Here is a 57,671-nt window from a genome sequence, read left to right as displayed (position 1 = left end):
CCGGAGTGAAGCCGACGGTACCGACCGTCAGGACCCCGAGAACGAAGAAGACCAGCAGGGCCCAGTTCCCCGTAGCCTGGTCATAGCCGTCGGTGAGCAGCCCGTATGCGATCAGGAGGCACAGGGCCCAGTCGACGGCGAGGGCGCCCAGACGGCGTCCGGGGCGGGCGATCGAGCCCGGTCCGTGCTCCGGGAGACCGAGCTGTTCACCCCGGTATCCGAAGTCGACCCCGGCTTCCTCCGCCGCCGCGCGGGGACCGGAGAGCCACGATCCGATTGCTTGCCTGTTGTCCACCCGTCCAAGGTACTGTGCCCGTTTTGCCATACGGACAGGAGGGGCCCGACGGACCGAGGTCGGTTAACTTGGGCGAAACAAATGGGTCACGCTGGAGAAATCCCCCGTCCCTATGGTCGGCCCCAGCGTGTGCCACCGCACTGGCCGCACGAACGAACTACCACCCCGGTCCACTGTGGGCGGGAGTAGGAGGAGCTGGATGTTCCAGAACGCCGACGAGGCCAAGAAGTTCATCGCGGACGAGGACGTCAAGTTCGTCGATGTCCGTTTCTGCGACCTGCCGGGTGTGATGCAGCACTTCACGATCCCGGCCGAGGCCTTCGACCCGGCGGAGGAGCTCGCCTTCGACGGCTCCTCCATCCGCGGCTTCCAGGCCATCCACGAGTCCGACATGGCGCTCCGCGCCGACCTGTCCACCGCGCGCGTCGACCCGTTCCGCCGCGACAAGACGGTCAACATCAACTTCTTCATCCACGACCCGATCACGGGTGAGCAGTACTCCCGTGACCCGCGCAACGTGGCCAAGAAGGCCGAGGCCTACCTCGCCTCGACCGGCATCGCCGACACCGCGTACTTCGGTCCCGAGGCCGAGTTCTACGTCTTCGACAGCGTGCGCTTCAAGACGGCGGAGAACGAGTCCTTCTACCACATCGACTCCGAGGCCGGCGCCTGGAACACCGGTGCCCTCGAGGACAACCGCGGTTACAAGGTCCGCTACAAGGGCGGCTACTTCCCGACCCCGCCGGTCGACCACTTCGCCGACCTGCGTGCGGAGATCTCCCTGGAGCTGGCCGCGTCCGGTCTCCAGGTCGAGCGCCAGCACCACGAGGTGGGCACCGCCGGCCAGGCCGAGATCAACTACAAGTTCAACACGCTGCTCGCCGCGGCCGACGACCTCCAGCTCTTCAAGTACATCGTGAAGAACGTCGCCTGGCGCAACGGCAAGACCGCGACCTTCATGCCGAAGCCGATCTTCGGTGACAACGGCTCGGGCATGCACGTCCACCAGTCGCTGTGGAGCGGCGGCTCCCCGCTGTTCTACGACGAGGCCGGTTACGCGGGCCTGTCGGACATGGCCCGCTACTACATCGGCGGCATCCTCAAGCACGCCCCGTCGCTGCTCGCCTTCACCAACCCGACGGTGAACTCGTACCACCGCCTGGTCCCCGGCTTCGAGGCCCCGGTCAACCTGGTGTACTCGCAGCGCAACCGCTCCGCGGCCATGCGTATCCCGATCACCGGCTCGAACCCGAAGGCCAAGCGCGTCGAGTTCCGCGCGCCCGACTCCTCCGGCAACCCGTACCTGGCGTTCTCGGCCCTGCTGATGGCCGGCCTGGACGGCGTCAAGAACAAGATCGAGCCGGCCGAGCCGATCGACAAGGACCTCTACGAGCTGGCTCCCGAGGAGCACGCGAACGTCGCCCAGGTCCCGACCTCGCTCCCGGCCGTCCTCGACTCGCTGGAGCGCGACCACGAGTTCCTGCTCGCGGGCGACGTCTTCACGTCCGACCTCATCGAGACGTGGATCGACTACAAGCGCACCAACGAGATCGCGCCGCTGCAGCTGCGTCCGCACCCGCACGAGTTCGAGCTGTACTTCGACGTGTAAACCCGTCGCTCCGGCAGCACACGCGTCGGCCGCGTCCTTCCTCCGGGAGGGGCGCGGCCGACGCGTTTCTCCCCCGCGGGCGACGGACGCGGGACCGCTCGCCGCGGGGAGGTTCTTTGCCCACCGCGGGGCCTATCGGCACCTGTTCATGGGGAACCCCGGGCGCACAATGGAGAGCGGGACGAGTGCCCGACTGCGGGGTGGTGCGAGATGCGGAGCCGATTCCGGAACGACCGGGAGCTGACCGTGCGCATGACGGTCACGCTCTTCCTGCTCGGATTGCTGTACGTGGCCTTCGTCGCCGCGTTGATCGTGTTGCTGAAGTCGTGGGTGCTGGTCGTCGTGATCGCGGCCGGGCTGCTGATCGCGCAGTACTGGTTCTCGGACCGGATCGCGCTGTACGCCATGCACGGGCGGATCGTGGAGCGGGAGGAGTATCCCCAGCTGCACGGCGTCGTCGACCGGCTGTGCGCCGTGGCCGACATGCCGAGGCCGCTCGTCGCCGTCTCGGACATCGACATGCCGAACGCGTTCGCCACGGGGCGCAACGCCGATCACGCCGTGCTGTGCGTGACCACCGGGCTGCTGCGCCGGCTGGAGCCCGACGAACTGGAGGGCGTCCTCGCGCACGAGCTGTCGCACGTGGCGCACAAGGATGTCGCCGTGATCACCGTGGCGTCCTTCCTCGGGGTGCTCGCCGGGCTGATCGTGCGGTTCGCGTTCTACTCGCAGCTCTTCGGCGGGCGGGGCCGCAAGGACCAGAACACCCTCGCGATCTTCATGGCGGTCATGGCGGTGTCCGCGGCCGTGTACGCCATCAGTTTCATGCTGATCAGGGCGCTCTCCCGGTACCGCGAACTGGCCGCCGACCGTTCCGCGGCCCTGCTCACCGGGCGGCCCTCGGCGCTGGCGTCCGCGCTGACCAAGGTGACCGGGGACATCGGCCGGATCCCGACGAAGGACCTGCGGGCCGCGCAGGCCTTCAACGCCTTCTACTTCACCCCCGCGCTCGGCGCGCAGCCGGGCATCGCCAACCTGTTCTCGACCCACCCGAGCCTGGAGCAGCGGCTCGAACAACTGGCCCGCATCTCCGCCGAGCTGGGCGAGCCCGCCGTGCCGGACGCGAGCGCCCCGACGACCGGAGAGGCTCTGTGACCGTATGGGGTTCCTGGACATCCTGCTCGGCCGCAGCAAGCCCGCCGCGCCCGACCTCGACCGGCTCTTCGGACTGCCGTCGGCGGCCGTGACCCTCCAGGCGGCGGCCGGGTTCACCCCGACCGGCACGGGAGCGGTGTGCTTCGCGACCGTCGAGGGCGCGGCCTTCGCCGAGGCGCACGGGGAGGTGCGGGACCTGCTGGACGCGGACACCGGACGGACGGGCTCCCCGGTGGAACTCGCCCGCGACGAGTACGGCTACTCGTGGCTGGTCTCCCACCGCGCCCCCGACGACCTCCCGGCCCTGGTGAGCGACCTCCACGCGGTCAACACCACCCTGGAATCCACCGGCTTCGGCCCCCAGCTGCTGTGTTCCGTGCTGGCGTTCGAGGACGGCGGGAAGCGGCGGCTCGGACTGGTCTACCTCTACAAACGCGGAACGTTCTATCCCTTCGTGCCGCTCGCCGGCGAGGGCGAGCGGCGCGACAACGCACGCGAACTCCAGGTCAAGGCGGCCCTGGCCGGCGACCTGCGCATCGAACAGGACCTCGCCCGCTGGTTCCCGATCTGGGGAGCCCCCGGGCTGTGACCCGACTGCACCCCACCGCATATCCCTATAAAGTCGTACAGAATCGACACAAGGGGTGCCCTCATGAGCAATCTGTTCGTCGTCGCCTACAACGATGTCGCCACCGCGGGACAGGTGCGCGACAAGCTGTTCGAGCTGTCGAAGCAGCATCTCGTCGAGCTGGAGGACGCGGTCGTCGTCGAGCGGAGTGAGGACGGCAGGATCAAGCTGCACCAGGCGGTCAGCCACACGGCGGTCGGCGCGGCCGGCGGGGCGCTGTGGGGCGGTGTCATCGGGCTGCTCTTCCTGGCGCCGCTGCTCGGTGCGGCGGTGGGCGCGGCGGCCGGTGCGGCCGGGGGTGCCGTCACGGACACGGGCATCAACGACAAGTTCATGAAGGATCTCAGCCAGAATCTGCGGCCGGGCGCGGCCGCGCTGTTCGTCCTGGTCAAGCAGGCGGCCGGGGACAAGGTGATCCCCCAGATCGCGGAGTTCGGCGGCCAGTTGGTGCAGACCTCGCTGAGCCAGGAGCAGGAGGACCACCTGCGTGAGGCGGTCGCGGCGGCCCAGGCGAAGTCGGCCGCCGCCGCGACGGACGCCGCCGCGGGCTCCGGTGCGGCTTCCGCGGCCACGCCTCCTACGCCTCCGGAGGCCGCGACCGGGGCGGACTCGAAGGGCACGCCCGCCGCTCCCTGACCCGAACGGCACCCCCGCGTCGACTCCCCTTCCGGAGAGGGGAGTTAATAGGCGGATGCTTTCCCTCTTCACGCACGACCACGACGGTGAACGACTGAGCTGCGTCGCCGGCCGCGGCGACGACGCCGACGACGGCACGGCGACCGCCGTCCTGCTGCACGGCGCGGGCAACGGCAGCAAGGAGCGACTGCTCCCGCTGCTGGGCGAGTTCGCCGCCCGCGGCTGCGCGGGGCTCGCGTTCGACTTCTCCGGGCACGGTGAAAGCACCGGAACCCTGGGCGAGTTGAGCCTCCGGCTGCGTTTCGAGCAGGCCGTGTCGGTGATCGACGCGGCGGTCCCGGCCGGCGCCCCGCTGATCCTGGTCGGGTTCAGCATGAGCGGCCAGACGGTCGCCGATCTCGCGCGGCACTACGGGAAGCGCGCGGTGGCGCTCGTGCTGTGCGCGCCCGCCGTGTACGCCGCCGAGGCGTGGCCGCTTCCGTTCGCGGACGCGGAGAGCGTCCCGCGCCAGGACGGTGGCCCGGAGACGCAGAGCCGCTTCAGCCGGATCATCCGCACCCCGGAGAGCTGGCGGCAGGCTCCCGCGTTCGACGTCCTGCGGGCCTACGAGGGACGGGCGGTGCTCGCCGTACCGGCCGCGGACGCGGTCGTCCCGCCCGCCGTGACCCGGGCCGTCGCGGACGCCCTCGCCGCTCGTGCCGACTTCACCCGCTACGAGCTGCCCGACGCCGATCACCTGCTGGGCCTCTGGTTCCGCGACCACGCAGAGGACCGGCGCCGGCTCGTGGACCTCGCCCTCACCGGGCTCGGCACCCCGGCCCCGGCGGCGGCCGGCGCCTGAGGAACCAGGGCCCGGGAATCCGCGTGGCCCCGCGGCTCACACGCCCGGGGCCGCCGGGACCACGCCCGCGATGACCGCCGCGCCCAGGGCCGCGTGATCGGTGGCGTTGCGGTCCGTGTAGCGCAGCGCGAAGTCCGCGACGGCCCGCTCGAAGGTGTCGGCCCCGCCGAGGTAGGCGGCGATCGCGACACGGTCGCCGGAGCGGGCGTGCGCGCGGGCCAGCGCGGTGCCGCACAGCCGGGCGTAGGCGCGCAGTTCCCCCGGACTCATGCCGGCGATGTCCGCGGACCCCTTCGTGTCGTGGAGCTGGCGCCAGTAGAAGGCGCGTCCCTCGGGGCCGGTCGTCCAGCCGAGGAAGGCGTCACCGGCGGCCTGCATCAGCCGCTGGCCCGCAACGACCCGGCGCCCGGGATGGACGTACGGGCCGCTGGGCAGGTGTTCTTCGAGCACGGACCGTCCCGCCTGCTTGATCTGGAGGAACAGCGGGTCGTCGGCGTCCCGCCCGGCGAGCAGCACGATGAAGCAGCGGGTGCCGACGCTGCCGACGCCGACGGTCTTGCGGGCGGCGTCGAGGAACCGGTAGCGGTCCAGGAGCAGCCGTCGTTCCTCGGGGAGCGTCGAGCGGTAGTCGCTGAAGATCTTGCGGAGCGAGGCCATGTCCATGGATCCGGCCGGTTCCAGCAGGGGCGGGTCGTGGACGATGCGGCGGCGTCCCCCGACGGTCTCGGTGAGTTTGTCGAGCGCCTGCAGGCTGGTGCGGCGGCGGGCCCGGGTGAGGGTGGCCTCCGCGCGTCGCCGGCGGCGTCCCGAGCGGACCAGCGGCAGCAGCAGATCGGCGTCGATGTGCTGGTACCAGACGGTCAGTTCGCCCTGCCGGGCCAGCCGTCGCACGGCCTCGCGGTACTGCCCGGCGGCGGCTCGCGCCGCGCCGAAGACGTGCTCCTCCTTGTGCCCGTTCTCCCGGGCCGCGACGGCGACGCTGGCCGCGAGCCGCTTGACGTCCCACTCGAAGGGGCCGGGGAAGGTCTCGTCGAAGGCGTTGAGGTCGAAGAGCAGGGGGCGTTCCGGAGCGGCGTACAGCCCGAAGTTCAGCAGGTGGGCATCACCGCAGAGCTGGACGGTGAGCCCGGTGTGGGGCTGGGCCGCCAGGTCGGCGGCCATGACGGCGGCGCCGCCGCGCAGGAACGCGAGCGGTGAGGCGGCCATGCGCGCGTACCGGATCGGCAGCAGTTCCGGGAGCCGGTCCCTGCCCTGCGCCTGGAGGAGGCCGACGGGGTCGGGGCGGTCCGCGGCGGGGATCCAGGTGCCGTGCGCGGAGCGGGGCACCCGCTTGCGGGCAGCCCGGCCCCGGGCGGCGCGGTCCGCCGTGGTGGCCGTGACGCTGTCGCGGAGCACGGCCGTCAGTGCCGCGCGGCGCGGGCGACGTCGGTCTTGACGTCACCGGTGAGGGAGCGGTTGCTGCGGGCGGTGGCATCCTTGGAGGCGTTCGCCGCGACGTCGTTCACCGTCACGACGGTCGTGTCGAGGAGGTTGCCGCTCTGGTCGCGGAAGTCGACCTGGACGACGTACGACTTCGCCGAGGAGGTGGGGTTGGTGGCGGTCACCTTGACGGTGGCGCGTCCGTCGGAGTCGGGGCTCGCGGCCCCGTCGGTCTTCACCTCGTCCTTGGCGTCCGCGCCGCCCTTGAACTCGTCGAACTTCCGGCCGGCCTCGGCGGTCGCGGAGGCGAGGGCGTCGCCGGCCTCGGTGGCGGCGGACGCGGCCTCGGAGACGGCGGACGCGGCGCGGGACGCGGCGGAGGCCGCCTTGGACGCGGTGCTGGAGGGGCTGCTGTCGTCGGAGCAGGCGGTCAGTTGCGCGGCGAGGGCCGCCACCACGGACACGGCCAGGATCAGTCGGACCGGTCCTCGTATGCCGTCCCTGTGCTGCATCGTCGCTCCCCACGTGGTCCTGGTTCCTCCGGATCCCGCTTCCTCGCGGTGGCCCCAGTCAAGGCCGCGGGCAGGGCCGCCGCATGCCCGGCTGCGTCCAACGGGTGAACCCCGCCCCGTGACGGGCGGACGTCCGAGAGGATGAGGCAGTGGGGCACGGAGTGCGGAGCGACCGGACGGAGACGACGTGACGGGGAAGCCGCGGCACATCGGGGTGGCGGAGCGGCGGGCACGGCTCGGGCTGCGGCAGCGGCTCGCGGGCGGGGCGCGGGGGGCGGCGCCCGAGGAGGTGGCGGACTCCCTGGTCGCGCTGCACGGCACGGACCCGGCGACGGTGTACCTGGCGGTGGGCGCGCGTCTCGCGGACGCGCGGGGGACGGTGGCGCAGGTGGAGCGGGCGCTGTACGAGGACCGTTCGCTCGTACGGATGCACGGCATGCGGCACACCGTGTTCGTGTTCCCCACCGCTCTGGCGGCCGTCGTGCACGCCTCGACGGGGCTGGACATCGCCGCGAAGGCACGTGCCGCGCTGGTCAAGGACATGGCCGCCGGAAGCGGTGGACGGCTGACCGAGCCGTGGCTCGACGAGGTGGAGGCGTCCGCGCTCGCCGCGCTGGCCCGGCGCGGGCAGGCCACGGTGAACGAACTCACGGGCGACGAGCCGCGGTTGAAGGAGCAGTTCGCGTACGCGGCCGGGAAGAGCTACGAGGGGGTGCACACCGTCTCGTCGCGGCTGATGCGGGTGCTGGGGGTCGAGGGCCGCGTGGTGCGCGGGCGTCCGCTCGGGTCCTGGACGTCGAGCCAGTTCCGCTGGGCGATCGCGCCGCCGCATCCCACGATCCCGCCGGCCGAGGCACGCTCCGAGCTGCTGAACCGCTGGCTCGTGGCGTGCGGGCCCGCCACCGAGGCCGACCTGAAGTGGTGGACGGGGTGGAAGGTCACGGACGTACGGCGGGCGCTGGCCGCGAGCGGGGCGGTGGCCGTCTCGCTCGACGACGGGCTCACGGGGTACGTGGCGGCGGGCGACGACGGTCCGGTCGACGAGCCGGGCGCGCCCTGGGCCGCTCTGCTGCCCGCCCTCGATCCGGCGCCCATGAGCCGTCAGGACCGGGACTGGTACCTCGAACCGTCCCTGCGGCCCGCCCTCTTCGACCGCAGCGGCAATGTCGGGCCGACGGTGTGGTGGGACGGACGCGTGGTCGGGGGGTGGGCGCAGCGGCCCGACGGCGAGATCGTCTGGCGGCTGCCGGTCACCGAGGGCGTCGGCCGCGAGGCTCTGGACGCGATCGCGGCGGAGGCCGAGCGCCTTCGGGCCTGGGTGGGCGAAACCCGGATCACCCCACGCTTCCGAACCCCCTTGGAAAGGGAGCTGTCGGCGGAGTGAGCCCGGGCCCCGGTCGGCGTCTGGGCCGGGGCACAGTCCGAACCGGGGCACAGGTCGGAACCTGGGCCGGGAAACAGCCCGAAGCCGAGGCCAGGACACGACCCGAAGCCGGGGCACGGGTCGGCGCCTGGGCCGGGGCACGGTTGGGCGCCTGGGCCGGGAAACAGCCCGAAGCCGGGGCCAGGACGCAGCCCGAGGCCGGGACACGGGTTGCGACCTGGGCCGGGACACGACCCGAGGCCGGGGCACGGTCGGCGCCCGCCCGCACTGGTCGGCGTCGGCGGCCGGTGCCGGGTGTCCCCGCTACGAAGCGGAGCCACCCGGCGCCGGTGAGCGGCGCGCTCGGACCGTCAGCGCGCGTACCTCATCAGGGCACGCACCATGTGGCACGTGGTGTCCGACGGCGGGTGTACGCCGATGAGCAGGGCGGTGCTGCGGATCTTCTCGTCGCGGGCCTGGTTCGGCACGTACACACCGGAGTCGAGCAGGGCTATGGCGAGTCGCATCGCCTTGAGACGGCGGTTGTGCGTGACGTACCAGTCGCGGGGGCGCCCCGGCGGCAGCGGGCGCTTCTCCACGGGTTCGTACGGCAGGTCCAGCGGGACCGCCGTCCTGGATGTGGACTGAGTGGGCAGTGGCTTCAGTGCGGCAGCGGGCACAGGCATCCTCCTGTCGCGGTCAGGGCGCCGTCCGGACCCCCCGGCGACACCCTCGAACACTGCTTCTATTCTACCGCCGGGCACTGACAATAGCCGCTGGCCACAGGGGTTTTGGAGCTGCCGTGACGGCAGTTCCCGAGGGTGTCTGCCGTAACGTGTGCGGCATGGAGATCTGGATCAATCCGGCCTGTTCGAAGTGCCGCAGCGCGATCAGCCTGCTCGACGCCGAGGGTGCCGAGTACACCGTCCGCCGCTACCTGGAGGACGTGCCCTCCGAGGACGAGATCCGCGGTGTCCTCGACCGTCTCGGCCTCGAACCGTGGGACATCACGCGGACCGGGGAGGCCGACGCGAAGGAGCTGGGGCTGGCGGACTGGGCGCGGGACGCCGGTTCGCGGGACCGGTGGATCACGGCGCTGTCCGAGCACCCGAAGCTCATCCAGCGGCCGATCATCACCGCGGACGACGGAACGGCGCTGGTGGGCCGCACGGAGGAGGCGGTGCGCGAGGCCATGTCCCGCTGACCGGGACGGGCCTCCCCAACTCCCCTGTGATCCAGGTTACTTAAGTGAATGCCGTAACCGTTGAGTAACTGCGTTCGGGATCTCGTACATAGCGGCGTAACGCTCCCCCACTCTCTGGAGGCGCGCATGTCGCGTAGGAGAACCCTCAGCACCAAGAAGAAGATCGCTCTGCTGGTCAGCGCGGCGACCGTGGCCGGCGGCGGGGCCTTCGCCCTGGCCGCCACCTCGAACGCGGCGTCCGTGCAGACGGCCCAGACCTCGGTGGCGTGTCAGGGCCTGGCCACGGCGCTCGGCAACAACCAGAAGTTCATCGCGGACCAGAAGGCCAACCCCGACTCCCAGTCGGCGGCCAGAATCGCGAACCGCGAGGCGGTCATCGCGCAGATCAAGGTTCAGCAGCAGGCGTCCGGCTGCGCTGTCGGGGAATCGGCTCAGGACTCCCAGACCGGCCAGCAGAACGCCCAGCAGCCCGCCCAGCCCGCGCAGTCCGCGCCGGCCCAGGCCGCCACCACGGCCCCGGCGCAGACCGCCCCCGCGAACAACGCGGGCGCCGGCGCCGCCACCGGCCAGCAGGTCTGCAAGGGTTCGACCGTCACGCTCTCCGGCGAGGGCGGCGCACCGGCCGCGTCCAGCAACCAGTTCCCGGCCGGGACGAAGCTGAAGGTCACCAACCTGGACAACAACAAGTCCACGGTCGTCGAGGTCACGTCGGTCTCCGGCAGTTGCGCCCTGCTGAACAACGCGGCCTTCGAACAGGTCCGGGAGCCGGGCAAGTTCCTGATCCGCCGGGCCGTCATCGAGAAGGTGGGATAACGGGCAGATCGCACCGAAAGCCCTGCCGCCTCCGGCCCCGAACGGGTCGGAGGCGGCAGGGCTTTCGTGCGGGCGGGCGGCCTCACGCCCCGCCGCGTGGCACGTCCCGTCAGGAGACAAATCGGCTGAAAAGTGGGCACACCATCTCCGTTCGCCCTCACTCGGATCGCATACGAGCGGCCTCCCGCGGTCTCCGATGTCCGGGGCGGGCGACGGGCCGGACAATCGCGGTCGCGAACGATCACACACGAAAGGCCGCGGTGGAGCGGGCCGTGTGAGACCGGGCACATACGCCCCAGGTAACACGGGGTTCACATTCGGGCAATGACCGGGAAACCGCTGGTTGACAGGCTTCCGGACATCCCCGGCGGCGCCCCAGTGCCGCAGCGCCGCAGCACCCGCAAGTGCGATCAAGACCCACCCCGAAGGATGTGGCCCGTGAGCTTCAAGGCTGAGTACATCTGGATCGACGGCACCGAGCCGACGGCCAAGCTCCGTTCCAAGACGAAGATCCTGGCCGACGACGCCAAGGGTGCGGAACTGCCGATCTGGGGCTTCGACGGCTCTTCGACGAACCAGGCCGAGGGGCACTCCTCGGACCGTGTGCTCAAGCCCGTGGCCAGCTACCCGGACCCGATCCGCGGCGGCGACGACATCCTCGTCCTGTGCGAGGTCCTGAACATCGACATGACGCCGCACGAGTCCAACACCCGTGCCGCGCTGGCCGAGGTCGCGGAGAAGTTCGCCGCGCAGGAGTCGATCTTCGGCATCGAGCAGGAGTACACCTTCTTCAAGGGCACGCGCCCGCTCGGCTTCCCCGAGGGCGGCTTCCCGGCCGCGCAGGGCGGCTACTACTGCGGTGTCGGCGCCGACGAGATCTTCGGCCGTGACGTCGTCGAGGCGCACCTGGAGAACTGCCTGAAGGCGGGCCTCGGCATCTCCGGCATCAACGCCGAGGTCATGCCGGGTCAGTGGGAGTTCCAGGTCGGCCCGCTGTCGCCGCTCGAGGTCTCGGACCAGCTCTGGGTCGCCCGCTGGCTGCTCTACCGCACCGCCGAGGACTTCGACATCTCCGCGACGCTGGACCCGAAGCCGGTGAAGGGTGACTGGAACGGCGCGGGCGCGCACACCAACTTCTCCACCAAGGCGATGCGCGAGGGCTACGACGCGATCATCACCGCGTGCGAGTCGCTCGGCGAGGGCTCCAAGCCGATGGACCACGTCAAGAACTACGGCGCCGGCATCGACGACCGTCTGACGGGCCTGCACGAGACCGCCCCGTGGAACGAGTACAGCTACGGCGTCTCCGACCGCGGCGCCTCGGTCCGTATCCCGTGGCAGGTCGAGAAGGACGGCAAGGGTTACATCGAGGACCGCCGTCCGAACGCGAACGTCGACCCGTACGTCGTGACGCGCCTCATCGTCGACACCTGCTGCACCGCCCTGGAGAAGGCCGGCCAGGTCTGATCCGCCCAAGCAGTCCCGAGGGGCGCCCACCGTGACGGTGGGCGCCCTTTCGCGTCCGCCGGCGGAGTGCCGGGGCGCGGACGCCGACCGCCCCTCCCCCTCGGCGGGTCCGGCGGTTCGGCCCGGCGTCCGCTTCGCGCCAAGAAGGCGTCCGAGCAGTGAGAGGAGGGTCCTGTTGCGGGGCTGTGTCTGCTTCAATGGATGCATGTCCATCTTCCAGAAGCGCATCGCGACGGGTCGCCATGACCTCGAGCCCTTCTGGCCCTCCCGTCAGCACCACGACTTCGACCGGGTGTGTTGTCGCGCGACGAACGCGCGGGCCCTCTAAAGCCGTACACCCCGGCCTTCGGCCAGCGCGCACGACGTACGTCCTCGACGGCTCCGACCACGAACTCGCGGCCGTCGGACCTCCCGACGAACTCCTCGCGCGAAAGAGCTGACCTCTCATGGCGACCACTCGTTCCCTCTCCTCCGTCGCAACCTCTCCCACCCCCTCGACCGCCCCGGCACGGCACCGGCTGCGCGCCGTCGACCGGGACGAGGTCGCAGACGGGGCCACCTTCCTTCCGCCGGGCGCCACCTGGCTGCCCGCTCCGCAGAACGCGCTGCCCGTCCTGCCGGGACAGCCGCCGATGATCGGCTACCTGGTCCTCGTACCGGCGGACCAGCAGCCCCTGCTGCCGCTCGCCGTGACGGGCCCGGCCGAACCCCCGGCGGCCTCCGGCGCCCCGACCGGCACCGCCGTCGACGGCGCCGACGACCCGCTGGTGCGCGTCGACACGGTGCAGCGCACCGCGGAGGTCGACGGGCGCGTACTGGACCTGACCTACCTGGAGTTCGAGCTGCTCGCGCATCTCGTCCGCCACCCGCACCGCGTGCACACCCGCGACCAGCTGGTCTCCACGGTGTGGGGCTACGGCCACGTCGGCGACGGACGGACCGTCGACGTCCATGTCGCGCGGCTGCGCCGCAAGCTCGGCGCCCAGCACCGGCTGGCGATCCAGACGGTGCGCCGGGTGGGGTACAAGTACACGCCTCCGACGGGTCGTTGACCGCCGGGCCCTGCGAACGGCCCGGCCTCGGCCGGGCACCGGACCCTCCCGCCGCGTCTTCTGTCAGCAGATTCGTGTGCGGCGGGACGGGCCGTGGGGGCAGAGTCCTCCCCATGACACGCAGACTTCTGATGCTGGGCGGTACGGAGTTCGTGGGGCGCGCGGTCGTGGAGGCCGCGCCGGCCCGGGGGTGGGACGTCACCGTCTTCCACCGCGGACGCCACGAACCCCCGGCCGGGGCGCGGTCGTTGCTGGGCGACCGCACCTCGCCGGACGGGCTCGCGGCGCTCGCCGGGACCACGGACACCTGGGACGCCGTCGTCGACACCTGGTCGGCGGCGCCGCGCCACGTCCGCGACACGGCCCGCCTGCTGGCCGGACGGGTCTCCCGGTACGTGTACGTGTCGAGCGCTTCGGTGTACGCGTGGCCCCGCGCCGCCGGGTTCACCGAGGACGCGCCGCTGGTGGAGGGCGCGTCGGCGGACGCGGACGCGAGCGACTACGCCCGGGACAAGCGGGGCGGGGAACTGGCCGCCGTCGAGGCCTTCGGCGCCGGGCGTTCGCTGCTCGTGCGGTGCGGACTGATCCTCGGGCCGTACGAGAACATCGGGCGGCTGCCGTGGTGGCTGAACCGGGTCGCGGCCGGGGGTCCGGTGCTCGCTCCCGGGCCGCGCGAACTGCCGCTCCAGTACGTCGACGTCCGGGATCTGGCGCAGTGGACGCTCGGCGCGGTGGAGGCGGAACTCGACGGGGCGTACAACCTGGTGAGCCCTCCGGGGCACGGCACGATGGGGGCGCTGCTCGACGCGTGCGTCCGGGTCACCGGGTCAGGGGCGGAGCTCCGCTGGACGGACCCCGAGGCCGTGCTCGGCGCCGGGATCGAACCGTGGACCCAGCTTCCGGTGTGGGTGCCGCCGGGGAGCGAGCTGCACACCTCGGTGTACTCGGGCGATGTCTCGCGGGCCCTGTCGACGGGGCTGCGGTGCCGGTCCGTGGAGGAGACCGTCGAGGGCACCTGGAGCTGGCTCCGGTCACTCGGCGGTGCCGCTCCCCGGCGCACCGACCGGCCGGAGGTGGGGCTGGATCCGGCAGTGGAGGCGAAGGTCCTCGGAATCTGAATGCCGGTAATTCCGGCGCGGCCGGCGCTGTGGGCCCCTCGTGACCCGGCGACGGCCTGGACGTTCCGGCCCCGCCGCACGCACGGAAGCGGCGGGACGGCCGGGCCGGCCTCGAACCAGGAAGCCAGGCCGGGCAGTTGAGGGCCCGGTCGGTCCCGCGCCGGCCCGGCCGCAGCACTCTCCGAACCCGCCGGACTACTGAATATGAGTCAAGAATTGACTCTCAAACCTGAATTCCCAGATCAACTCCCGGGAATTCGCGGGCTTCTGAGACCATTGTGACCGAATTGGTCTCAGGACTTTCCAAGATTTCTTCGAGACCCCTGAACACCTCCCGCACCTCCTGCGTATGGAATGGAGCCGCTTCACTCCTGTCGGGCGCCTCGCTGCCCCGCAAGGAAGTCAGAGGAGTTCCATGGGACGCAACATTCGAAAACGACGTTCGCCGCTGGCCGTTCGCGCCGTAGCCGCGTCGGCAGCGCTCGCGATCGGCGGGGGTGGGCTGGTCTGGGCGAATTTCTACGCCTCGGCACACGAGAGCAACTCGGGCCGGAACACCACCAAGGCCGCGGGCACGCAGGTGGCCACCATCCAGTGTCCGGACGTCGGCCAGAAGCTGTCCAACGTTCCGAACCAGGCGCGGGGCCAGGTCGACGGGGAGCTGGCGACGCTCGACCAGCAGATCACCGCCGCCTACCAGCGTCTCGCGACCACCCGTGACGCGCAGGCGAGGGACGCGAGCTTCGTCCAGAACTCCATCCTCACGCCGCTGAAGCAGAACCGTACGGTGATCATCGACCGGATCAAGCTGGAGATCAACCGCGTCGGCGGCAAGGCTCCGGGCTGGCTCGACGGTCTCTCCACCTGCACGGGACAGCCCGCGAACGGGCAGACCAACGCCGGACAGAACAACGGCGGGCAGAACAACGGCGGCGCCACGGCGGCTCCGTCCGCGAGCGCGAGCGCCGGTGGCGGCGCGAACGCGGGCGCGGGTGCCTCCGCGAGCGCGAGCGCCCCCGCCAACGGAGGCGGTGCGCAGGCGGGCAACGGCGGGCAGGCCGGCAACGGCCCGGTCGCGGCCGACTTCGTCGACATCACGAAGGTCCAGCCGAACGTCGCCCGCAAGGCCCGGATCGGCTCCGCCGGTTCGGCCGGTACGTTCAGCTCGTCCTGCGGTGTCAACGCGAACAAGAAGTTCAACACGGACAACGTGATCGTGGCGCCCGGTGTCACCAACGGTGCGCACCACCTGCACGACTACGTCGGCAACCAGTCGAACGACGCCTTCGCCAACAACGACACCTTCGCGGCGGCCCAGACGTCCTGTGCCAACCAGGGTGACAAGTCGTCCTACTACTGGCCGGTCGTGCGTATCCAGAACGGTACGCAGGACTTCGACCAGAACAACGACGGCGGCGGCAAGGAACTGAACGTCGGCCAGATCCAGCAGGTGAAGCAGGCGCAGATCAAGTTCGTCGGCAGCCCGACCGCCAAGGTCGTCGCGATGCCGAAGTTCCTGCGCATCATCACCGGTGACGCGAAGACCACGACCAACGGTCTCGCGAACGCCAACGCGCACTGGAGCTGCACCGGCTTCGAGAACAAGGTGCAGCTCACGCAGCAGTACCCGATCTGCCCGCGGGGCAGCACGGTGGTCCGCACCTTCGCCTTCCAGAGCTGCTGGGACGGCGTGAACGCCGACAGCGCGAACCACCGTACGCACGTGGCCTTCGCCGACGCCCAGGGCAACTGCGCCAACGGCTTCAAGGCGATCCCGCAGCTCACGATGCGCCTGGTCTACGGCTTCCGGGCCCCGACCCTCACCAACGGGCAGATCAAGAACGCCTACGCGGTGGACGGCTTCCCTGAGCAGCTCCACAAGGCCGCGACCGACCACGACGACTTCATCAACGTCTTCAGCGACAACCTGATGAACAAGATGGTCAACTGCATCAACAACGGCCAGCGTTGCAAGTAGCACCCTGAAGCGAAGGCCGGTGACGGGATCTCCCGTCACCGGCTTTCCGCGCTTCCCGGAGCCGGGTCGCGGTCGGGCCGCCGAGGCGGCCGGGCCGCGACCCGGCTCCCGTCAGCCGCCGTGGTGACCGGAGTGCGCGGTCCCGGTCTCCCCGGCACCGCCGCCTCCCGCGTGGTGCGAGGCCCCCTGCTCCAGCGTCCCGCCGAGCCGGCCGCGCAGCGTCGTGACCATCTTCTGGTCCCCGACGGCGACCCACTTGGCGCCCACGAGGTACGAGCCGCCGTAGTCCTTGGCCCCGTCGAGCCACTCGCGCTGCCCGCGGTCGGTCGCGAAGGTCGCCAGGATGAACTTGCCCGTGCTGATCTTGCAGACACCCTGGCGGATCTCGTCCGCGTCGGTCTGGATGCTCGGCTTGCACTTCACCTCGGCGGCCAGCTCCTCCAGACTGCCGGTCGCCGTGGCCGGGACGGTCTCCTTCGCGGCACCGTCCTTGCCGTCCGATCCGCCGCCGCAGCCGGTCAGGGCCAGCAGGGCGGCCGCGGCCGCCCCGGCCAGAAGCTTCCCGCGTGTCAACCTCATACGTTCCTCCGGTACCTGTCGGCGCTCACGCCGAGAAGAGCCCCGGCCAGGGCTCTGCCTTCGATACGGCTGCGGGCACTGCCGTGCTCAATCCGGCCCCGCCGCGGACGGGGAACCCCTTACCGCCCGGGACACGGCTGTGCGAGGGTGGCACCCGTGAACGAAGACTGGGAAGAGCGTACGGCGGCGGCCTGGGCCCGCTTCGACGACTACGAGGAAGAGCGTGCGGCGGACTTCCGGGCGGTGATCGACGCGCTGGTCGCGGAACTGCCCGCGGACAGCCCCCTCGGCCCCTTCGAGCAGGCCTGCGCCTGGGACTCGACGGGCCACTCCGACAAGGCCGTCCCCCTGTACCGCGAGGCACTCGCCCGCGGCCTGAGCGGGTACAAGGGCCGCCGGGCGAGGATCCAGCTCTCCAGCTCGCTGCGGAACGTCGGACAGGCCGAGGAGGGCGTCAAGCTCCTCACTCCCGAACTGGTCGCCCCCTCGGACGAGTTGGACGACGCCGTACGGGCCACTCTCGCGCTCTGCCTCGCCGACCTCGGCCGTGAACGCGAGGGCCTGGCCCTGGTGATCGGCGCGCTGGCCCCCCATCTGCCGCGCTACCAGAGGTCGATGGCGAACTACGCCCGCCTCCTCGTGGAACCCGGGGAATCCGCGGACTGAGTCCGGGGACGCGTCCGCGAAGCCCCGCCCGCCCGGCGGGGCCGGTGACCATCCGCCGATTCGCTCGTTCTGCTGAACGTGCAGTCACAGGATGTAGCCCCGCGCCCCGCACCCTCCTCCGGAGCTGTCGTCGACGTCGAGCAGGCCGAGGCCGCGCTCGTCGAGCACTACCCGCGGCTGGTCCGGCTCGCCTACCTGATGCTTCCGCCGAGCCTCGGCCGCAACCGGCGCGTGCTGACCGCGCACGCCCTCACCCAGCGCGCGCTGCCGCGGGGCCGGGCGGCGGGCGACTCCTCCGTGATCCCCGCCCAGCAGAGCGGCGGCGGCCGTGACGGCGACCCGGGCTACGCCTTCGTACGCCTCCAGGTGGTGCGGATGGCGCTGGAGGCGGGGCTGCCGCTGAAGCGGTGGGCGTGGCCCAAGCGGTCCCAGCTTCCGCCGTTCCTCCCCCAGGTGTGGGGCCTGCGACTCTTCCCGCGCTCGGGCGGAGCCGACGAACTCGCCCTGGACCAGCGGCTGTCCGCGCTCTCGGGACCGGCCCGTGCCGCGTACGTGCTGCGCGGTCTGGAGAAGCTGGCCGACCCTCGGCTGCGCCAGGTGCTGGCGGCCGCCGGGGTGGAGGACACGGCCGCGGCGCTGAAGGAGGCCGCGGGCGTCGAGGCGCGGGACGCGCTGCTGGACTCCCCCGAGTTCGACCCCTGCTCGCTGCAGGCCCGGCCCACCGATCTGATGCGGCGCAGGCAGCACATGAAGGCCGCCCTCGCCGCCACCGCCGCCGTGGCCGTGTGCGGGGCGCTGCTCGCGCTGCCGGGCGACGGCTGGGGCCCGGACGGTGCCGCGGCCCCCTCCTACGCGCAGAACCCGGCCGCCGAGGCCGCGCTCGACCCGGCCAGGCTCCAGCGGGTGGCGTCCGCGGCCTGGGAGTCCTCCGCGCGCACCGACTTCTCGGTCTGGCCCGCGCGCGGCACTCTCGTCGACGACTCCGCGCTGCTGCGCCGCGCGCTCGCCGTCTGGGCCAGGCCCGGGGAGTCCGTCCAGGTCTCGGCGACGCCTGGCACCCCCTCCGGCGCCCCGCCCGGACCGCCTCAGCTGCTGTACGCGGGCACGGTGGACCAGGCCCGTGTGGTGCTCCTGTACGACGGTCTGCGCGTCGTGCGCTACGCCGAGCCGAAGGACGGCACGGGCGGCGCGGCCCTCGACTTCGCGCGGGTCGACGGGGCGAGGGGCGCGGAGGCGAGCGCGGTGGTGCTCGGCCGCGCCGATGGCAACGTCCGCTATCTGACGGCCCCCTGGGTCACCAAGGCCGCCGAGCGCGACCTGCTGAAGCCCTCCGCCGGGGCGATGGGCCTCACCCTGTCCGCGGACGGCTCCACCTCTCCGCTGGCCGGACCGCCGGCGACCGGAGCGTGCACGTCGTGGAACGTGCTCCAGGTCCAGGACGCCTCGGGCACCCGGCTGCTGACCGATCTCGGGGAGCTGGTCCCGGCCCACCTGACCGCGGGCCGGCCGGGCGCGCCCCGGGAGGCGTCGGGAGCGGAGAACCTGCGGGAGTGGGCGCCCTTCGCGTGCTCGCTGGCCTCCTCGCGCTCGCAGGGCGTACGGACCGTGAACGCCTGGGCGTACGCGCGCCAGCCGCTGCCCGACGGGAGCGGATCGGCCGCCTGGGTGTGCACGCGGGCCGACACCTGGCGGGGCGGCGGTACCCGGGTGATGGCCCAGTTCCGCACCCCGGGCGGAACGTACGGGGCGGTCGCCGCGCAGGCCGAGAACTCCCCCGCCTGCGGCTCCCGCGATCCGCACGTGCTCGCCGGTGTGCTGTGGAAGTCGGGCGCCGGAGCGTGGTATCTCCTCGCGGCCGGCGGCAGGGGCACGACCTCGGTCGAGGCGACGGGCGGGGTGCGCGGCTCCGCGGCGGGGTCCCAGCTCGCCGTACGGACGACGCAGGGGGCGCGGGCCGAGCTGAAGGGAACCCTGACGGACGGCCGGGACATCGGCGGGCTGCGCTGAGCACCCGTACTCCATACTCCACAAGGGACCGGACGCCGGGCGCGGATTGCTGACACGGACGTAAACAAGTGGGCGCAGAGGGCTTCTCCGAGCGTCTACCCGTCAGTACATTGACGCCATGTCTAACACGCAGGACCGGCAGCCCCGGCCGGTCGAGTCCGAGCGGACGGCTCTCAAGGCACGCAAGGTGTCGTTCTCGTGGGAGGACACACCGCTGCACTGGGTGCCCGACGAGCCGTTCGCCACGCACACCATGAACGTGCTGCACCTGCTGCTTCCGGCCGGCGAGCGGTGGTTCGTGCACGTGTACCGGCAGGTCCTGCCGCTCATCCGGGACGAGCGCCTGCGCGAGGACGTCATCGGGTTCATCGGCCAGGAGGCCACGCACTCGCAGGCGCACGACGAGGTGCTGCCCCACCTGGCGGAGCTGGGGCTCGACCCGACCCCGTACACCGCGCAGGTCGACTGGCTCTTCGAGAAGCTGCTCGGCGACCGCACGCTGCCCCCGGGCAGGGCGCGCCGCTGGTGGCTGCTGGAGCGCGTCGCCCTGATCGCCGCGATCGAGCACTACACCGCCTTCCTCGGCGACTGGATCCTGAACGCGGGAGAACTGGACCGGCGCGGCGCCGACCCGGTCATGCTGGACCTGATGCGCTGGCACGGCGCGGAGGAGGTCGAGCACCGGTCCGTGGCGTTCGACCTGTTCCAGCACCTCGACGGCAGCTACCGCCGGCGCGCGCGGACCTGGGCGACCGCGTTCACCGCGCTCGTGTTCCTGTGGCAGCGAGGCGCCCGGTTCTTCATGGAGAACGATCCGACGCTCGTGAACGGCCGGGCGAGCTTCAAGGACTTCTACACCAGCGGAAAACGGGGTGTGCTGCCGCCGACCGGGGACCTGCTGAGATCCGTCCCGCGCTACCTCAGCCGCACCTACCACCCCTCCCAGGAGGGCTCCACCGAGCAGGCGATCGCCTATCTCGCCTCCTCCCCCGCCGCGACGGCCGCCGAGAAGAACGCGGGTGCCGCGTGAGGCCCGGACTGCGGACGGTCGTCGCCGTCGCCGGTGCGGCCGTGCTCGTACGGCGGGCGATGCGCCGCCGGATCGAGGCGTCACCCCTGTGGCCGCTGCCCGCCCTGGAGGACCCCCTCTCGGGCCGGCCCCGCACCCGGGCCCTGCGGCTGCGGGTCGCCCGGCACGAGCGCGTCGCCGACGGTGTCGTCCTGACCCGCCTGGAGGGCACCGGCCTGCCGCCCCTGCCGTCCTGGGAGCCGGGAGCCCACCTCGATCTGGTGCTGCCCTCGGGACTCGTCCGGCAGTACTCCCTGTGCGGGGACCCGGAGGACCGCTCCGCGTACACCGTCGCGACCCGGCTGGTCGAGGACGGGCGGGGCGGATCGCGCGAGGTGCACGAACAGCTGAGGGAGGGCGTGCGGGTCGAGGTGCGCGGACCGCGCAACCGCTTCCCGCTGGTGAAGGCACCGGCGTACGTCTTCGTCGTGGGCGGGATCGGCATCACCCCGGTCCTGCCGATGCTGCGGGCCCTCCCGGAGGGCACCGACTGGCGGTTGCTGTACGGCGGCCGGACCCGCGCCTCGATGCCGTTCCTGGAGGAGATCGAGAAGCTGGACCGCTCGAAGGTCACCGTCGTAGCCGAGGACGAGGACGGACTGCCGGACCTGGACGCGCTGTTCGCGGATGTCGCCGCGGGCACGGCGGTCTACTGCTGCGGGCCCGACGGACTCATGACGGCGGTCGCGGCCCGGATCCCGGACGGCGCGGCACTGCACCTGGAGCGGTTCACCGCCCGCGCGCCCGACGGGGGCGACACCGCCTTCGAGGTCGAACTGCGGCGCAGCGGACGCACGGTGACCGTGCCCGCCGGCACGACGGTCCTCTCCGCGGTCCGCGCCGAACTGCCCGGCACGCTCTACTCCTGCGAGCAGGGATTCTGCGGAACCTGCCGGCAGCGGGTCCTGGAGGGGGAGATCGAGCACCGGGACGAACTGCTGACGGACGCGGAACGGGACGATTCGATGCTCATCTGCGTCTCGCGGACACGAGGTGCGCGCATCGTGCTGGACATGTGAACATCCGCCGCCCGGACCGGCCTGATCAGGGCCGGATCCGATCGGTAAAGTATCCGCATGACAACCGGGGTACGCCGCAGGATGGGTGTCGAGGAGCGACGGCAGCAGTTGATCGGCGTCGCCCTCGAACTGTTCAGCCGACGCTCGCCCGACGAGGTCTCCATCGACGAGATAGCCTCGGCCGCGGGCATCTCGCGCCCGCTCGTGTACCACTACTTCCCGGGCAAACTCAGCCTGTACGAAGCGGCGTTGCAGCGTGCCGCGGACGATCTCTCGGGCCGCTTCGTGGAGTCCCGCGAGGGTCCGCTGGGAACGCGGCTGCTGCGGGTGATGCGCCGCTTCTTCGACTTCGTGGACGATCACGGGCCCGGCTTCGCCGCGTTGATGCGGGGCGGTCCGGCCGTCGGCTCGTCGACCACCAACGCACTCATCGACGCCGTACGGCAGGCTGCCTACCTCCAGATCCTGTCGCATCTGGACGTCGAGGAACCGCCCGCCCGGCTGGAGCTGGTGATCCGGTCCTGGATCTCGCTCGTCGAGTCGACCGCGCTGATCTGGCTGGACGGACGGCGGATTCCGCGCGGCGAGCTGGAGGTGCAGCTCGTGCACGACTTCGCGGCCCTGGCGGCGGTGAGCGCCGCCTACGACCCGGAGGTCGCCGCGCTGCTGCGCACGGGCCTCAAGGACGAACCGGGCGACGGGCCGTTCACCGACCTCGTCGTCCGGCTGCTCGCGCTCGCCTCGCCGCCCGAGGTGTAACGGCGGGCGACAGGGCCTGTCGGACGGGGCGTGCCGCCGGGCCTACGCCTCGAACTTCCGGTAGGACGGGTCGAGGTCGCGCACCTCGGCCGACACGTGCAGCGTGACCCCGTCGACGGGCTCGACGTGCTTGCGGAGCAGTTCCAGCGTGGCCTCGGTCAGCCTGGCCTTGGTCTCGTCGCTGCGGCCGGCCAGCAGGGCGATGCCGACATGGACGATGGCGGGACCGCCCGTGCCGCTGGCCGCCTCGTCGCCGACGACCTCGTACTCGGTCCGCAGGGTGCGCAGCTTGCACCCCTCCAGCCGCGCGGCCGCGATCTCGACGATCACGGGGTGCAGTTCGAGCGCGAAGGCGCCCCAGTCGACGTGGTCGAGGGCCGGGGAGGTCTCGACGGTGATCTGCGGCATGGGCGCTCCTGTTCCCTGGAAGGTCCAGGTCACCCTAGCCCCCGCGCCGGTACGACGACGGGGGCGGCCCCGGACCCCCGTCGAACTCGGGGTGTCCGGGGCCGCCCCACCGGGTCGGACCGTTGTCACGGGGTCCGGGTGAACACCGCCACCGTGCGCGCCGGGACGGTGAAGGAGCCCGTGTCCTTCGCGTAGGACGAGGACTTGACGACCGCGTCCGCGCCGTTCGCCTGCACCGGGTGCAGGGTGTACGCGGAACCGGCCAGCGAGCCGACGGTCTGCTTCTGCTTCTCCGGGGTCGCGTTGAAGACGATCACGAGGTCGCCGAGGCGCGCCGTGATCACTCCGGGGGTCTCGTCCTTGCCCGACAGCGGGAAGGAGAGCTGCGACTGCACCTGCGCGGCCGTGGAGAGCGAGAAGACCTTCTCGCTCGTACGGATGCGCTGCAGGTCCTGGAAGGCGGCCGAGGTGCCGTCGATCTGCTCGCAGCCCACCTTGACGGAGGTCAGCAGCGGCTTGGCGAACGGCCACTTCGAGGTGTTGTCGGCGGCCATCGGCAGCCCGCGCCCGAATCCGTTGCCGTCCTGGCAGTTCCAGTGGATGGCGTTGAACCAGTCGCCGCTGTCGAAGGAGTTGCGGTCCAGCGACTTGGAGCGCAGCAGGTCGGAGCCGGCCTGGGAGAGGGACGGACCCTGCGAGAGGGTGGCCGTCGCCATCGCCAGGACCTGCATCCGGGACCGGTCGGCGGCGCTCGTCGACGCGGGCAGCTTGTACGTCAGCGCGTCGTACAGCGACTCGTTGTCGTGCGCGTCGGCGTAGGCGAGCGCGTCGCCGGGCGCGGCCGCGTAGCCCGCGGGCTGGCCGTTGTAGTCGACCTCGGAGCCCTTGACCTCCTTGCCTTCGGTGTCGGTGAAGCGGTACGCCGCCAGGTTGCCGGCCAGGCCGACCTTGATCAGGTCCTGGGAGTGCAGCAGGCGGGCCTTCTGCTCGGCCGGGGTGCCGTTGGCGGTGGAGGAGTTGGGGTCGGTGTACAGGCCCGAGGCGAAGCCCTGGACCCCGGGGTCGGAGTCGAAGGGGCCGCCGCCGCGGACGGCGTCACGGGCACGGTCGGAGAAGGTCGCGATGCCCGTCCCCGCCATGTTCTTCTGGGTGGCCTGGACGAACCGGGCGTCGTCGGCGACCTCGCCGAAGTTCCAGCCCTCGCCGTACAGGATGATCTTCTTGCCGTCGACGCCGTCCTTCGCGAGGGTGAGCCCGTCGAGGGCCTTCCTGACCGCGAGGATGTTGGCCTTGGGGTGGTGTCCCATGAGGTCGAAGCGGAAGCCGTCGACCTTGTACTCCTTGGCCCAGGTGACGATCGAGTCGACGACCAGCTTGCCCATCATGGCGTTCTCGGTCGCCGTGTTGGAGCAGCAGGTGGAGTTGGCGACGCTGCCGTCGGCGAGGAGCCGCTGGTAGTAGCCGGGGACGATCCTGTCGAGGACGCTGGTGTCGGCCTGGCCGCTCGCGGCGGTGTGGTTGTAGACCACGTCCATGACGACGCGCAGGCCGTCCTCGTTGAGCGACTTGACCATCTTGCGGAACTGGACCGTGCGCCCGGTGCCGTCGGGGTCGGTGGCGTAGGACCCCTCGGGGACCGTGTAGTGGTAGGGGTCGTAGCCCCAGTTGTAGGCGTCCTTGGCGGCGGTCTTGGCCACGCACTCCTGCTGCTTCTCGGAGTCGGCGGCGTAGGAGGCCAGGTCGCAGTCGGTGCTCTGCTGGTCCGCCTTCTTCTCGGGGATGGTGGCGATGTCGAACACCGGCAGCAGGTGTACGTAGGAGGTGCCGGACTTCGCCAGCGCCTTCAGGTGCTTGGAGCCGTCGCTGTTCTTGTCGGTGAAGGCGAGGTAGGTGCCCTGGTCCTTCGCGGGGACGGTCTTGTCCGCCACCGAGAAGTCGCGGACGTGCAGTTCCTGGATCTGCGCGTCCTTCAGCGGTACGGCTTTGGGCTTCAGAAGCGTGGCCCAGCCGGACGGAGCGAGGGACCTGGCGTCCAGGTCGACGACCAGGCTGCGCTTGGAGTCGGCGGTCAGGGCCACCGAGTACGGGTCGGTCACCTTGTTGGTGACGATCTCGCGGACGGTCGGCGCCCACACCTTGACGACGTAGCGGTAGGACTTGCCCGTCCAGGACTTCTTTCCGGTGACGGACCAGACGCCGGTGGCGCCGTCGCGCTTCATGGCGACGGTGGAGCCGGCCAGGTCGAGACTCACCGACTGCGCGGTCGGGGCCCACACCGAGAGGGTGGGGACTCCGTCGTGGTAGACCGGCCCGAGGTGCGCCTTCGTCGCGGGGTACAGGTCGTCGAGGGCTCCGGCGATCTGTACGCCGGTCGCCGCGAGCACGGCGCCGTTCGCGGCCCGCTGGGAGGCGACGAGCTGACCGCCGAGCGCGGAGCGCACCCGCTCACGGTCGCGCGGGTCGACGGACCAGGCGGTGTACGCCTTCAGGTGGGGGTACTTCGCCTTCTGGGCGTCGGTGAGGGTGGTCTTCCGCAGCCGCAGCCAGCGCTCGTCGTCGCTGGTCAGCCCGCCGTCCTTGACGGCGATCGAGCCGTCGTGGGAGGAGAGGAGCTGGGTGGAGACGGCGGCGTCGGAGCCGTTCCAGGCGACGGTGTAGCGGTCGATCCAGATCGCCTTGGAGGTGGTCAGGTCGAGTGCGGCGGCGCTGCCCTTGGGCTGCGGCAGCAGGTACCTCTCCTGGCCGCCGAGCAGCCACACCTCGTGGCCGTTGGCCGTGAGGTCCAGCGACTGGTCGGTGGGCAGGTCCTTGTCGTCGCCCTTGTGGATGATGTAGCTGAGGCTGCCGGCGCCCTCGGCGAGCGGCACCTCGAAGACGGCTCCGTAGGCGTCGGTCCGCACGGGCTCCAGGGGCTTCGTCCAGTCCGTGGGCGTCGCGGCCCCGGTCCAGGTGTGCAGGCCCCAGCCGGTGTAGTCGCCGTCGGCGCGGTGGTAGTGGATGACGGCCTTGGTCTTGTCCTGGGCGGGCAGGTCGGGCTGCTCGGTGAGGACGGTGTCCTTGCCCTGTTCGACCCAGACCTCGCCGGTCTTGGTGACGTCGATCGTGCGGTCGCTCGCGACGTCCTTGTTGCCGTCCTTGTCGATGACCAGGAAGCCGACGCTGGAGGCCCCGGGCTTCAGCTTCACGTAGGCGAAGGCGCCGTAGGCGTCGCGGCCGATGAAGTCGTGTCCGGCGGGCCAGGTCGTGCCCTCGCCGTCGGCGATGTCGCCCCAGGCGTAGAGGCGCCAGTCGGTGTAGTCGCCGTCCGTGCGCTTGTAGTGGACGACCGCGTAATCGCGGGAGGAGGCCGTCGGGACCTCCGGGGCGGGCGCGGTGCCGGTGGTGGACTCGGCGGTCGCGCTCGCGGTGCGTCCGGCCGAGTCGACGACGACGGCCTTGTAGCGCAGGGCGGTTCCGGCGGGGACGTCCTTGCCGATGGCCTGGGTGACCTTGTACGGGGCGTGGTCGGCGGAGCCGAGGACACGCCACGTGCCGTTGCCGGTCTGGGCGGCGAAGACGACCCGGTCGAGCTGTCCGCCGGTGACGTCCGCCGACAGTTCGACGGTGCCGGTGGCGCCCGCGGCGGGGGCCTTCAGCGTCAGCGTGGGCTTGGTCGCGGGGGCGGCGGGCTTGCCCGCGGCCTTGAGGACGATCGCCGATCCGGCCGGGACGGTGACGGTGACCTTCTTGTCGCCGTCGCTCTTCACCGAGGCCGAGGTTCCGTACAGGGCGCGGAAGTCCATGTCCGCCGAGCCGGTCGCGAACGTGGCCGACTTCGCCTCGTCCGCGTTGTTCACGGCGACGACGTACTCGGTACCGGTCTTCGCGTCGGTACGGGAGAAGGCGTACACGCCGGCGCCGTCCGCGGCGTACCGCTCCGTCTGGACTCCGTCGGCGAGGGCCGGGTTGTCCTTGCGGAGCTCGGACAGGGTGCTGATGGTCTTGTACAGCGGCGCGTTCGTGTCGTAGGCGTCGCTCGCGGCCGTGCGGTCGGTGCCGATCTCGTCGTCGTCGAGGTAGTCCGCGATCTTGGAGGCGAACATCGGCTGGCGGGCGTCCTTGTCGCCGCCGGAGCCGGTGAAGCCCTGCTCGTCGCCGTAGTAGACGACGGGGTTGCCGCGGCTGAGGAACATCAGCTCGTTGGCCAGCCTGTCCTTCTTCAGCAGCTCGGCGTCGGTCGCCTTCGGGTTGTCCTGGTCCAGGAAGTACCCGATGCGGCCCATGTCGTGGTTGCCGAGGAAGGTGACCTGCTCGTAGGCGTTGGCCTTGTCGGTCGTGTACTTGTAGTCGTCCGCGAACAGGGACGAGAGCTTCTGCGCGCTGCCGCCCTGCGAGGCGTAGGAGCGGGCCGCGTCCTGGAACGGGAAGTCGAGGGTGGCGTCGAGGCGGCCCTCGGTGACGTACGGCGAGGTGATGGAGGCGTCGGCGGAGTAGACCTCGCCGAACATGAAGAAGTTCTTGCGTCCGTGCCGGGCCGCGTACGCGTCGAGGGCGGTCGCCCACTGCGTCCAGAACTCCATGTTCACGTGCTTGACGGTGTCGATCCTGAAGCCGTCGATGCCGAAGTCCCGGACCCACTTCTCGTAGATCTTCTCCATGCCGCTGACGACCTCGGGACGCTCGGTCCACAGGTCGTCGAGGCCGGAGAAGTCGCCGTAGGTGGTGGACTCGCCGGCGTAGGTGGAGTCACCGCGGTTGGTGTACATGGTCGTGTCGTTGAGCCACGACGGGACCTTGACGTCCTTCTTCGCGGCCGGAACCGTCGGCGTGCGGGGGAAGGAGTCGGCGTCCACCGACGGGAACTTCCGGGTGCCGTCCGCGTAGTCCGCGTCGTCGAAGGGCCGGCCGTCCTTGGTCAGGTAGGGGAAGGCACCCTTGGAGAGGTAGTTGTAGGACTTCTCCTCGTAGTCGACGACGTCGGCGGTGTGGTTGGTGATGACGTCGAAGAAGACCTTCATGCCCTTGGCGTGGGCCTTGGAGATCAGTGTCTCCAGGTCCTTGTTGGTGCCGAAGTGCGGGTCGACCTTGGTGAAGTCGGTGATCCAGTAGCCGTGGTAGCCGGCCGAGGCGTCCGAGCCGGTGCCCTGCACGGGCTGGTTCTTGAAGATCGGCGCCATCCAGATGGCGGTGGTGCCGAGCCCCTTGATGTAGTCGAGCCGCTTCGTCAGGCCCTTGAGGTCGCCGCCCTGGTAGAAGCCCTTGTCGGCGGGGTCGTAGCCGGTCGAGAGCCTCGAACCGGTCAGTCCGCCCTTGTCGTTGGACGTGTCGCCGTTGGCGAAACGGTCCGGCATCACGAAGTAGAACTGGTCACGGGTGGAGTCGTGCCGTGACGGCTCGGCGGCGAGCTTCGCGTCCGACGGCGGTGCGGGCGGGGTCTGGGCCCGCGCCACAAGGGGTTGCGCAAGCGATACGGCCAGTGCGGCGGCGAGGACGGCTGCTCGCAGCCTGGGGCGGCTGGTGCGGCCCGCCGGCCCTCTCGGTATCAGGTCCACAGTCGTGAACTCCTAGCGATTACGGCGTACTCGGGTCCGACCCCGCGCAGCGTTTCGGCCACGATGCCGAACGCCCGCGTGACCGTATCGCTCACGCAAGGTTTACAGCAAGAGTCTTGCAACATGCGGAAAGGCTTTTCAGCAGCTGGACTTGCCCGCGTAGATGGCGAGTGCCGTGTTGGCGCCCAGCGTCGCCGTGAACTGGCCCGAACTGTTCACGGTGATGCTCGTGTTGTTCTGGACGTTGCAGTACGTTCCCGCGGCCAGGGAGGTGCTGTAGGTCCGGCTCAGCGAGGAGGTCTCGTGGTTGATGGCCACGAAGCCCTTGCTGCCCCGGCCGAAAGCGATCGCGTCGTTGCCGTTGTCCCACCAGTTGGAAAGGGCTTGCCCACGGGTGGCGTTACGGAAGGCGACCATCGACTTGATCTCCGGCCAGGCGTGCTGACACTTCCAGCCGTCCTGCCAACAGGCATTGACGGTACCGCCGTTGGGCGGTCCGGCATCGATGTTCGACCACTCGTAGGCCGAGTTGATGTCGGGGGCTCCGTAGGGGTACGCGAGCATGAAGACGTTGGCGAGGGTGTAGTTCGCCCCGTCCTTGTAGTTGAGCGTGGAGCCGTTGCGCTCGGTGTCGTGGTTGTCGACGAAGACGGCCGCGACCGAGCTGCTCATGTAGCCCCAGCCCTCGCCGTAGTTCTTCAGGTAGGCGAGGTTCTCGTTGTTGAAGACCCGCTTGAGGTCGTAGGCGTAGCGGAACTCCTGGACGTCGCCGTTGCCGGTGTACTCGGTGGGCTGGACGGCCTCGCCCGCGCCGTAGATGGCCTCCTGCTTCCAGTAGACGGACGGGTTGCTCAGCCGGGACTTGATGTTGGCGAGGTCGGCGGCCGGCATGTGCTTGGCCGCGTCGATCCGGAAGCCGTCGACGCCGTAGCCGAGCAGGGTGTTCATGTATCCGGCGATGGCCGACCGGACGTACTCCTCCCCGGTGTCCAGGTCGGCGAGACCGACGAGTTCGCAGTTCTGGACGTTGGCGCGGTTGGTGTAGTCGCTGATGCTGGACGTGCAGTTGTCCATGTCGGCGGACGAGTAGAGACCCGGGTAGTTGTACTTCGTGTACGAAGAGCCTCCCGTGCCGGTACCGGAACCGGCCGCCATGTGGTTGATCACCGTGTCCGCCACGACCTTCACACCGGCCGCGTGGCAGGTGGTGACCATGTTCTTGAAGGCGGTGGCGTCGCCGAGGCGGCCGGCGATCTTGTAACTCACGGGCTGGTACGAGGTCCACCACTGCGAGCCCTGTATGTGCTCGGCGGGCGGGGACACCTGGACGTAGCCGTATCCGGCGGGGCCCAGCGTGTTGGTGCATTCCTTGGCGACCGAGTCGAACTTCCACTCGAACATGACGGCGGTGACGTCCTTGGTGCCGGGCGGCGAGGCCGCCGCCGTACCGGGGGGAACGGCCACCGTGACCGCCAGGCCCGCCACGAGGGCGAACGAGGCCGCAAGCTTCTTCCGTGCCATGTGTGTACTCCTGCACTACGTCGTGCGGGTGGGGGGATCGGAACGTACCGCTTGCAATCATGTTTCAGCAAGATGTCGAAAGAACTTCCAACTCCCTTATTGACGCGACCTTTTGTACGGCCCCACGCTCCACACGGGTCCGCTGCCGCACCCCGCGGGCAGGCCGGCCCGATCCGGAGAGGAGCCGCACCCCCGATGGTCTTACGACGAAGAAGGGTCCCCCGGCTGCTGGCGACCGTGGCGCTGGGGCTCGGCGGGCTGGCGGCACTGCCCGCCCAGCAGGCAGCCGCGGCGACGGACACCGGTGTCCCCAACGGTGATGTGATCGCCAACCTGTGGGAGTGGAACTGGAAGTCGGTCGCGTCCGAGTGTACGAACGTCCTCGACCCGGCCGGCTACGGGGCCGTCCAAGTGGCGCCGCCCGCCGAGTCGTTGAAGCAGGCGAACTACTACTGGTGGGACGTCTACCAGCCCTACTCGTACAACCTGAACAGCCGTTTCGGCACCGCGGCCGGCTTCAAGGCCATGGTCGACACGTGTCACGCGACCGGCATCAAGGTCTACACCGACGCCGTGATCAACCACACCGCGGGCCAGACCGGCACCGGGTACAACGGCACGGTCGTCACGAACAAGTACGACACCCCGGACTACGACCCGGCCGACAGCGACGACTGCACCACGACGATCACCGACTGGACCAGCCGCTACCAGGTCCAGCACTGCGAACTGCTGGGCATGCCCGACCTGGACACCGCCGAGAGCAACGTCCGCGCGAGGATCACCGGTTTCCTCAACCAGCAGATCGACCTGGGCGTCGACGGCTTCCGGGTCGACGCGGCCAAGCACATCGAGGCCGCCGACATGAACGCCATCGTCGCCGGTCTGCACACCACGACCTCGGGCTCGGCGCCGTACATCACCCAGGAGGTCTATCCCGGCACGCCGCCCTCCATCGACGAGTACTACGGCAGCGGTGACGTCCTCGACTTCGCCTTCGCCTCCCAGATCAAGGCGCAGTTCCAGGGCGACATCGCCAACCTGTCCAGCTTCGGCAGCAGTTGGGGGCTCGTCGCCGAGGCGAACTCCACCACCATGGTCACCAACCACGACACCGAGCGCAACGGCTACTCGCTGAGCTACAAGGACGGCGCGACCGCCGTGCTCGCCAACGTCTACCAGCTGGCGCGCGGCTACGGCCGGCCGTCGGTCTACGCGGGCTGGACGTTCGGCCAGAGCGACCAGGCCCCGCCGAACTCGGGCGGCGGTTTCGTCACCGACACCGACTGCGCCTCCGGCTGGTACTGCCTGGACCGCGACACCGCGGTCTCGGGCATGATCGGCTGGCACAACGCGGCCGCCGGGTACGCCGTCGCCAACTGGCAGTCCCCCGCGTCCAATGTGATCGGCTTCGGCCGGGGCGGCGCCGGATTCGTCGCCATCAACAACAGCTCGGGCACCAGCACGTACACGTATACGACCGGTCTCGCCGACGGCACCTACCCGAACGTCGTCGACGGCGGCGCCACCTCGGTCACGGTGACCGGCGGAAGGGCCTCGCTGACGGTGCCCGCCAAGAGCGCCGTCGCGTTCTACGACCCGGACTACGTCTGCACGGTCAACTGCGGGGGCGGCGGCACCGATCCGGGCACCGGCACGGTCACCGCGACCTTCAACGAGTACGCGCCGACCACGTCGGGCACGGACGTCTACGTGGTCGGCTCCGCCGCCGCGCTGGGCGGCTGGAACACGGCAAACGCGGTGAAGCTGTCCGCGTCCGGCTACCCGGTGTGGAAGACGGACGTCCAGGTGCCGGCGAACAGCACGGTCGCGTACAAGTACATCAAGAAGGACTCCTCGGGGAACGTCACCTGGGAATCCAACGCCAACCGGACCCTGACCACCGGCACGACGGCCGTGACGGCCCAGAACTCCTGGAACGTGGCCGACGCCGACGCGACCGACCTGACCTTCGGCGTGACCGCGACCACCGTCTACGGCACCGATGTGTACGTCGTCGGCTCGATCCCCTCGCTCGGCTCATGGAACACGGCCGACGCGATCCCGCTGTCCGCGGCGTCGTACCCGTACTGGGGCCGGCTCACGATCGTGCCCAGGTCGACGTCGTTCACGTACAAGTACATCAAGAAGGACGCCTCGGGCGTGACCTGGGAGTCCGGGAGCAATCGCGCGTACACGACGGGCTCGGGTTCCGGGTACACCGTGAGCGACACCTGGAAGTAGGGCCGGAAAAGAGGAAGACCCGCGCGGAAGCGGTGCTCCGGTGGTCAGGACCGGAGCACCGCTTCCGCGCGGGTCGGATCACGCGCGGGTCAGGTCACGCGTGGGTCAGACGGCCCACCAGACGGTGGTGTCGGCGGGCAGCTTCGCCTGGCCGTCCGGCGAGACGGCCACCTCGCCGCTGGCGACGAGCACCCGGCCGTACGCGGGGACGGTCACGGCCGTGGACCCGGTGTTCGCGGTGCACACGAAGTCACCGCGACGGAAGGCGAGTACACCCTCCGGGGCGGTCAGCCACGTGACGGTGTCGCCCGCGCCGAGGTCGGCGCGCTCACGCCGCACGGCCAGCGCGTCGCGGTACAGCTCCAGGGTCGAGCCCGCGACACCGGTCTGCGCCTCGACGCTCAGCCCGGCCCACTCGGCCGGCTGCGGCAGCCAGCTGCCGCCGTCGCCGAAGCCGTACGACGAGCCGGTACGGGTCCACGGGATCGGCACCCGGCAGCCGTCGCGGAAGCCGTCCTGTCCGGCACCCCGGAAGAAGGCCGGGTCCTGGCGCGCCTCGTCCGGCAGGTCGACGACGTCGGGCAGGCCGAGCTCCTCGCCCTGGTAGACGTAGGCGGAGCCGGGCAGCGCCAGCATCAGCAGGCTCGCCGCGCGGGCCCGGCGCAGGCCGAGCTCGCGGTCGCCCGCGGTGCGGATCTGGGTGCCGAGGCCGGCCTCGTTGGCGAAGCGGGTGGCGTGCCGGGTCACGTCGTGGTTGGACAGCACCCACGTGGAGGGCGCGCCGACCGGCCGCATCGCGTCGAGCGTGCGGTCGATGACCGCGCGCAGCTCGGCCGCGTCCCAGTGGGAGCCCAGGTACTGGAAGTTGAAGGCCTGGTGCAGCTCGTCGGGCCGCACGTAGTTCGCGGTGCGCTCGACGGTGGGGGTCCACGCCTCGGCGACGAAGATGCGCTCGCCCGAGTACTCGTCGAGGATCGTGCGCCACTGGCGGTAGATGTCGTGCACGCCGTCCTGGTCGAAGAACGGCATGACATCGTTGCCCAGCAGTTTGAGCTGGTCGTGGCCGCCGAGGTCCGGCAGACCCTCGGCCTTGACCATGCCGTGCGCGACGTCGATGCGGAAACCGTCGACGCCCATGTCCAGCCAGAACCGCAGGATCGAGCGGAACTCGTCTCCCACGGCCGGGTGTTCCCAGTTGAAGTCGGGCTGCTCGGGCGCGAAGAGGTGCAGGTACCACTCTCCGGCGGTGCCGTCGGGCTCGGTGACCCGGGTCCAGGCCGGGCCGCCGAAGATGGACTCCCAGTCGTTGGGCGGCAGTTCGCCGTTCTCGCCCTTGCCGGGGCGGAAGTGGTAGCGGTCGCGCAGCGAGGAGCCGGGGCCCTCGCGCAGCGCGCGCTTGAACCACTCGTGCTGGTCGGAGGAGTGGTTGGGCACGAGGTCGACGATGATCCGCAGTCCGAGCCCGTGGGCGTCGCGGATCAGGGCGTCGGCGTCCAGCAGGTTGCCGAACATGGGGTCGACGGCCCGGTAGTCCGCCACGTCGTAGCCGGCGTCGGCCTGCGGCGAGGCGTAGAAGGGGCTGAGCCACACGGCGTCCACGCCGAGGTCGCGCAGGTACGGGAGTCGGGAACGTACGCCCTCCAGGTCGCCCATGCCGTCGCCGTTGCTGTCGGCGAAGCTGCGCGGATAGACCTGGTAGATCACCGCGTCGCGCCACCAGTCGCGATGCGCGGCGACGGTGGCGAGAACGGAGTTCGGGGCCTGGTCGGCGGAGTGCTGGCTCATGGCGTCCTTGATGCGATGAGGGTCCCCGCGTCCGGGCGCTGCCGGGGCGTGGGGAGGAATTCGGCTGTGGGGGCAGACCCCTGCTCGCGCGAGGCCGGGAGCACGGGGCGAAAGGCGTCGGGGCGGGGGGATGAGGCGGCCGCGGTACTGGCGGGGTCGGATGGGCACCGCGGCCGCCACCCGCGCGCGATGAGCGCGCGGGAGTCTGGGCGTTCTTCGGGCGTCCTCGCGGATCAGCCCTTCGTGCCGCCCGCGGTGAGTCCGGTCACCAGGTTCTTCTGCACGAGGTAGAAGAAGGCGGAGACGGGTATCGCGACCAGCACGGCGGTGGCCGCCATGAGGTTGCGCTGCGCGTCGTGCTCGCTGACGAAGCTCTGCAGGCCGACGGCGAAGGTGTACTTCGAGTCGTCCAGCATGAACGTCGAGGCGAACGCGACCTCACCGAACGCGGTGATGAAGTTGTAGAAGGCGGCCACCGCGAGACCCGGCTTGGCGAGCGGCAGGATCAGCCGGAAGAAGGTGCCGAAGGGGCTCAGTCCGTCGACCCGGCCGGCCTCGTCGATCTCGAACGGGATGGTGTCGAAGTAGCCCTTGAGCAGCCAGGCGCTGTAGGGCACCGCCGTCGAGCAGTAGACGAGGATCAGGCCGAAGTAGCTGTCGATGAGCTGCAGGTCCGAGAGGATCTGGTACATCGGCACGATCAGTACGGCGATGGGGAACATCTGGGTGACCAGCAGGACCCACATGAACTTCTTGTAGCCGGGGAAGCGCATGCGCGAGACGGCGTAGCCGGTGGTGGCCGCGACCATCACGCCGATGACCGTGGTGCCGAGCGACACGATGAGCGAACTCTTCATCCACTCGAAGAAGTTCGTGTGCTGGAGCACGAAGGTGTAGTTGTCGAACGTCATCGTGTTCCAGATGCGTCCGGGGTGCAGGTAGTCGTCCTTGTCCGGTCCGAGGGACAGGAAGACCAGCCAGGCGATCGGGAACAGCGCGACCAGGCTCGCGACGGTCAGGATGCCGTGGGAGGCGAGCGAGCCGGCGAGGCTGCGCTGACCGCGCTTGCGGGCGGGACGGGCCGACTCGGCGGGCCGGGTGGCCTCGTCGGCCGGAGGCGTCTGCAGTGTGGTGGTACTCATGGAGACTCCCGCCTCAGATCGCGAGCTGCTGGTCATTGCGGTTCAGCCAGCGGCGGTAGAAGGAGGTGAAGACGACCAGGATGGCCAGCAGCAGCATGCCGTAGGCGGCCGACTGGGCGAAGTCACGCGGCTGCTGTCCGAAGCCGAGGTAGTAGGCCCAGGTGACGAGGATCTGCGCGTCCGGGGCGGTGCTGCCGAAGAGAAGGAAGATCACGGCGAACTGGTTGAAGGTCCAGATGATGCCGAGGAGCACGACGGTGGAGCTGACCGACCTGAGGCCCGGCAGGGTCACGAAGCGGAACTGCTGCCACTTGTTCGCGCCGTCCATCTCGGCGGCCTCGTACAGCGTCGCGTCGATGGACTGCAGTCCGCCGAGCAGCGAGACCATCATGAACGGCACACCGCACCAGGTGTTGACCATGATGGCGGCGAAGCGCTGCCAGAAGGTGTCCTCCAGCCAGGCCGGCGACGGCAGGTGCACCGCGTCGAGCATGGAGTTGATGATGCCGCCGTCGGCGAGCATGAAGCGCCAGCCGAAGACGGTGACGAAGGTCGGCACGGCCCAGGGCAGCACCAGGATCAGCCGGTAGAAGGTGCGGCCGCGCAGCTTCTGGTTGAGCAGCAGCGCGAGGCCCAGGCCGACGCAGTAGTGCAGGGCGACGCAGATGACGGTCCAGGCGATGGTCCAGATGAAGTGCGACCAGAAGCGGTCGTACGACGTCGGGCCCCACAGGATGTCCTTGTAGTTGTCCAGCCCGATGAACTTGTAGGTGGCGTCGATGTGGTTGACGCCGATCGTGCGGGCCGAGTTGAGGCTGTTGGCGTCCGTGAACGTCAGATAGAAGCCCCGTACCAGGGGATAGAGAACCAATCCGCCGAGTACGACGACGACCGGGGCGATCATCGCGTACGCGTACCAGTACTTCTGGTACGAGTGCTTGAGACGCTGCATCCGGCCGGGGCGCGGTGCTCGGTCACCGCGGCTTTTGCCGGTCGCACGGTCGATGGCGACTGTCATGGTTGGACACCTTCTGCAAGATCAGGAGTTGGGCGCACACGGCCGGTGGCCGCCGGTTCCGTTCCCCCTGTTCTCGGGGGTTCCCCCGGCCCGACCGAGGTCGGGCCGGGGAGGATCCGGCGGCCGTACGGGCTTACTTGCTGAAGTCCGGGACCAGCTTCGAGATCGCCAGTTCGGCGTTGCTCAGACCCTTGTCCAGGGACTCCTTGCCACCCGCGATCTTGGGCAGCTCGGTGTCGAGCGGGCCCCACAGGGAGCCGTACTCGGGCAGGGCCGGGCGCGGCTGGGCGGCGGGGAGGACGCCCTGGTAGCCGGCGATGCCCGGGTTGGCCTTGACCTCGTCGGTGTAGGCGTCGTCACGCGTCGGCAGCGTGGAGTTCTTGAGCGCGATCTGGGCCTGCGAGGAGGCCGAGGTCATGAACTTCACGAACTTCAGCGAGGCCTCCTGGTGGGCCTTGTCCGAACCCGCGTACACGGAGAGGTTGTGGCCGCCGGTCGGGGCGCCCGCCTTGCCGCTGGAGCCGGCCGGGACGGTGGCGATACCGAGGTTCGCCTTGTCCGCGAAGGCCGAGCCCTTGTAGAAGTTGGTGATCTCCCACGGGCCCTGGATGATCGAGGCGACCTTGCCGTTGACGAAGGCGTCCTGGATGTGGGCGTACGCGTCGGCGGTGGTGTCCGCCTTGTGCAGGCCCTTGCCGGAGAACAGACCCTGCCAGGTGCTGAACGCCTTCTTGGCCTCGGGCGAGTTCACCGTGATCTTCTTGGCGGCGGCGTCGACCGTGTTGGTGCCCTCGCCGTACAGGAAGGACTGGGCGTAGTAGGCCTGGGTGGAGCCCCAGTAGCCGTCGACGCCGGTCTTGGCCTTGATGGTGGCCGCGTTCTTCTTCAGGTCGGCCCAGGTCTTGGGGGCCTCGGTGATGCCGGCCTTCTTGTACAGCGCCTTGTTGTAGACGAGCGCGAGGGTGTCGGTGACGAACGGCACACCGTACGTCTTGCCCTCGTACTTCGCCTGCTCGATCAGGCTGGGCTGGAACTTCGCCTGGTCGTCGAGGGCGGTCGTGCCGTCGAGGGGCAGGAGGTAGCTCTTCTTCGCGAAGGCGGGGGTCCAGCCGACCTCGGAGCGCAGGACGTCCGGGGCTCCCTTGGAACCGGCGGCCGTGTCGAACTTGTTCTGCGCCTGGTCGAAGGGCACGTTGACGTACTTGACCTTGATGTTCTTGTTGGCGGCCTCGAACTCCTTGGCCAGTGCCTTGTACGTCGGCGCCTCATTGGTGGCGTTGGACGTGTCCCACCACGTGATGGTGACCGGCGCGCCGGCCTTGTCGCTGCTGTCACTGCCGCTGCCGCCGCAGGCCGTCGCCGCGAGGGCGAAAGACGCCACCAGCGCACTGGCCGCTATGCCACGCCGCATGAGTTCTCCTTGAGGGTGAAAGCCCGAGTAGGTGGGGAACCGGTCCCGCCCGGTCCCCTTGCCGACTTGCCGACTGCGCCGTTGCGTCCGCCGGGCGACGTGAACGTAACAGCCATGTAAGCGGTGCGAAAGACCTTGCAGCAAAAAAGTGCAAGAGCCGACATCAGTTATGCGCCCGTGACCTCGTGGCCGCCGTACCGAAACCCCGCCACCAGGCCGCTCAGCGGACATGCGGACGTCTGTGCAAGACTCTGCAAGCTCTTGCCACGGATGTCACATACGGGGATCATCGGCCCGTCAGCGCCTTGCAGGAGCCACCCCTTCCCGCGCGGCGCGAGCACGGGACACCGAGCCGACCAGAACACGAGGGAGCGCGATGACGCAGCAGCCCGGAGCGGGCCGAGCAACCGCCCGCACACGGCGTCTGGTTGGTGGGCAGGGTGAGATGCGACCGGTACAGTCCAATCCTGTGACCACACGGCTTGCCGACATCGCAGCCCAGGCGGGGGTCAGTGAGGCGACCGTCAGTCGCGTCCTGAACGGGAAGCCGGGCGTCGCCGCGACCACACGCCAGTCCGTACTGGCGGCCCTCGACGTGCTCGGCTACGAGCGCCCGGTGCGCCTGCGGCAGCGCAGCGAGGGCCTGGTGGGCCTCATAACACCCGAGCTGGAGAACCCGATATTCCCTGCCCTCGCGCAGGTGATCGGGCAGGCCCTGACGCGCCAGGGCTACACCCCCGTGCTCGCGACCCAGACCCCGGGCGGCTCCACCGAGGACGAGCTGACCGAGATGCTGGTCGACCGCGGGGTCGCCGGCATCATCTTCGTGTCCGGACTGCACGCCGACACCTCGGCCGACATGCAGCGGTACGAGCAACTGCGGGGCCGCGGTGTCCCGTTCGTCCTGGTCGACGGCTTTTCGCCGAAGGTGCAGGCGCCGTTCATCTCCCCGGACGACCGCGCCGCGATGGCCCTCGCGGTCACCCACCTCGCCTCGCTCGGGCACACCAACATCGGACTGGCGCTCGGCCCCAAGCGGTTCGTGCCGGTGCAGCGCAAGATCGAGGGCTTCGTGCGCGCGATGCAGGAGCAGTTCGCCCTGAACCCCGCGGACATCGAGGAGCGACTGGTCCAGCACTCCCTGTACACGCTGGAGGGCGGCCAGGCCGCCGCGAACGCCCTCATGGACCGCGACTGCACGGCGGTCGTCTGCGCCAGCGACATGATGGCGCTCGGCGCGATACGGGCGGCACGCCAGCGCGGCCTGGAGGTCCCCAAGGACATCTCGGTCGTGGGATTCGACGACTCCCCGCTGATCGCCTTCACCGACCCGCCGCTCACGACGGTCCGCAAGCCGGTGCCGGCGATGGGCCAGGCCGCGGTGCGCACGCTGCTGGAGGAGATCGGCGGGACGCCCGCGCCGCACAGTGAATTCGTCTTCATGCCCGAACTCGTCGTACGAGGTTCGACCGCTTCCGCCCCGGGGGACCGGAATCGTCCCTGAGCAGGATGACAAAGGGGACGAAGCACTCCCACGGGCGTAGAAAGTGCGGGCGGGACCCGACCCGGGGATCATCGGTGAGGGAAGCCTTTTCTGGCAGACTCTGTGCCTATGGGTGATACGACCGTGTCGTCACTGGAAGGCCGTCAGGCCACTCCACAACCCGTCGCGGAGGAGAAGGCGGGGAACGCGCTCCTGCGTCGCATGCGGACCCCGCGTCGCCCCCGCCTCTGGTTCGAAGTCCTGCTCATCGCGGTGAGTTACTGGACGTATTCACTGATCCGCAACGCCGTGCCGGAGCAGAGACACGAAGCGCTCCGCAACGCCGACTGGATCTGGCGGATGGAGCACCACCTCGGCGTCGCCGTCGAGTCGTCGGTCAACCACGCGGTGAATTCGGTCGGGTGGCTGATCATCGGGATGAACTACTACTACGCGACCCTGCACTTCGTGGTGACGCTGAGTGTCCTGGTCTGGCTGTACCGCTGTCATCCCGGCCGCTACGCGGCGGCCCGTCTCGCACTTCTCGCCACCACGGTGGTAGCGCTCGTCGGCTATTACTTCTTCCCGCTCGCGCCACCCCGTCTGATGACCGGCAGTACCTTCGTCGACACGGTCACGGTCCACCAGACCTGGGGCTCGATGGCCTCCGGCGACCTGAAACACATGTCCAACCAGTACGCCGCGATGCCGTCCATGCACATCGGCTGGGCCCTGTGGTGCGGGCTGACCCTGTTCGCGCTGGCCAAGGCCCCCTGGGCGCGCATCCTCGGCGTTCTCTACCCGGTGGCCACCCTCGTGGTCATCGTCGCCACCGCCAACCACTTCTGGCTGGACGCCGTGGGCGGCCTGCTCTGTCTCGCCTTCGGCTTCCTGGTGACGCGCCTGTGGTACGGCGTGCTGCCCTACGAGATGCCGCAGTGGGTCCCGGGGACGCGCGGGGCGCCGGTGCTGCGGGCGACGGACTGAACACCACCCGCCCGCGCGGTCGCCGGACCCCGGGCGGTCACGTTCAGTGACCTCCGGGTGCCGACCCGTAGAACAGTTCGTCCACCACGGCCCGGGCCCGCCGGGTGGTGCGCCGGTAGTCGTCGAGCATGTCCCCGACGTGCCCGGGGTCGTACCCGAGGTAGCGGCCCACGGCGGCCAGCTCCCGTCCGTCCGAGGGGAAGGTGTCGCCCGCCCTGCCCCGGACGAGCATCACGGCGTTGCGCACCCGGGTGGCCAGCACCCAGGCCTCGTCCAGCGTCGCCGCGTCCTCCGTCGACAGCAGTTCCGCCGCGCACGCCGCGGCCAGCGCCTGGCGGGTCCGGGTCGTGCGCAGGCCCGGCTCGGCCCAGCCGTGCCGGAGCTGGATGAGCTGGACGGTCCACTCCACGTCGGAGAGGCCGCCGCGCCCGAGCTTGGTGTGCAGGGTGGGGTCGGCGCCGCGCGGCATCCGCTCCGACTCCATCCGGGCCTTCAGCCGCCGGATCTCCCGTACGGCCTCCTCGCCCAGCCCCTCCGCCGGATATCGGAGCGGGTCGACGAGCTCGATGAACCGGCCTCCGAGGTCCGCGTCCCCGGCCACGACCTCCGCCCGCAGCAGGGCCTGCGACTCCCACACCAGCGACCAGCGCCGGTAGTAGGCCTCGTACGACTTCAGGGTCCGCACCAGCGGCCCGGACTTCCCCTCGGGGCGCAGATCCGCGTCGATCAGCAGCGGCGGATCGGCGCTCGGGATCTGGAGCAGCCGCCGCATCTCGGACACCACGGCGTTCGCGGCCCGCGCCGCCTCCTGCTCGTCCACGCCCTCGCGGGGCTCGTGCACGAAGAGCACGTCCGCGTCGGAGCCGTAGCCGAGCTCGTGGCCGCCGAAGCGGCCCATCCCGATCACGGCGAACCGGGTGGGCAGCGTGTCGCCCCAGCCGTCGCGCACCACGGCCCGCAGGGTGCCCGCGAGGGTCGCCGCCGTGAGGTCCGAGACCGCGCCGCCGACGAGGTCGACCAGGGCCCCCTGATCGGCGACGGCCGGTGTCTCCTCGGTCCCGTACGAGGCGACGATGTCCGTCGCGGCGATACGGAACAGCTCCCGGCGCCGGACACCGCGCACGACGGTCACGGCCTGCTCGCCGCCGTCGGCCCGGCGCACCGCGGCGAGGATCTCCTGTTCGAGCTGGGCGCGGCCGCGCGGTTCCAGACCGCCGCTCTCGCCGTCGCCCAGCAGGGCCACCGCCTCGGGCGCGCGCATCAGCAGGTCGGGGGCGAGCCGGCCCGCCGAGAGCACCCGCGCGAGGTTCTCGGCCGCGGCGCCCTCGTCCCTCAGCAGCCGCAGATACCAAGGGGTCTTGCCCAGCGCGTCCGACACCTTGCGGAAGTTGAGCAGACCGGCGTCGGGGTCGGCGGAGTCCGCGAACCAGCCCAGCAGCACCGGGAGCAGCGTCCGCTGGATGGCGGCCTTGCGGCTGACCCCGGAGGCCAGCGCCTCCAGATGGCGCATGGCGGCCGCCGGGTCGGCGTACCCGAGGGCGATGAGCCGCTCCCTGGCCGCGTCCGGGCTCAGCCTGCTCTCGCCCGGTGCCAGTTGGGCGACCGCGTCGAGCAGCGGCCGGTAGAACAGCTTCTCGTGCAGCCGCCGGACCATCGCCGCGTGCCGCTTCCACTCCCGGTTCAGTTCGCCGACCGGGTCGACGCGCAGCCCCAGCGACCGTCCGATCCGGCGCAGATCGGCTTCGTCCGTCGGCACCAGATGGGTGCGCCGGAGCCGGAAGAGCTGGATGCGGTGCTCCATGGACCGCAGGAAGCGGTAGGCGTCGTCGAGCTGTACGGCGTCGGCGCGCCCCACGTATCCGCCCGCGGCGAGTGCCTTCAGGGCGTCCAGGGTGGTTCCGCTGCGTACGGTCGTGTCGGCCCGGCCGTGCACCAGTTGCAGGAGCTGCACGGCGAATTCGACGTCCCGGAGCCCTCCGGGGCCGAGCTTGAGCTCCCGTTCGATCTCGGCGGCCGGGATGTTCTCCACGACCCGGCGCCGCATCTTCTGCACGTCGGCGACGAAGTTCTCCCGCTCGGCGGCGTGCCACACGAGCGGGGCCAGGGTGGCGACGTACTCCTCGCCCAGCTCCAGGTCGCCGGCCACCGGGCGGGCCTTGAGCAGCGCCTGGAACTCCCAGGTCTTGGCCCATCGCTGGTAGTAGGCGAGGTGGCTGCTGAGCGTGCGCACCAGGGGGCCGTTGCGTCCCTCGGGGCGCAGATTGGCGTCGACCGGCCAGATGCTGCCCTCGACGGTCGTCTCCGAGCAGATCCGCATCATGTGCGAGGCGAGCCGGGTGGCCGCCTGAATGGCCTTGCCCTCGTCGGCCCCCTCGACGCCCTCCCCCACGAAGATCACGTCGACGTCGGACACGTAGTTCAGCTCGTGTCCCCCGCACTTGCCCATCGCGATGACGGCGAGCCGGCACAGCGCGGCGTCGTCGGGGGCGGCGGCGCCGGCGATGGCGAGCGCGGCGCGCAGGGTGGCGGTGGCGAGGTCGGCGAGTTCGGCGGCGGTCTGGGCGAGGTCGGTGGTGCCGCACACGTCGCGCGCGGCGATGGAGAGCAGGCAGCGCCGGTAGGCGACGCGCAGCGCGACGGGGTCCGTGGCGTCCGCCAGGCCCCGCTCGAACTCCTGGACACCGGGATGCAGGTCCCGCGCCTCGTAGGTGACGAGGGCCTGCCAGTCGTGCGGGTGCCGGGCCAGGTGGTCGCCGAGCGCGGCGGAGGCTCCGAGCACCCCGAGCAACCGATCCCGCAGCGGTTTGGCCGCGATCAGCGTGTCGAGGAGTTCCCGCTGGGCGAGGGGGCCGTCCTGCGCCTCGACGAGCCGGACGAGTCCGAGCAGGGCGAGGTCGGGGTCGGCGGTGGCGCCCAGCGCGTCCAGGAGGACCGGGTCGGTGCGCACGGGGGCCAGTTCGGGTCCCTCCAGGAGCCCCTCGGCCGCCGACGGATCGGTGAAGCCGTGCCGCAGCAGCCGCGTGAAGGTACTGCTCCTGCGCCCCGGCGCCGTCATCCCGGCCTCCTGTCGGATCGGACTTCACCGATCATCGGATCAAGGTCGTGCGAAGCGAGCGTAACCCCGGTCTCCAGGGTGGCGCCCCGCACCGGTCTGGGCTTCTGTGGACAGAGCCGTGAGCCGTACGACAAGGGAGCCACCCCATGGACATGACCCTCGAAGTGATCCTGCTGCCGGTCTCCGACGTGGACCGCGCCAAGGAGTTCTACCGGGACAAGGTCGGCTTCCACGTCGACCTGGACGGTGAGGTGATGGAGGGGGTGCGGATCGTGCAGCTGACGCCGCCCGGGTCCGGGTGTTCGATCGCGCTCGCCGACGGGCTCCGGATGCCGACGGGCACACCGCGGCCGGGGACGTACCACGGGATGCAGCTGTGCGTGCAGGACGCCGCGGCGGCGTACGAGGAGCTGACCGCCCGCGGTCTCGACGTCAGCGAGCCGGTCGCGTTCACGCCGCAGGACGGGGCCACCTTCATGTATTTCAAGGACCCGGACGGAAACAGCTGGGCGATCCAGGAGTACCGCCGGCGGGCGAAGGAGCCGTTGCACCAGGTCCTGGCCCAGCTGGCCGGCGAGCGCTGACGGCAGCAGTTCATCCGATCTTCATCCCTCCGGTTGAGGGGCGTGGGCGGCGGGAATGTTGGCGTGCGCATGCTCTGTCCGCACCGCCACCGTCGCCTCTCCCCCCACCGGAGGTCTGAAGTGTCCGGCAGAAACGTGTACACCCGCAGCCGTGCCGTCGTGGCATCCGCCCTCGCCCTCACCGCGGCCGCGGTCGGGCTGTGGTCGGGGTTCGCCGGCTCGGCCCCCGCGCACGCCGCGGCCGCGGTCCCGACCCCGGACCACGTCGTCGTCGTGGTCTTCGAGAACCACGCGTACAGCCAGGTGATCGGCTCCTCCAGCGCCCCGTACATCAACTCGCTCAGGACCGGCGGGGCCAACCTCACCCAGTCGTACGCCGAGACGCACCCGAGCCAGCCCAACTACTTCGCCCTGTTCTCCGGCTCCACCCAGGGCATCACCGACGACAGCTGCTACACGCCCGGCTTCTCCTCCGCCCCGAACCTCGCCTCCGAGCTCATCGCCGCGGGCAGGACCTGGGGCAGCTACAACGAGACGCTGCCCAGCCAGGGCTCGACCACGTGCAGCAGCGGGAAGTACGCGCGCAAGCACAACCCCTGGTTCGGTTTCAGCAACGTACCGACGTCCAGCGCCAAGACCTTCGCCCAGTTCCCGACGGACTACACGACGCTTCCGCAGGTCTCCTTCGTGGTCCCGAACCTGTGCAGCGACATGCACGACTGCTCGGTGTCCTCGGGTGACACCTGGCTGAAGAACAACCTGGGCGCGTACGCCACCTGGGCCAAGACCCACAACAGCCTGCTCGTCGTCACCTTCGACGAGGACAACCGGCTCGCCGGCAACAAGATCCCGACGGTGCTGTACGGGCAGCAGGTGACCGCCGGATCCTCGTCCTCCACCACGTACAACCACTACGACCTGCTGCGCACGCTGGAGGACATGCACGGCCTCACGCACGCCGGCAACGCCGCCTCCGCCAAGGACATCACGGGCATCTGGACGTCCTGACATGTACCTTGCGGACAGTCGCGCCGGTGCACCCGAGACCGCCGCGCCGTCCGCGGAGAGCGCCGCCCGGCCCCGTGCCGGGCGGCGCCTCACCGCGGTCGGACCCACGGTGCTGGCGCTCGGCACGGTCAGCCTGATCACCGACGTCTCCTCGGAGATGGTGACGGCCGTCCTGCCCCTGTACCTGGTGGCGGGCCTCGGCCTGTCCCCCCTCGGCTTCGGGCTCCTCGACGGGATCTACAACGGTTTCTCGGCACTGGTCCGGCTGGCCGGCGGGCATCTCGCCGACCGGGGCGGCGGGCGCCACAAGTGGGTGGCGGGCGCCGGATACGCCCTCTCGGCCGTCTGCAAGCCGCTGCTCCTGGTGGCCCAGACCCTGACCCCCATCGGCCTGGTCCTCGCCGCCGACCGCACCGGCAAGGGCCTGCGCACCGCGCCGCGCGACGCCCTGATCTCGCTGTCCAGCGACCCGGAGACCCGGGGCCGCGCCTTCGGCGTCCATCGCGCGATGGACACGGCGGGCGCCCTGATCGGCCCGTTCGTCGCGTTCCTGATCCTCCGGGCGACCGTCGACGGCTACGACGCGGTGTTCACGGTGAGCTTCTGCGTCGCCGCGGTGGGCGTCCTGGTCCTGGCCCTGTTCGTACCGGGCGGCGCCCCACGGGGGTCCCGGGTATCTCAGGTGTCTCAGGTGTCCCGGACGGCATCCCCGGCCTCCCCGGTGTCCCTGCCTTCCCCGGGCTCCCCGACCTCCCCGGCCTCCGCGGTGTCCCGGCCTTCCCCGGCCACCCCGGCTGCCCCAACTGCCCCAGACACCCCGGCCGCCCCGACTTCCCCGGGCTCCCCGACTTCCCTGGGCTCCCCGACTTCCCTGGGCTCCCCGACTTCCGCCGGCTCCTCGCCCGCCCCGGCCGCGCACGGCTCCCGTGAGCCGCGGGGCCCCGAGGCCTCCCCGGGTCCGCCCGGGGAGGCCGAGGTCACCGGCGGGCCGGCCGGCACCGCCGCGCCCCGCCCCACCCTGCGGGCCGCCCTCGGGCTCCTGCGCCGCCCGGAGCTGCGCGGCATCGCGCTGTGCGCGCTCCTGCTCGGCCTCGCGACGGTCAGCGACTCGTTCGTGTTCCTGCTGCTCCAGCACAGGCTCGGGGTGCCGGACCGCTGGTTCGCGCTGCTGCCCGTCGGCACCGCCGCCGCGTTCCTGCTGCTGGCCGTGCCGCTGGGCCGGCTCGCGGACCGGGCCGGCCGGTGGCGGGTGTTCCTGGCCGGGCACGGCGCCCTGCTCCTCGCGTACGGCCTGCTGCTGACGTCCTGGCACGGTACGGCGCTGCCGTTCGCCGTCCTGTTCCTGCACGGCGGCTTCTACGCGGCGACGGACGGCGTGCTCATGGCCGCGGCCTCGGACAGCGTGCCCGAGGAACTGCGGTCGTCCGGGCTCGCCCTGGTCCAGACGGGTCAGGCGCTGGCGCGCTTCGCCTGCTCGCTCGCCTTCGGCGCCGCCTGGACGGCGTGGGGCGACCGTACGGCGCTCACCGCGTCGGCCGCGGCGCTGGCCCTGTGCGCGCTGTTCTCCCTGAGCCTGCGCCCGCTCCGCCGCACCCCTTCGGAAGGCCGCCTCGCATGACGCCGCGCAACCGCATCCTGGTCCTGGTCTCGGCGCTGCTCGTCCTCGCGGGCGTCGCGACGGCCTCCGTGCTGCACGCCTCGGCCCGCGCGGAGCGCCGCGACCGGGCGCAGCCGGGCGGCCCGCGGATCACCGCGGGGACGGTCTCCCTGACCGACTCCCGGCGGCTGGTGTTCCGGAACATGGCGTGGGGCCCGCACCGCGACGAGCTGACGTCCGTCCCGGCGTCCGGCCCGTCGGGTCCGCGCACCGCCTCCGGGGTCAAGTGCCTGCGTTTCCACGCCGCCTCGGGCACCGGGGTGTGTCTCCGGGCGGTGCACGGCGCGGTCCAGGACACCTACCGGGCGGTGATCCTCGACGCCGCCCTGCGCGAGAGGGCCCGCTACGACGTGCCCGGCATCCCCTCCCGCGCCCGCGTCTCGCCCAGCGGCCGCTACGCCGCCTGGACGGCGTTCGTGGGCGGCGACTCGTACGCGGGCACGGACTTCTCCACCCGGGCGGCGATCGTCGACACGCGTACGGGGAAGCTGACGCCGTCCCTGGAGGCATACCGGGTGGTGAAGGACGGCAGGACCTACCGGTCGGCCGACGTCAACTTCTGGGGTGTCACCTTCATGGCCGACGACCGCGGGTTCTACGCCACCATGGCCACGCACGGCACGACCTACCTCGTCCGCGGCGACCTCGCCGCCCGCACGGTCACCACCCTGCACACGAACGTCGAGTGCCCGTCGCTCTCCCCCGACGGGACCCGGGTCGCCTTCAAGAAGCGCGTCAAAGGCCTACCCGCGGACGCCCCTTGGCGCCTGTACGTCCTCGATCTGCGCACCGGGCACGAGACGGCGCTCGCCGAGCCGCGCAGCGTCGACGACCAGGTGGTCTGGAGCGACGACCGCGCCCTCGTCTACGCCCTGCCCGGCGACTACGGGGCCGACCTGTGGACACTGCCGGCCGACGGCACGGGAAAGCCGCGGCGCGTGAGCACCGCGGCCGTGTCACCCGCGTACGTGGGCGCGGACGGGACCTAGGACGTCCGCCGGGCCGTGGTCCCGGGGACCGCGGCCCGGGACCGGCCCGGGCAGGGGACCGTCAGGACCCGGCGCCCGCGCGGCGACGGCGGACGGCCAGGACCAGCCCGCCGCCGAGGACGGCGGTTGCCGCCGCGGCGGCCGCGAGGACCGGGGTGCCGTCGGAGCCGGTGCTCGCCAGGCTGCCGTCGACGTCACCGGTGGTGGAGCCGCCCGTCGTGGAGCCGGCCGAGGTGGAGCCCGTACCGCCCGTGCCGCCGGAGCCGCCGGTGGACTGGCCCTCGTGGTCGTTGCCGCCGGTGGAGGTTCCCGGGGAGGCGGCGGACGGCGACGGGGAGGGGTCCTCCTCGTTGTCGGTGGGGATGGCGACGTGGATCTTGGCCGTGTCGTTGGCGGCGTTCTTGTCGAAGTCCGGGTGGATGTCGTAGACCGAGGTCGCCTTCACCGAGCCGTCGGTGGTCTTCGTACCCTTCGCGACGTCCAGCATGAAGGTGTACGTGAGGGTCTGGCCGACCTCGATGACGTGGTCGTCGGGCGTGCAGACGTAGACGGGCCTGCCCGGCGTACCCCCGGGCGCGTTCGGGCCGTCGATCCCGAACGGCGAGCAGTCGTCGGGGACCTGGCTCGCGGTGGTGCCCTTCGGTATCCGCACCATGAGCGCCGGCTGGTCGTCGCTCGTCTGGACCTTGATCCAGCCGGGGCCGTCGTTGCGGAGTCCCACGTTGATGGACTGCCGCCCGCCCGCGAGGGCCTCGGTGTCCTCGCCGAGCGCGACGAGGTCGGCCGAGCTGTCCGCGGTCAGGTCGAGGCGCCGGTAGCTGTCGGAGAATCCCTCGCCCGGAAGCGCGCCCGTGGCCGAGGTGCCGTACTCGACCTGCTCCATCAGCGCCTTGGGCAGCGCCTTGAACCGCACGGGCGTCTCGACCGAGGCGCCGGGCGCGATGACCGTGTCGAGCTCGCAGACGGCCTGCCGGACCTGGTCCGCGATCGTCGAGTAGGTACAGCCCTTCACCTGCTCGGGGAAGTCGAGCCCGCGGGTCAGCCGGACCCGGAAGGTGAAGCCGTCCGCCGCCGCGGTGCCCTTGTTGGTGACGACGACGTTCCTGTCGTACACCTCGCCCGGCTTGGGCGACGCGCTCGCCAGGGTCGATATCTCCAGGGAGGCCTCGCCCGGATCCGCGTACGCCGGAGCCGCGGCGACCGCCGGAACGGCCGCGACGAACGCGGCGGCGGCCACGAAGGCCGCCGGCTTGCGAAGGTGCGAGGGGCGGATGCGCTGGCGCACGGTTGGATCTCCTAGTCGAAACATGGCCGGACGGCGACCGGAGCTTCGCCGTCCGGCCATGTCTTGGACATCCGATGGGCCGCAAAGGTTGCACCGGTGTTTCTCGGGAGGACGCCAGTTTCTCGGGAGGACGTCTGTTTCTCGGGAGGACGTCAAGGGCGCCCGGGGCTGCCGGTCCGCCCGGGATCGGTGCCGGCCCCGGCGCACCGGCCGCCCTCTCCGCCGCGCTGTGCCGCGCGTTCGACGGCCCTCTCCGCCGGTTCCGCCCGCCGGCCGGCCGCGGCACTGCGGCCCTCGGCCCGACCGTCCCGCGCGGGCGCGGTGCGCAGGCTCACGGTCACCGTCGCGCCGCCCATCGGGTCGTCGGCCAGGTCCATCCGGCCGCCGTGCGCCGCGGCGATCATCGCGACGATGGACAGGCCGAGCCCGCCTGCGGACGCGTCGGGACGCGGGGACGGCGGTCCGGCCAGCACGGCGGACGGGAAGCCCCGGCCCTGGTCACGCACGCACACACGCACCGTGCCGTCCGCGCGTTCGACTCCGAGGGTGATGCGGCCCGGCCCGGCGGGGCCGGCGTGACGCAGGGCGTTGTCGATGAGGTTGTGCAGGACTTGGCGCAGCCGTACGGGATCGACGTCGGCGGTGGCCTCGCGGCTGCCGCGGGTCTCCACCGTGATCGTCGCGCCGGCGGCGGTCGCGCGGGCGCGGAACGCCTCGGCCGCGTCGGTGAGCAGCCCCGGCAGGAAGACCGTCTCGCGGCGCAGCGGGAGCCGGCCCTGCCGGGCACGGGCGAGGACGAGGAGGTCCTCGGCGAGCCCGACGAGCCGGTCGGTCTCGGCGGCGGCGGAGCGCAGGGCGGCTTCGAGCTCGGTGCGGTCGCGCGGGCGTGCCGTGGCCAGTTCGAGCTGGGCCCGCAGCAGTGCGAGCGGGGTACGCAGTTCGTGTCCGGCGGTGTCGACGAAGCTGTGCTCGCGTTCCAGCGCGTCCTGCAGGCGCGCGAGCATGGCGTTGAGGGTGCGCGCGAGACGGGCCAGTTCGTCCCCGGTCGGCGGGACGGTCAGCCGCCGTTCGGGCTCGGCCTCGGAGATCGCGGCGGCCTCCCGGCGGATGCGCTCGACCGGGCGCAGGGCCGCGCCCGCGAGCAGCCAGCCCGCGTACGAGGAGGCCGTCAGGGCGAGCGGGCCGCCGATGAGCAGCAGGAGCAGCAGCCGGTCCAGCGCCTCCGCCCGGTCGCCGAGCGGCGCGCCGACGACGAGGACGGCCGGGCGGGGGACGGCTCCCGGCAGCCGGACGGGCAGCGCGAGCAGCCGGGCGGGGTCGTCGACGCCCACGACATGACGCTCGAGGAAGACCGGCGTGGTGACGGTTCGCGCGGTGCCGGGCGGCACCATCGGTGCGGCCGCGACGGCCGGGGTCGTCTCGACGACGTCGCCGTTCGGCCACAGGATCTGGCCGAACGACTCGTCGGGGTCGATGAGTCCGCGGCCCGCGTCCAGCGGGGCCCGTTCGCTCCGGGCCAGCGAGCCGACGGTGGCCGCGGCGCGGGCGCGCAGGTCGAGGTCGACGGCGGCCGTCAGCTCCGTGCCCATCCGGGTGTAGAGGAAGGCGCCCAGCGCGGTCAGCACCACCGCCATGGCCAGGCAGAAGGCGAGGGTCAGGCGGAGCCGGACGGGAAGGCTAGCCGACGGGTTGCGCACGGCCCGACCGGTCCTTGCGGTCGTCGCTCAGCCGGTAACCGGCGCCGCGGCTCGTGACCAGCGACCGCCTTCCGAAGGGACGGTCGATCTTCTGCCGGAGGTAGCCCACGTACACCTCCACGACGTTCGAGTCCGCGTCGAAGGTGAAGTCCCAGACGTGTTCGATGAGTTCGGCCTTGGAGAGCACCTGTCCGGAGAGCCGCATCAGGCACTCCAGCAGCGCGAACTCCTTGGCGGTCAGGGTGATCGGCGTGGCGCCGCGGGCCACGCGACGGGTCGCCGGATCGAGCGTGAGGTCGCCCACGGTGAGGACGGCGGGCCGTTCGCGGGCGCCCCGGCGCATCAGCGCGCGCAGCCGGGAGAGCAGTTCTGCCAGGGCGAAGGGCTTGACGAGATAGTCGTCCGCGCCCAGGTCCAGGCCGAGCACCTTCTGAGCACTCCCTCGCACCCGAGCGCCGGTGAGCGCTTCCGGGCGGCGTGAGAACACGGCATGCACACGCTGCGGCATTTCCCGGCGGGTCGTGGAGTGCATCCTTGAGGGCGGAGTTTCCGGGGCGGACGGCCCGCAGACGGCCCAGAGGTGGTGAGGACGGCCGTGGGGCCCACGGTCGATGACCGTGGGCCCCACGTGCTGAACCGTAGAAAAAGCCCCTGACCTGGGCTTACAGCACCGGCAGGTTCTTCCGCAGCTCGAAGGCCGTGACCTCGCTGCGGTACTCCTCCCATTCCGCCTTCTTGTTGCGGAGGAAGAAGTCGAAGACGTGCTCGCCGAGGGTTTCGGCGACGAGTTCGCTGCGTTGCATCAGGGTCAGGGCCTCGCCGAGGTTCTGCGGGAGGGGCTCGATGCCCATGGCGCGGCGCTCGCCGTCGGAGAGGGCCCAGACGTCGTCGTCGGCGCCCGGCGGGAGTTCGTAGCCCTCCTCGATGCCCTTCAGGCCCGCGGCCAGGAGCAGCGCGTAGGCGAGGTACGGGTTCGCGCCCGAGTCGATCGAGCGGACCTCGACCCGTGCCGAGCCGGTCTTGCCGGGCTTGTACATCGGCACCCGGACGAGCGCGGAGCGGTTGTTGTGGCCCCAGCAGATGTACGAGGGGGCCTCGCCGCCGGCGCCCGCGGTGCGCTCCGAGCCGCCCCAGATGCGCTTGTAGGAGTTGACCCACTGGTTGGTGACGGCGGCGATCTCCGCGGAGTGCTTGAGCAGGCCCGCGATGAAGGAGCGGCCGACCTTGGAGAGCTGGTACTCGGCGCCGGACTCGTAGAACGCGTTGCGGTCGCCCTCGAAGAGGGAGAGGTGGGTGTGCATGCCGCTGCCCGGGTACTCCGAGAACGGCTTCGGCATGAAGGTGGCCTGGACACCCTGCTCCAGCGCGACCTGCTTCATGATCAGCCGGAAGGTCATGATGTTGTCGGCCGTGGAGAGCGCGTCGGCGTAGCGCAGGTCGATCTCCTGCTGGCCGGGGGCGCCCTCGTGGTGGCTGAACTCGACCGAGATGCCCATCGACTCCAGCATCGTGATGGCCTGGCGCCGGAAGTCCTGGCCGACGTTCTGCGGGGTGTGGTCGAAGTAGCCGGAGTTGTCGGCCGGGGTGGGCCGCGAGCCGTCCAGCGGGCGGTCCTTCAGCAGGAAGAACTCGATCTCGGGGTGGGTGTAGAAGGTGAAGCCCAGGTCCGAGGTCTTGGCGAGGGCGCGCTTGAGGACGTAGCGCGGGTCCGCGAAGGACGGGGAACCGTCCGGCATGAGGATGTCGCAGAACATGCGGGCGGTGCCGGGGGCCTCGGCGCGCCAGGGCAGCACCTGGAAGGTGGACGGGTCCGGCTTGGCGATCATGTCCGACTCGTACACGCGGGCGAAGCCCTCGATGGCCGAACCGTCGAAGCCGATGCCCTCGTCGAAGGCCTGTTCCAGCTCGGCCGGAGCCACGGCCACCGACTTCAGGAAGCCGAGTACGTCCGTGAACCACAGACGTACGAACCGGATGTCACGCTCCTCCAGCGTCCGGAGCACGAACTCCTGCTGCTTGTCCATCTTCCGCTTCCCCATCCTTGCTGGTCAGGCTGCCTGCTCCCACGCCTCGAAGACGATCGGCGCACCTGAGCATCCCACCACAACACCATTTCATGCGCGTTGCGGACCATGATCGGCCGGGCGACCCCGGCCTGAACGCCTCGCGTACGGCAGGTGTCCTGCTCTGCCGCACATACTGCCTGCTCACACCCCCACCCGTAAGGCCCGGCCGGTACTCACCCGTCACCCGAGCCTTAATTTGCATCTCAGATGCAAGTTTTATTAGTGTGCGATCCATGCGGAGGGGTGCAACCCACCGCTCCGTCCCCGGCTTTGAGGAGTCCTGATGCTGTCCGAACAATCCGCCGTCACCGTGCGCGCGACCCTCCCCGTCGTCGGCGCCGCCATCGGCGAGATCACCGAGCGCTTCTACGCCGGGCTGTTCAGCGCCCACCCCGAGCTGCTCCGGAACCTGTTCAACCGCGGCAACCAGGCCGCGGGCACCCAGCGTCAGGCCCTGGCCGGATCCATCGCCGCCTTCGCCACCCACCTGGTCGAACACCCCGACGAGCGGCCGGACGCGATGCTGGGCCGTATCGCCCACAAGCACGCCTCCCTCGGTGTCGCGCCCGAGCAGTACGGGGTCGTGCACGAGCACCTCTTCGCCGCCATCGTCGAGGTCCTGGGCGAGGCGGTCACCGCCGAGGTCGCCGCCGCCTGGGACGAGGTCTACTGGCTCATGGCGAACGCCCTGATCGCCATCGAGAAGCGCCTGTACGGCGAGAACGCGGACGACGGCTCCCTGCACCCCTGGGTGGTCACCGAGCGCGTCGAGGAGACCGCCGACGTCGCCACCTTCCGGATCCGCCCGGCCGACGGCGCGCCCCTGCCGGACTTCCGCGCGGGCCAGTACGTCTCCGTCGGCGTCGAACTGCCCGACGGCGCCCGCCAGATCCGCCAGTACAGCCTCTCCAGCGCGCCCGGCTCCCCGGTGCGCCAGATCAGCGTCAAGCGGGTGCGCGCGGACGAGAACGGCGCGACCGGCCCCGAGGGCGAGGTCTCCGGCCACCTGCACGCCCACGTCCGCGAGGGCGACGTCCTGCAGGTCTCCGCGCCGTACGGCGACCTGGTCCTCGACGACACCGACGCTCCCCTGCTCCTCGCCTCGGCGGGCATCGGCGTCACCCCGATGATCGCCATGCTGGAGCAGCTCACGATCTCCGGCCACAAGGCCCCCGTCACTGTCGTGCACGCCGACCGCTCCCCCGCCGAGCACGCGCTGCGCGCCGACCACGAGGCGTTCGCGGGCAAGCTGGCCGACGCGGAGACGCACTTCTGGTACGAGCGGCCCGAGCCGGGGCACCCCGCCGGGCGCACCGGCCTGGTCGACCTCTCCGGGGTGACCGTGCGGCCGGGCACGCACGCCTACCTGTGCGGTCCGCTGCCCTTCATGCGGGCGGTACGGACCCAGCTCCTGGCCAAGGGCGTGCCCGCGTCCGACATCCACTACGAGGTGTTCGGCCCGGACCTCTGGCTGGCCCGGGACTAGACCGCGGCAGGCCGCGGCCCGGGGCTGGTACCGCGGCAGGCGGCGGCCCCTGACTAGTACCGCGGCAGGCTCCGGCCCGGACCCGGCTCCGGGCCGGAGCCGGGCCCTCCGCTACGGCCTCCGGGAGATGCCCAGCAGCACGGGCCCCGTCGGCTCGGCGACGACGTCGGCGATCGTGAGCGGGTCCAGCGAGGCGTAGAAGGCCTCCTGGGCCCGCCGCAGGGCGCCCCGCAGCCGGCACGCCGAGACGAGCGGGCAGGGCGTGTCGCCCTCGCACTCGACGACGTCGCCCTCCCCCTCGAAGACGCGCACGATCGCGCCGACGGACTCCCCGCGCCCCTTTTCGGTGAGCGTGAGCCCGCCCCCCCTGCCGCGCCGGGCGTCGAGCAGTCCGAGGTGCTGGAGTTCGGCGACCACCTTGGCGGCGTGCGTGTAGGGGACCCGCATGTCGTCCGCGACCTCGCGCGTGGTGGGCGTCGAGCCGTCGGCGACGGCCAGTCGCATCAGGACGCGAAGGGCCAGGTCGGTGGAGCGCAGCAACCGCATACCCGCCAGGGTAGGTAATGCGCATCTCCGGTTCAAATTTTCCGCGGGGCCCCGCATCCCCCGGGCGCCGCACACATCCCCCACACCCGCGTCCACCCTTTCCCCGGCCAATCCCCTGCGCTCCCCCGGCCAACCCCCCGCACCGACCGGGCCAATCCCGTGCCCTCCCTGCCGACGCCCCTTCGTGCCCGATTACGATCGGCGCACCCGACCGCCCCATCCTCATAAGGACTCACCATGGGTTCCGCCAAGAACACCAGCACCGGATCGCGCCAGGCCCGTATCGAGGAGCTGCGCCGTGCCGAGCGCGCCCGCGAACGGCGCAACCGGTTCCTCGTGATCGCGGCGAGCACGGTCGTCGTCGCCGGCCTCGTCGCCGGCGCTGTCGTGCTCGTCCAGTCACAGTCGGACGACGCCAAGAAGGACACGGCGAGCGACGCGAAGCAGGCGTCGGGGCACTTCGTGACCGGCGCGGACGGGGTGAAGACCTGGAAGGGCACCCTGACGCGCAACCACGTCACCCGGACCGTGTCGTACGCGATGGAGCCGCCGGTCGGCGGTGACCACAACCAGGTCTGGATGAACTGCAACGGCGACGTCTACGCCAAGGCCGTGAACCCGATGAACGCCGTGCACTCCCTGGAGCACGGCGCGGTGTGGGTGACGTACAACAGCAAGGCGTCCGACGCCGACGTGAAGGCGCTCGAGGCGAAGGTCAGGAAGACCCCGTACACGCTGATGAGCCCGGTCGAGGACCAGAAGGACCCGATCATGCTGAGCGCCTGGGGCAAGCAGCGCTCGGTGACCGGCGCGAGCGACAAGAACGTCGACGCGTTCCTCTCAGCGTTCGTGCAGGGCAAGCAGACGCCCGAGCCGGGCGCGGCCTGCACCAACGGCCTGTCCCAGTGAGGCACGCCGGGTGGGTCGCGGGGGCCGCGGCGACCGTTCTGGCCGCCGCCGGGGCGATCACGTACGCGGTCGCCGACGGCGACGACTCCGGGACGCGGGTGCCCGCCGCGGACTCCGCGGACGCGGGCTTCGCCCGGGACATGGCGGTCCACCACCAGCAGGCCGTCGAGATGTCCTACATCGTGCGGGACCGCACCAAGGACGTGGAGGTACGGCGCCTCGCGTACGACATCGCGCAGACGCAGGCCAATCAGCGGGGCATGCTGCTCGGCTGGCTCGACCTGTGGGAACTGCCGAAGGTGTCCGCGGACGCGCCGATGACCTGGATGGGCATGGGTGACATGGCGTCCGGCAAGGACGGCTCGCTGATGCCGGGCATGGCCACCAACACCGAGATGAAGCGGCTCGGCACGCTCGACGGGAAGCAGGCCGAGGTCTTCTACCTCCAGCTCATGACCGACCATCACAAGGGCGGCATCCACATGGCCGAGGGCTGTGTCGCCAAGTGCACGGTCGGCGTGGAGAAGCGGCTCGCGCAGGGCATGGTCGACGCCCAGCAGTCGGAGATCGAGCTGATGGCCGACATGCTGAAGGCCCGGGGCGCGAAGGCCCGCGACTAGCGGACGGAGCCGGGCCCGGCGGGCCGACAGGCCGGGGTACGAGAGTGCGGAACGGGTCCGGGGCGGCGCCCCCGGACCCGTTCCGCTTCGGCTCCCGGACCCGTTCCCGCCTCCGCCCCCGCGGCGGCGGACTCGATCCGCTTACAGAACTCGGCTGCCTCTTTACAGAGTTCGGATCGGCACAGAGGGAAAACCCTCGAATCTGGGCGAGGGTGTACATCAAATCGGCCCAAATGATCGCCAACTTCCGCCACTTGGTCTTTCCTTGGGTTGTTCATTCCCCTGGCATGAACGGTTCACCGTAAGAGTTGCCCCCATCTGTGATCCATTCCTCACGCTCCGGCAGGACGTGGGGCTTTCGCATGGATCACCGCAACCACTACATGCGACGAATCGCATCGCAGGGGGTTCTATGAGATCCAACCGCGCCACCGCGCGCGCCGGAGTGAGTCTGGCGGCGACCCTGCCCCTGCTCGCCGGCGCGCTGGCGCTCGGCATACCCGCGGCGTCCGCCGCGGACGGCCCGAGCCGGGACACGCTCGCGGGCACCAAACCCGCGTGGGCCACGGCCAACGCGGACAAGGGAGCGGCTTCCGACAGCTCCCAGGTCTCGGCCCGGGTGTACCTCGCCGGACGGGACGCCAAGGGCCTGGCGGCCTACGCCAGGGCCGTGTCCGACCCGCACTCGGCTTCGTACGGGAAATACCTCAGCGCCAAGAAGGCGCAGTCGCGCTTCGGTGCCACCAGGGCCCAGGTCACCGCGGTGACCACCTGGCTGAAGTCGGCGGGCCTGAAGGTCACCGGAACGACGCAGCACTACGTCTCCGTCACCGGTGACGTGGCCGCCGCCGAGAAGGCGTTCGGCACCCAGCTCCACAACTACACCAAGGGCAGGAAGACGTACCGGGCTCCGTCCAGGACGGCTTCCGCGCCCGCCGCCCTGAACGGCGCCGTCCTGACCGTCACCGGCCTGGACAACGCTCCGCACAAGGCGCAGCACGCCGATCAACTGCCGCCTCCGGACGCGGTGTTCAAGAACTCCGGGCCGTTCTCCTCGTACTACGGCTCGAACGTCGCGAGCACCCTTCCGGACGCGTACGGGACGAAGATCCCGTACGCCGTCCAGGGCTACAGCGGCAAGCAGCTCCGCGCGGCGTACGGAGCGGGCAAGCGCACCGGCAAGAACGTGCGCGTCGCCATCACCGACGCGTACGCCTCGCCGACCATCGCCTTCGACGCGGCCACCTACGCCGGCAAGCACGGCGACGCCGCGTACTCCAGCGGTCAGCTCCGTCAGGTGCTGCCCAAGAAGTACACGAAGACGGAGGAGTGCGGAGCGGCCGGCTGGTACGGCGAGGAGACCCTCGACGTCGAGGCCGTGCACGCGGTCGCGCCGGGCGCGAGCATCACGTACGTGGGTGCCGCCTCCTGCTACGACGACGATCTGCTCGACTCGCTCAACAAGATCGTCGACGGGCACCTGGCCGACATCGTCTCCAACTCGTGGGGCGACATCGAGGCCAACCAGACCCCGGACCTGGCCGCGGCCTACGACCAGACGTTCCAGTTCGGAGCGGTCGAGGGCATCGGCTTCTACTTCTCCTCCGGCGACAACGGCGACGAGGTCGCCAACACCGGTACGAAGCAGGTCGACACCCCGGCCAACTCGGCGTGGGTGACGGCGGTCGGCGGTACCTCGCTGGCGGTCGGCAAGGACGACAAGTACCTGTTCGAGACCGGCTGGGGCACCGAGAAGGCCACGCTGTCCGCGGACGGCAAGAGCTGGACCGGGTTCCCGGGCGCGTTCACCTCGGGTGCGGGCGGCGGCACGAGCAAGACCGTGGCGGAGCCCTACTACCAGAAGGGCGTCGTCCCGAACGCGCTGGCCAAGGCCAACAACGCGGCGGGCAACCGGGTCGTCCCGGACATCTCGGCGATCGCCGACCCCAACACCGGTTTCAAGGTCGGCCAGACGCAGACCTTCCCGGACGGGACCGAGCAGTACAGCGAGTACCGCATCGGCGGCACCTCGCTGGCCGCTCCGGTGATC

At 70.9% G+C, this 57,671-nt stretch carries 46 protein-coding genes (2 of these 46 running past the window's edge); 28 read left to right on the top strand and 18 right to left on the bottom strand.

Annotated elements, in window-relative coordinates:
* Nucleotides 1-295, bottom strand: partial view of an RDD family protein gene (locus tag ACFYYF_RS23590; RefSeq protein WP_388778797.1) — the 5' portion only. The gene continues 173 nt to the left of window position 1, outside the view; 295 of the gene's 468 nt are visible here — the first part of the coding sequence; the start codon lies at nt 293-295; the stop codon falls past the left edge of the window.
* A gap of 199 nt (nt 296-494) precedes the next feature.
* On the opposite strand from ACFYYF_RS23590, the gene glnA (ACFYYF_RS23585) reads away from it, so the two are divergent.
* The 5 genes from glnA (ACFYYF_RS23585) to ACFYYF_RS23565 all read left to right on the top strand — a co-directional run bounded on the left by glnA (ACFYYF_RS23585) (nt 495) and on the right by ACFYYF_RS23565 (nt 5,164).
* Nucleotides 495-1,904, top strand: coding sequence for a type I glutamate--ammonia ligase (gene glnA, locus ACFYYF_RS23585; protein WP_361691845.1), 1,410 nt, complete (start codon nt 495-497; stop codon nt 1,902-1,904).
* A 210-nt stretch (nt 1,905-2,114) separates the two neighbouring features.
* A complete protein-coding gene (gene htpX, locus ACFYYF_RS23580) occupies nt 2,115-3,059 on the top strand; it encodes a zinc metalloprotease HtpX (protein WP_388778794.1) in 945 nt (314 codons plus the stop codon).
* A 4-nt stretch (nt 3,060-3,063) separates the two neighbouring features.
* The gene (locus tag ACFYYF_RS23575) at nt 3,064-3,648 is read left to right on the top strand and encodes a hypothetical protein (RefSeq protein ID WP_388778791.1); all 585 of its coding nucleotides are present in this window, start codon (nt 3,064-3,066) and stop codon (nt 3,646-3,648) included.
* Between the two features lie 63 nt (nt 3,649-3,711).
* Nucleotides 3,712-4,323, top strand: coding sequence for a DUF1269 domain-containing protein (locus ACFYYF_RS23570; protein WP_388778789.1), 612 nt, complete (start codon nt 3,712-3,714; stop codon nt 4,321-4,323).
* A 55-nt stretch (nt 4,324-4,378) separates the two neighbouring features.
* Nucleotides 4,379-5,164 carry an alpha/beta hydrolase gene (locus ACFYYF_RS23565; RefSeq protein ID WP_388778786.1) on the top strand — a complete coding sequence of 262 codons (786 nt, stop codon included), beginning with the start codon at nt 4,379-4,381 and terminating at the stop codon, nt 5,162-5,164.
* A gap of 36 nt (nt 5,165-5,200) precedes the next feature.
* On the opposite strand, the gene ACFYYF_RS23560 is transcribed toward ACFYYF_RS23565, so the two are convergent.
* Together ACFYYF_RS23560 and ACFYYF_RS23555 are read right to left on the bottom strand one after the other, a co-directional pair.
* Nucleotides 5,201-6,559 (bottom strand): DUF2252 domain-containing protein, encoded by a 1,359-nt coding sequence (locus tag ACFYYF_RS23560; RefSeq protein WP_388778783.1) that lies wholly within the window; start codon nt 6,557-6,559, stop codon nt 5,201-5,203.
* Between the two features lie 5 nt (nt 6,560-6,564).
* On the bottom strand, nt 6,565-7,095 hold the full coding sequence (locus ACFYYF_RS23555; protein WP_361691830.1) for an FxLYD domain-containing protein: 531 nt from the start codon (nt 7,093-7,095) through the stop codon (nt 6,565-6,567).
* Between the two features lie 187 nt (nt 7,096-7,282).
* On the opposite strand from ACFYYF_RS23555, the gene ACFYYF_RS23550 reads away from it, so the two are divergent.
* Nucleotides 7,283-8,479 (top strand): winged helix DNA-binding domain-containing protein, encoded by a 1,197-nt coding sequence (locus tag ACFYYF_RS23550; RefSeq protein WP_388778779.1) that lies wholly within the window; start codon nt 7,283-7,285, stop codon nt 8,477-8,479.
* 350 nt (nt 8,480-8,829) lie between these two features.
* On the opposite strand, the gene ACFYYF_RS23545 is transcribed toward ACFYYF_RS23550, so the two are convergent.
* Complete coding sequence (locus ACFYYF_RS23545; RefSeq protein ID WP_388778776.1) at nt 8,830-9,138, bottom strand: hypothetical protein; 309 nt, start codon at nt 9,136-9,138, stop codon at nt 8,830-8,832.
* Between the two features lie 164 nt (nt 9,139-9,302).
* Here ACFYYF_RS23545 and ACFYYF_RS23540 point away from each other — a divergent pair, with 164 nt between their 5' ends.
* From ACFYYF_RS23540 to ACFYYF_RS23515, 6 genes are all read left to right on the top strand, one after another.
* Entirely contained in the window at nt 9,303-9,662 is a 360-nt protein-coding gene (locus ACFYYF_RS23540) for an arsenate reductase family protein (RefSeq protein ID WP_388778773.1), read from the top strand.
* Between the two features lie 126 nt (nt 9,663-9,788).
* Entirely contained in the window at nt 9,789-10,475 is a 687-nt protein-coding gene (locus tag ACFYYF_RS23535; protein ID WP_361691818.1) for a hypothetical protein, read from the top strand.
* A 438-nt stretch (nt 10,476-10,913) separates the two neighbouring features.
* Nucleotides 10,914-11,942: a glutamine synthetase gene (gene glnII / locus ACFYYF_RS23530; RefSeq protein ID WP_361691815.1), complete on the top strand. Its 1,029-nt coding sequence runs from the start codon at nt 10,914-10,916 to the stop codon at nt 11,940-11,942.
* Between the two features lie 446 nt (nt 11,943-12,388).
* Nucleotides 12,389-12,994 (top strand): winged helix-turn-helix domain-containing protein, encoded by a 606-nt coding sequence (locus ACFYYF_RS23525; protein WP_388778771.1) that lies wholly within the window; start codon nt 12,389-12,391, stop codon nt 12,992-12,994.
* 131 nt (nt 12,995-13,125) lie between these two features.
* Nucleotides 13,126-14,112 carry an NAD-dependent epimerase/dehydratase family protein gene (locus ACFYYF_RS23520; RefSeq protein ID WP_388779199.1) on the top strand — a complete coding sequence of 329 codons (987 nt, stop codon included), beginning with the start codon at nt 13,126-13,128 and terminating at the stop codon, nt 14,110-14,112.
* Between the two features lie 415 nt (nt 14,113-14,527).
* Nucleotides 14,528-16,090 (top strand): DUF1996 domain-containing protein, encoded by a 1,563-nt coding sequence (locus tag ACFYYF_RS23515; protein ID WP_388778769.1) that lies wholly within the window; start codon nt 14,528-14,530, stop codon nt 16,088-16,090.
* A 111-nt stretch (nt 16,091-16,201) separates the two neighbouring features.
* On the opposite strand, the gene ACFYYF_RS23510 is transcribed toward ACFYYF_RS23515, so the two are convergent.
* Nucleotides 16,202-16,669, bottom strand: a complete 468-nt coding sequence (locus ACFYYF_RS23510; RefSeq protein ID WP_388778766.1) for a hypothetical protein — start codon at nt 16,667-16,669, stop codon at nt 16,202-16,204.
* A 156-nt stretch (nt 16,670-16,825) separates the two neighbouring features.
* On the opposite strand from ACFYYF_RS23510, the gene ACFYYF_RS23505 reads away from it, so the two are divergent.
* From ACFYYF_RS23505 to ACFYYF_RS23485, 5 genes are all read left to right on the top strand, one after another.
* The gene (locus ACFYYF_RS23505; protein ID WP_361694956.1) at nt 16,826-17,335 is read left to right on the top strand and encodes a tetratricopeptide repeat protein; all 510 of its coding nucleotides are present in this window, start codon (nt 16,826-16,828) and stop codon (nt 17,333-17,335) included.
* A 78-nt stretch (nt 17,336-17,413) separates the two neighbouring features.
* Nucleotides 17,414-19,342, top strand: coding sequence for a hypothetical protein (locus ACFYYF_RS23500; protein ID WP_388778764.1), 1,929 nt, complete (start codon nt 17,414-17,416; stop codon nt 19,340-19,342).
* A 118-nt stretch (nt 19,343-19,460) separates the two neighbouring features.
* On the top strand, nt 19,461-20,372 hold the full coding sequence (locus ACFYYF_RS23495; protein WP_388778762.1) for a metal-dependent hydrolase: 912 nt from the start codon (nt 19,461-19,463) through the stop codon (nt 20,370-20,372).
* A 59-nt stretch (nt 20,373-20,431) separates the two neighbouring features.
* Nucleotides 20,432-21,430: a PDR/VanB family oxidoreductase gene (locus ACFYYF_RS23490; RefSeq protein ID WP_388779197.1), complete on the top strand. Its 999-nt coding sequence runs from the start codon at nt 20,432-20,434 to the stop codon at nt 21,428-21,430.
* A gap of 57 nt (nt 21,431-21,487) precedes the next feature.
* Nucleotides 21,488-22,189 (top strand): TetR/AcrR family transcriptional regulator, encoded by a 702-nt coding sequence (locus ACFYYF_RS23485; RefSeq protein ID WP_388778759.1) that lies wholly within the window; start codon nt 21,488-21,490, stop codon nt 22,187-22,189.
* A 42-nt stretch (nt 22,190-22,231) separates the two neighbouring features.
* Here ACFYYF_RS23485 and ACFYYF_RS23480 read toward each other — a convergent pair whose 3' ends face one another.
* The 3 genes from ACFYYF_RS23480 to ACFYYF_RS23470 all read right to left on the bottom strand — a co-directional run bounded on the left by ACFYYF_RS23480 (nt 22,232) and on the right by ACFYYF_RS23470 (nt 29,649).
* Nucleotides 22,232-22,597 (bottom strand): 5-carboxymethyl-2-hydroxymuconate Delta-isomerase, encoded by a 366-nt coding sequence (locus tag ACFYYF_RS23480; RefSeq protein ID WP_388778757.1) that lies wholly within the window; start codon nt 22,595-22,597, stop codon nt 22,232-22,234.
* A gap of 125 nt (nt 22,598-22,722) precedes the next feature.
* Nucleotides 22,723-28,122 (bottom strand): pullulanase-type alpha-1,6-glucosidase, encoded by a 5,400-nt coding sequence (gene pulA, locus ACFYYF_RS23475; protein ID WP_388779195.1) that lies wholly within the window; start codon nt 28,120-28,122, stop codon nt 22,723-22,725.
* Nucleotides 28,123-28,266: 144 nt separating this feature from the next.
* Nucleotides 28,267-29,649 (bottom strand): alpha-amylase family protein, encoded by a 1,383-nt coding sequence (locus tag ACFYYF_RS23470; RefSeq protein WP_361694944.1) that lies wholly within the window; start codon nt 29,647-29,649, stop codon nt 28,267-28,269.
* Between the two features lie 195 nt (nt 29,650-29,844).
* Here ACFYYF_RS23470 and ACFYYF_RS23465 point away from each other — a divergent pair, with 195 nt between their 5' ends.
* On the top strand, nt 29,845-31,893 hold the full coding sequence (locus ACFYYF_RS23465; RefSeq protein WP_388778754.1) for a carbohydrate-binding module family 20 domain-containing protein: 2,049 nt from the start codon (nt 29,845-29,847) through the stop codon (nt 31,891-31,893).
* Between the two features lie 105 nt (nt 31,894-31,998).
* On the opposite strand, the gene ACFYYF_RS23460 is transcribed toward ACFYYF_RS23465, so the two are convergent.
* The 4 genes from ACFYYF_RS23460 to ACFYYF_RS23445 form a co-directional block, all read right to left on the bottom strand.
* The gene (locus tag ACFYYF_RS23460) at nt 31,999-33,678 is read right to left on the bottom strand and encodes a glycoside hydrolase family 13 protein (protein WP_361695082.1); all 1,680 of its coding nucleotides are present in this window, start codon (nt 33,676-33,678) and stop codon (nt 31,999-32,001) included.
* A 233-nt stretch (nt 33,679-33,911) separates the two neighbouring features.
* Nucleotides 33,912-34,820 (bottom strand): ABC transporter permease subunit, encoded by a 909-nt coding sequence (locus ACFYYF_RS23455; RefSeq protein ID WP_361695084.1) that lies wholly within the window; start codon nt 34,818-34,820, stop codon nt 33,912-33,914.
* Nucleotides 34,821-34,833: 13 nt separating this feature from the next.
* Complete coding sequence (locus ACFYYF_RS23450; RefSeq protein WP_361695086.1) at nt 34,834-35,838, bottom strand: sugar ABC transporter permease; 1,005 nt, start codon at nt 35,836-35,838, stop codon at nt 34,834-34,836.
* Between the two features lie 133 nt (nt 35,839-35,971).
* On the bottom strand, nt 35,972-37,249 hold the full coding sequence (locus ACFYYF_RS23445; protein ID WP_361695088.1) for an extracellular solute-binding protein: 1,278 nt from the start codon (nt 37,247-37,249) through the stop codon (nt 35,972-35,974).
* A 469-nt stretch (nt 37,250-37,718) separates the two neighbouring features.
* Between ACFYYF_RS23445 and ACFYYF_RS23440 the strand changes: the two genes are divergently transcribed.
* The gene (locus ACFYYF_RS23440; protein ID WP_388778749.1) at nt 37,719-38,753 is read left to right on the top strand and encodes a LacI family DNA-binding transcriptional regulator; all 1,035 of its coding nucleotides are present in this window, start codon (nt 37,719-37,721) and stop codon (nt 38,751-38,753) included.
* A gap of 108 nt (nt 38,754-38,861) precedes the next feature.
* Nucleotides 38,862-39,719 carry a phosphatase PAP2 family protein gene (locus ACFYYF_RS23435; protein WP_388778746.1) on the top strand — a complete coding sequence of 286 codons (858 nt, stop codon included), beginning with the start codon at nt 38,862-38,864 and terminating at the stop codon, nt 39,717-39,719.
* A 43-nt stretch (nt 39,720-39,762) separates the two neighbouring features.
* On the opposite strand, the gene ACFYYF_RS23430 is transcribed toward ACFYYF_RS23435, so the two are convergent.
* On the bottom strand, nt 39,763-42,774 hold the full coding sequence (locus ACFYYF_RS23430) for a bifunctional [glutamine synthetase] adenylyltransferase/[glutamine synthetase]-adenylyl-L-tyrosine phosphorylase (RefSeq protein WP_388778744.1): 3,012 nt from the start codon (nt 42,772-42,774) through the stop codon (nt 39,763-39,765).
* 146 nt (nt 42,775-42,920) lie between these two features.
* Between ACFYYF_RS23430 and ACFYYF_RS23425 the strand changes: the two genes are divergently transcribed.
* From ACFYYF_RS23425 to ACFYYF_RS23410, 4 genes are all read left to right on the top strand, one after another.
* Nucleotides 42,921-43,358: a VOC family protein gene (locus ACFYYF_RS23425; protein ID WP_388778742.1), complete on the top strand. Its 438-nt coding sequence runs from the start codon at nt 42,921-42,923 to the stop codon at nt 43,356-43,358.
* A 120-nt stretch (nt 43,359-43,478) separates the two neighbouring features.
* Nucleotides 43,479-44,366, top strand: coding sequence for an alkaline phosphatase family protein (locus ACFYYF_RS23420; RefSeq protein ID WP_365484679.1), 888 nt, complete (start codon nt 43,479-43,481; stop codon nt 44,364-44,366).
* A 1-nt stretch (nt 44,367) separates the two neighbouring features.
* Nucleotides 44,368-45,984 carry an MFS transporter gene (locus ACFYYF_RS23415; RefSeq protein ID WP_388778739.1) on the top strand — a complete coding sequence of 539 codons (1,617 nt, stop codon included), beginning with the start codon at nt 44,368-44,370 and terminating at the stop codon, nt 45,982-45,984.
* Entirely contained in the window at nt 45,981-47,012 is a 1,032-nt protein-coding gene (locus tag ACFYYF_RS23410) for a TolB family protein (protein ID WP_388778737.1), read from the top strand. The genes ACFYYF_RS23415 and ACFYYF_RS23410 overlap by 4 nt, the downstream gene beginning before the upstream one ends.
* Before the next feature lie 61 nt (nt 47,013-47,073).
* Here ACFYYF_RS23410 and ACFYYF_RS23405 read toward each other — a convergent pair whose 3' ends face one another.
* The 4 genes from ACFYYF_RS23405 to glnA (ACFYYF_RS23390) form a co-directional block, all read right to left on the bottom strand.
* Nucleotides 47,074-48,297, bottom strand: a complete 1,224-nt coding sequence (locus ACFYYF_RS23405) for an LPXTG cell wall anchor domain-containing protein (protein WP_388778734.1) — start codon at nt 48,295-48,297, stop codon at nt 47,074-47,076.
* 152 nt (nt 48,298-48,449) lie between these two features.
* The gene (locus ACFYYF_RS23400) at nt 48,450-49,994 is read right to left on the bottom strand and encodes an ATP-binding protein (RefSeq protein WP_388778732.1); all 1,545 of its coding nucleotides are present in this window, start codon (nt 49,992-49,994) and stop codon (nt 48,450-48,452) included.
* Nucleotides 49,975-50,421 (bottom strand): winged helix-turn-helix domain-containing protein, encoded by a 447-nt coding sequence (locus ACFYYF_RS23395; RefSeq protein ID WP_388778729.1) that lies wholly within the window; start codon nt 50,419-50,421, stop codon nt 49,975-49,977. Before ACFYYF_RS23395 ends, ACFYYF_RS23400 begins: the two co-directional genes overlap by 20 nt.
* Before the next feature lie 235 nt (nt 50,422-50,656).
* A complete protein-coding gene (glnA, locus tag ACFYYF_RS23390) occupies nt 50,657-52,018 on the bottom strand; it encodes a type I glutamate--ammonia ligase (protein WP_361678215.1) in 1,362 nt (453 codons plus the stop codon).
* A gap of 325 nt (nt 52,019-52,343) precedes the next feature.
* Here glnA (ACFYYF_RS23390) and ACFYYF_RS23385 point away from each other — a divergent pair, with 325 nt between their 5' ends.
* Complete coding sequence (locus tag ACFYYF_RS23385) at nt 52,344-53,546, top strand: globin domain-containing protein (RefSeq protein WP_388778726.1); 1,203 nt, start codon at nt 52,344-52,346, stop codon at nt 53,544-53,546.
* Nucleotides 53,547-53,657: 111 nt separating this feature from the next.
* Here ACFYYF_RS23385 and ACFYYF_RS23380 read toward each other — a convergent pair whose 3' ends face one another.
* Nucleotides 53,658-54,092: an RrF2 family transcriptional regulator gene (locus tag ACFYYF_RS23380; protein WP_388778724.1), complete on the bottom strand. Its 435-nt coding sequence runs from the start codon at nt 54,090-54,092 to the stop codon at nt 53,658-53,660.
* 237 nt (nt 54,093-54,329) lie between these two features.
* Between ACFYYF_RS23380 and ACFYYF_RS23375 the strand changes: the two genes are divergently transcribed.
* The 3 genes from ACFYYF_RS23375 to ACFYYF_RS23365 all read left to right on the top strand — a co-directional run.
* Entirely contained in the window at nt 54,330-55,001 is a 672-nt protein-coding gene (locus ACFYYF_RS23375) for a DUF3105 domain-containing protein (RefSeq protein ID WP_388778722.1), read from the top strand.
* Nucleotides 54,998-55,621, top strand: coding sequence for a DUF305 domain-containing protein (locus tag ACFYYF_RS23370; protein WP_388778719.1), 624 nt, complete (start codon nt 54,998-55,000; stop codon nt 55,619-55,621). Before ACFYYF_RS23375 ends, ACFYYF_RS23370 begins: the two co-directional genes overlap by 4 nt.
* Before the next feature lie 412 nt (nt 55,622-56,033).
* Nucleotides 56,034-57,671 carry the 5' portion of a protease pro-enzyme activation domain-containing protein gene (locus ACFYYF_RS23365; protein ID WP_388778716.1) on the top strand. 303 nt of this gene lie beyond the right edge of the window, so 1,638 of the gene's 1,941 nt are visible here — the first part of the coding sequence; it begins with the start codon at nt 56,034-56,036; its stop codon lies beyond the right edge, outside the window.

The sequence above is a fragment of the Streptomyces sp. NPDC001914 genome (assembly GCF_042891215.1).
Taxonomy (GTDB): Bacteria; Actinomycetota; Actinomycetes; order Streptomycetales; family Streptomycetaceae; genus Streptomyces.
This window is presented reverse-complemented; position numbering and strand designations above follow the sequence as displayed.

Bases quoted from the DNA above. Each gene is read 5' to 3' on its own strand.
- ACFYYF_RS23495 (WP_388778762.1), top strand. From the start codon at position 19,461: ATGTCTAACACGCAGGACCGGCAGCCCCGGCCGGTCGAGTCCGAGCGG.
- ACFYYF_RS23410 (WP_388778737.1), top strand. From the start codon at position 45,981: ATGACGCCGCGCAACCGCATCCTGGTCCTGGTCTCGGCGCTGCTCGTC.
- ACFYYF_RS23565 (WP_388778786.1), top strand. From the start codon at position 4,379: ATGCTTTCCCTCTTCACGCACGACCACGACGGTGAACGACTGAGCTGC.
- ACFYYF_RS23510 (WP_388778766.1), bottom strand. From the start codon at position 16,669: ATGAGGTTGACACGCGGGAAGCTTCTGGCCGGGGCGGCCGCGGCCGCC.
- ACFYYF_RS23445 (WP_361695088.1), bottom strand. From the start codon at position 37,249: ATGCGGCGTGGCATAGCGGCCAGTGCGCTGGTGGCGTCTTTCGCCCTC.
- ACFYYF_RS23520 (WP_388779199.1), top strand. From the start codon at position 13,126: ATGCTGGGCGGTACGGAGTTCGTGGGGCGCGCGGTCGTGGAGGCCGCG.
- ACFYYF_RS23455 (WP_361695084.1), bottom strand. From the start codon at position 34,820: ATGAGTACCACCACACTGCAGACGCCTCCGGCCGACGAGGCCACCCGG.
- ACFYYF_RS23385 (WP_388778726.1), top strand. From the start codon at position 52,344: ATGCTGTCCGAACAATCCGCCGTCACCGTGCGCGCGACCCTCCCCGTC.
- ACFYYF_RS23490 (WP_388779197.1), top strand. From the start codon at position 20,432: ATGCGCCGCCGGATCGAGGCGTCACCCCTGTGGCCGCTGCCCGCCCTG.
- ACFYYF_RS23485 (WP_388778759.1), top strand. From the start codon at position 21,488: ATGACAACCGGGGTACGCCGCAGGATGGGTGTCGAGGAGCGACGGCAG.
- ACFYYF_RS23450 (WP_361695086.1), bottom strand. From the start codon at position 35,838: ATGACAGTCGCCATCGACCGTGCGACCGGCAAAAGCCGCGGTGACCGA.
- ACFYYF_RS23415 (WP_388778739.1), top strand. From the start codon at position 44,368: ATGTACCTTGCGGACAGTCGCGCCGGTGCACCCGAGACCGCCGCGCCG.
- ACFYYF_RS23480 (WP_388778757.1), bottom strand. From the start codon at position 22,597: ATGCCGCAGATCACCGTCGAGACCTCCCCGGCCCTCGACCACGTCGAC.
- glnA (WP_361678215.1), bottom strand. From the start codon at position 52,018: ATGGACAAGCAGCAGGAGTTCGTGCTCCGGACGCTGGAGGAGCGTGAC.
- ACFYYF_RS23535 (WP_361691818.1), top strand. From the start codon at position 9,789: ATGTCGCGTAGGAGAACCCTCAGCACCAAGAAGAAGATCGCTCTGCTG.
- ACFYYF_RS23460 (WP_361695082.1), bottom strand. From the start codon at position 33,678: ATGAGCCAGCACTCCGCCGACCAGGCCCCGAACTCCGTTCTCGCCACC.
- ACFYYF_RS23465 (WP_388778754.1), top strand. From the start codon at position 29,845: ATGGTCTTACGACGAAGAAGGGTCCCCCGGCTGCTGGCGACCGTGGCG.
- ACFYYF_RS23470 (WP_361694944.1), bottom strand. From the start codon at position 29,649: ATGGCACGGAAGAAGCTTGCGGCCTCGTTCGCCCTCGTGGCGGGCCTG.
- ACFYYF_RS23375 (WP_388778722.1), top strand. From the start codon at position 54,330: ATGGGTTCCGCCAAGAACACCAGCACCGGATCGCGCCAGGCCCGTATC.
- ACFYYF_RS23575 (WP_388778791.1), top strand. From the start codon at position 3,064: ATGGGGTTCCTGGACATCCTGCTCGGCCGCAGCAAGCCCGCCGCGCCC.
- htpX (WP_388778794.1), top strand. From the start codon at position 2,115: ATGCGGAGCCGATTCCGGAACGACCGGGAGCTGACCGTGCGCATGACG.
- ACFYYF_RS23555 (WP_361691830.1), bottom strand. From the start codon at position 7,095: ATGCAGCACAGGGACGGCATACGAGGACCGGTCCGACTGATCCTGGCC.
- ACFYYF_RS23425 (WP_388778742.1), top strand. From the start codon at position 42,921: ATGGACATGACCCTCGAAGTGATCCTGCTGCCGGTCTCCGACGTGGAC.
- ACFYYF_RS23380 (WP_388778724.1), bottom strand. From the start codon at position 54,092: ATGCGGTTGCTGCGCTCCACCGACCTGGCCCTTCGCGTCCTGATGCGA.
- ACFYYF_RS23435 (WP_388778746.1), top strand. From the start codon at position 38,862: ATGGGTGATACGACCGTGTCGTCACTGGAAGGCCGTCAGGCCACTCCA.
- ACFYYF_RS23570 (WP_388778789.1), top strand. From the start codon at position 3,712: ATGAGCAATCTGTTCGTCGTCGCCTACAACGATGTCGCCACCGCGGGA.
- ACFYYF_RS23515 (WP_388778769.1), top strand. From the start codon at position 14,528: ATGGGACGCAACATTCGAAAACGACGTTCGCCGCTGGCCGTTCGCGCC.
- ACFYYF_RS23430 (WP_388778744.1), bottom strand. From the start codon at position 42,774: ATGACGGCGCCGGGGCGCAGGAGCAGTACCTTCACGCGGCTGCTGCGG.
- ACFYYF_RS23525 (WP_388778771.1), top strand. From the start codon at position 12,389: ATGGCGACCACTCGTTCCCTCTCCTCCGTCGCAACCTCTCCCACCCCC.
- ACFYYF_RS23540 (WP_388778773.1), top strand. From the start codon at position 9,303: ATGGAGATCTGGATCAATCCGGCCTGTTCGAAGTGCCGCAGCGCGATC.
- glnA (WP_361691845.1), top strand. From the start codon at position 495: ATGTTCCAGAACGCCGACGAGGCCAAGAAGTTCATCGCGGACGAGGAC.